We start from the raw sequence: 57,671 nt of genomic DNA, 5'->3' as shown, positions 1-57,671 counted from the left end.
TTCCTGCACTTAATCCAGAAGCTGTTGCAGCCGTTCCACCTGATGGTGACCAAGAATAAGTATATGGTGTTGTACCTCCAGTTGCAGTTACAGTTGCAGTTCCGTTAGTTCCTCCGTTGCAAGAAACATCTGTTTGAGATATTGTTGCAGAAAGAACAGCTGGTTCAATGATTGTTACTGTTTGTATTGTTTGACATCCATTAGCATCAGTAATGATTGCTGTAAAAAGTCCAGCGGCAAGACCTGTTGCAGTTGGAGCAGTTCCTCCATAAGGAGACCAAGAGTAAGTATATGCTCCAGTTCCTCCAGATACAGTTACAGTTGCAGTTCCGTTTGCTGCACCATTACAAGAAATATCTGTTTGTGTTGCTGATGTTGTCATAGCAGTTGGTTCTGTTATAACAATAGATTCAGTTGCAGCACAACCATTAGCATCTGTAACGGTTACAGTGTAAGTTCCTGGAATAAGATTGTTTATCAATGCAGTAGTTTCTCCAGAAGGACTCCAAGAATAAGTGTAAGGAGCGGTTCCTCCAGCAGGAGTTATAGTTGCAGTTCCGTTTGCCCCTCCATTACAAGAAACATCTGTATGAGATGGAGTTAAAGTAAGTAGAGTAGGTTCAGTAATTGTAACAGATTGAGTTGTAAAACAACCATTAGCATCTGTAATTGTTGCAGTGTAAGTTCCAGGACTTAATCCAGTAGCAGTAGCTGCTGTTCCTCCAGAAGGAGACCAAGAATAAGTATATGGTGCTGTACCTCCAGTTGGAATTACTGTAGCAGTTCCGTTGTTTAATCCATTACAAGTAACATCTGTTTGAGATGCTGTTGCGGCAAGAATAGCTGGTTCTGTAATAGTAACAGATGAAGTTATTTGACATAAGTTTGCATCTTGTACTGTTACTGTATACGTTCCAGCAACAAGGCCAGAAGCAGTTGCAGCATTTCCTCCAGTAGGAGACCAAGTGTATGTATAGGCACCAGTTCCACCAGTTACATTTACTGTAGCAGTTCCGTTAGTTCCTCCGTTGCAAGAAACATCTGTTTGTGATGTAGTAGCAGCAAGAATAGTTGGTTCTGTAATAGTAAAACTTTGAGTTTTGGTACATAAGTTAGCATCTTGTACAGTTACTGTATATGTTCCGGCAGAAAGACCATTTGCAGTTGCATTATTTCCTCCAGTTGGAGCCCAAGAGTATGTATAACCTCCGGTTCCTCCTGTAACAACAACAGTTGCAGATCCGTTTGCTCCTCCATTACAAGAAGTATTTATTTGCGGACTTGGAGTTACTATAAGTTCAGTTGGTTCTGTAATAGTAAAGTTTTTTACAATAGAACATCCGTTAGCAGATGTAATCGTTACAGAATAATTACCAGCTGTAAGATTAGTTGCTGTATCAGCATTTCCACCAGATGGTGACCATACGTAAGTAAAAGGCCCAGGTGCTCCGCTTGGAACTACAGCAGCAGATCCTGTATTAGCCCCAAAGCATAATACATCCGTTTGAGAAGTAGTTGCAACTAAAGTATTAGTCGTCGTAATTGTAAAGTTTCTTGTTATTGTACAACCATTAGCATCAGTAACTACAACACTATTAGCTCCGGCAGTTAATCCGGTTGCTATTGCAGTTGTATCACCAGATGGTGACCATAAATAAGAATATGGAGTTGTACCACCGCTAACGCTTACCGAAGCCTGACCACCAGTTGAACAAGTTGCACTTATTTGACTTTGTGTAGCAAATAAAGCGCTTGGTTGTGTGATTGTAAAACTTTGTGTTATTGAACAGCCATTAGAGTCTGTTACTAAAACACTATAATTTCCAATTGCTAGTCCAGTTGCTGTTGCAGCCGTTCCTCCAGAAGGTGACCATAAATAAGTATATGGTGCTGTACCTCCAGATACAACTACTGAAGCCGTTCCTGTTGCACCGCCATTACACAGAACATCCGTTTGTGATGATGTTAACGATAAAATTGCAGGTTCAGTAATAGTAAAACTTTGTGTAGTTTGACATGAATTAGCATCTGTAACAGTAACTGTGTAAGTTCCTTGTGTTAAACCAGACGCAGTAGCAGCATTTCCTCCGGTAGGGGACCATGAGTAAGTGTAAGCTCCGGTTCCACCAGTTACATTTACAGTTGCAGTACCATTTGTACCACCGTTACAAGAAACATTAGTTTGAGAACCAAAACTAGCTACAAGAGCAGCAGGTTCAGTAATCGTAAAGCTTTGAGTAGTTTGACATCCATTTGCATCGGTGATTGTAGCAGTATACGTTCCTGCCGATAGTCCATTTGCACTAGCCGTATTTCCCCCGGTTGGAGCCCAAGAATAAGAATATCCAGGAGTTCCTCCGCTTACAGAAACTGTAGCAGTTCCATTTGCACCTCCATTACATGAAACATCTGTTTGTCCGACAGCAGTAGCTGTAAGTGCAGCAGCAGGTTCAGTAATTGTAAAACTTTGAGTTGCCTGACATAAGTTACTATCAGTAACTGTAACAGTATATGTTCCAGCTGTTAATCCTGTAGCTGTAGCGGCAGTTCCTCCAGATGGAGACCAAGAATAGGTATATCCTCCAGATCCTCCTGTTGCACTTATGCTTGCAGATCCAGTGTTACCACCAAAGCAAGCTATATTAGTTTGTGCTACTGGTGATGCTACTAGAGCAGAAGGTTCTATAATAGTAAAACTTTGTGTTATCTGACAGCTATTAGCATCAGTAACTGTAACAGTATATGTTCCCGCTGTTAGACCATTTGCAGTTGCAGCCGTTCCACCAGAAGGTGACCAAGAATAAGTGTAAGCACTAGTTCCTCCTGAAACGACTACACTAGCAGATCCAGTTGCAGCACCGTTACATAAAACATCAGTTTGTGATGGTACAACCGCAAGAGCAGCTGGTTCTGTAATAGTAAAACTTTGTGTAGTTTGACATGCATTAGCGTCGGTAACAGTAACTGTATAAGTTCCTGCAGCCAGACTAGAAGCAGTAGCTGCCGTTCCTCCAGAAGGAGACCATGAATAAGTATAACCAGGAGTTCCTCCAGTTACTACTACTGTTGCTGTTCCATTTGTTCCAGAGTTACAGCTTACATTATTTATAGTTCCCTGAGAAGCCACTAATACAGGTGGTTCTGTTATAGTAAAGTTTAATATTTTTTCACATAGAATAGCATCTTTTATACTAACAGTATAATTTCCAGGTGCTAAATTACTAATAGAAGAAGATGTAGCAGCATTTGACCAAAGATAAGTGTAAGATCCTACACCTCCAGATGGTACTACTGATAATGAACCATTAGCATCTCCATTACAAGCAACATCCACTTGTGTTGAGGTAGCTGTTATATCAGATACTTGTAATGTTACCGCATTTGTAACCGCAGCTGGAGTACAATTTCCAGTTGCTATTAAACGATATTGGTAATTATTTAATGCAGCAGTTGCGCCAGTTATAGTTAGTGCTGCTGTAGTCTCTCCCGAGTAAGGAGCACCACTTGTAACATTACTAAATCCAGCTCCTGAGTTTACTTGCCATACATATCCTGTAGCATCAGAAACTCCAGCACTAAATGTTGTATTAGATCCAGAACAAATAGAACTATCAGTTGGCTGTGCAGTGATTGCCGGAGCTTGATTTACCGTTAAAGATGCACTATTTGAAGTTGCATTAGGAGTACATAAACCTGTAGCAACAACTCTATATATATATCCATTTAATCCCGCAGTTGCGCCAGTGATAGTTAATGTCGCAGAAGTTGTACCAGAATATGGTGCAGCGGCTGGAACATTAGAAAAACCAGCACCCTGATCTACCTGCCATTGATAACCTGTAGCATTTGCAGCTGTAGCAGAGAAAGTGGTATTAGCTCCTGCACAAATTATACTTGCAGATGGCTGAGCAGTGATTGCCGGAGCTTGATTTACACCTAAAGCCACACCGTTTGAAGTCGCATTAGGAGTACATGTACCTGTAGCAACAACTCTGTAAACGTATCCGTTTAATCCCGCAGTTGCGCCTGTGATAGTTAGTGTTGCAGAAGTTGTACCAGAATATGGTGCAGCAGCTGGAACATTAGAATAACCAGCACCCTGATCTACCTGCCATTGATAACCTGTAGCATTTGATGCAGTTGCAGAGAAAGTAGTATTAGCACCTGCACAAATTGTACTTGCAGATGGCTGCGCAGTAATTGCTGGCGCTTGATTTACCGTTAAAGACGCACTATTTGAAGTTGCATTAGGAGTACATGTACCTGTAGCAACAACTCTGTAGATATATCCGCTTAATCCCGCAGTTGCACCAGTAATAGTTAATGTTGCACTAGTTGTACCAGAATATGGTGCAGCAGCTGGAACATTAGCAAAACCAGCACCCTGATCTACCTGCCATTGATAACCTGTAGCACCTGAGGCAGTTGCAGAAAAAGTAGTATTAGCACCTGCACAAATTGTACTTGCAGATGGCTGTGCTGTAATAGCCGGAGCCGTATTAATAGTCAAGGCAGCGTTGTTTGAAGTAGCAGATGGACATGTTCCTGTTGCTATGACTCTGTACACATATCCATTTAATGCTGCAGTTGCGCCAGTAATAGTTAATGTTGCAGTAGTTGTACCAGAATATGGAGCAGAGGCTGAAATATTAGCAAAACCAGCACCCTGATCTACTTGCCATTGATATCCTGTAGCATTTGAAGCTGTAGCTGAGAAAGTCGTATTAGCCCCTGCACAAATTGTACTTGCAGATGGCTGAGCTGTAAAAGCTATAGTATTCATACTTCCTGTAACAGCGACATTTTTTGTTGCTATACCAGTAGAAGAAACAGTAATGTTTCCAGATGGTGTTCCTGTAGCTGATGCCGCTAAACGAGCATATATGGTTTTAGTTGTTACAACACCGCCTACGTTAGGAAAAGAAATATTGTTGGTGTAAATACCAGCTACTGATGTAGAAATTTCAAAACCAGTTGGAGCTAGTACGTCCAATGATGAGGTCAAACCACCACCACTTATCGTGAAACTCTGTGCGGTAGAAGCTCCACTGCAGCTTGTAAAAGCACTCAATGATGTTGTTGATACAATAGACCCAGCAGGTTCTGTAATAGTTACAGTCTGAGTTTTAGAGCAGCCGCCGATTCCATTAGGAGTACTATCAGTAATGGTAACTGTATAAGTCCCCGCAGTAAGACCAGAAGCAGTAGCTGCTGTTCCTCCAGATGGAGACCATGAATAGAAATAAGGAGTAGTTCCGCCCGTAACAGCAATTGTAGCCGAGCCATTATTAGCACCGTATGTACTCGCATTACTTTGTGATGAAATTGAACTGCCAAGTGCCGTTGGAACGGTTAATGTTGCAGTAGAAGAATTTACAGAAGAAGCTCCTCCAGCCACACATCGATAAATATAAGCAGTCATTCCAGATGTAGCACCTGTTATAGTTAGTGTAGAGGTACTGCTAGTACCTATAGAAGTTACGATTGAGTAAACACCACCATTCGAAACGTTAACAAAACCACTTCCATCATTAACCTGCCATTGAAGGCTAGTAGCATTAGTTGCAGCAACTGAAAATGAAGTATTAGCAGTAGGGCAAATAGTTTTGCTAGTTGGCTGCAAAGTAAATACCGGCGGTGTTGTCGATATAGATGGAGTTGGATAACTAGCCGCAGTTATAGGATAGTTAGCTGGAGTAGTACCAGTATCTTTAGTCCAGTTTGCCGTATCATTGATAAGTCCTAATAAAGTAGTAACATTCCCTGTTAACGTACCATTATATTTAGCATTTGGATATTCTGGACCTGGTGCCGGATATAAAGAAATACAAGTTGATCCATTAGTTAATCCTGACGGTAAAGCACTTGAATTACCTCCTGTTGTACCAGCTAGATTCCATTTAGTTGTTGTGTCATAATCAGCAGAATTGTAATCACCATGAACACCAGCTATAAAAGTTGGAAGGTCTGGTAACACGGGTTGAACACCTGTAGATGATTGATAAGCTAAAATTTGATCACCACCATTAAGGTTAAATCCTGTAGTAAAGCCAGGAGCATAACCAATACCCGTGGTACCCGTTACAGTAAAAGTGTCGGCAGCTGTTTCCATTACCGAAATAATAGTTCCTACTGTGGTTAAAGAAGGTACTGTCCATTGAAGATGCGATTCAGTACTTCCAACATTCCATGTTGTACCATTCCATCCACGTTCACTAAAATAAATAATTGTTCCGGCTGGTATATCTTTTAAAACAATAAAAGAAAAACCATCCAGAGGATTTGTATTATAACCAATAAAGGCTATATCTCCCGGTCCCAGTTGGGCATTTGCTTTTTGCTGCACAAAAAATGTGCACAAGAGCATAATAAATAAGAGTAATTTTTTTTTCATAACATACGTTTTAGTTAATGACATAAATAAGCATTCTGCCAACCGCCTTGTTGATCAGGCTTTGTAAATGAAGTGAAAGCCTTAATAAAATTTCCGTCATTTATCAATGTCTCAATTTTCCTAAAGCTTATATTATTAAGGGAATCTAAATTTAATTCGTAGATATAATGATTAAATATTGTTCTGTTTGTTTCCTTGTCAAAGCAAATAGCTCCTCTGGGACCTACAATATTTAATTTGTTTATCTCTTCAATTAAAGAATTCAAACTAAAGTCTTTTGCATTTAGAAGAACGTTCTTTAATATCAGTCCGTTTTCATATCCTAAAATTGAAAAAACAGACGGACTTTCTGAATAAGTTTTTAGATATTCGGAGGTGAAATCTAATGTTTCAGTATCATTTTGCATCCATGAACTTACTACATAAAGATTATGTGGATTGGTTTTGTAGTTTTCTAATATTTTATCGTTGATAAAAAAAGGAGTTACATAAAAAGGATATTTTTGTGTAATCTTATTTTTACTTACAAAACCAGCATTTTCTTCGGCATATATACCGCTGTAAAATGCAAAAACGGCATCAGGTTCTTGATTATTAATAGTCTGATCCATATATATGGCTTCATCTTCTCTTGGTACAAAAGGAGTAATGTAATGTCCTGAAAAATTACTATCTTCCTTAAATGCATATTCAATAGCACTCAGCATACCATAACCAGAGTCATAGAACGAAGTCGAAGTGGCAATTTTTTTATACTTTTTGCTTGTTGTTAGATAATTTCCTAAATGATAGCAAGATTCAGTTAATCCAAATGAGTTAATATAAACCCCTTTTGGAGTTACAGTTTCATAAGGTAATGTCGCTCCTAAATCTGCAGCTATTAATAAAATATCATTGTTTGAAGCATATTTATAAACTTCGTCTACATTATAATGACCAAAAAAACCTATAATAATAGATACATCTTCCTGAAAATTTAATTTCTGAATTTTCTCAATTATTATTTTATCGTCTGCAGCAATACCAATACTTTCGACAAAAAATTTTGTTTTGAGATTGTTAAGTTTTAAACCTCGCATAAAATCTTTATCCAGGCCGGGATACTGTTGTGACTTTGGAATTAAAATTCCTATTTTGATGTCGTTATCCATAAAATTAGATTAAAAAAAACAGAGGCAGGAATACCTCTGTTTTTATAATTTGATATTAGTTACGAGAAGGGAAAATTCCTTCCATAGCAATACAAAGATTAATACCCAAATATGGATCTCTAATGCTAAATGCCTGAGAACCTCCTATTATAGATGTAGAACCAGATATACTTGAAGTTATACCTCCAATTTTAACTGTATTTGCAGTTGGCTCACTATAAATAGCAGGTGTAGCCCCAGCAGCTCCCAAGAAGTTAGTACCGCTGTCGGTTTCATTAGAGGTAGTACCATTAGAATACGCACTAGCACTAGTAACTAAATTTACCTGACCAGCATTAACTCCAGGAACAAGTTGGTGATTGTGCTGTGGCATATTGTTTATAGTTAATGTAGTAGTTTCAGTTCCACCAACTTGCCCATAAGTAATAGGGGTTAAGCCAGGCCCGTTACCAACACCAACCATGCTGCGGCCTCTTAAATCTGGCAAAGCAAAAGTAGTTTGTCCATTTCCTCCGTAAGTAGTACCCAATAATGAAAAAAGGGCAGTGTTTTGAGCTATTGATATTAATTGGCCACTACAAGTTTGCCAGCCTCTAGGATTAAAAGTAAATCCAAAAGCCAAAATTGCTCCTAAGAAAGGTTCATTCATAATTTTTTAATTTAATAGTTAATATTAGTTTTTTGTTTTATTAATAATTTGCCAGATTTGGTTAAAAAATACTCTGACAGTTTTTTATTACAACGCTAAGTTACTTGAATGTAACTATTTTTAAAGCAGGTGTTTATACCTGATTTTTAAATGAAAATTATTTTGCTAAAAAAAATAGTTCCTACATTTTTAAATTGAATCCCTAAACTTTTATGGTTTTAATTCAGGATTAAAATTAGATTTCAAATAGGTTAACAGGGAAAAATATGTCATAGAACAGGTTTTTCTTGTCATGAAATTGCTTTTAGTATAAAGGCTTGTAAGGTAAATTTTATAAGGTTTTTTTGCGTAATAAAGAGTTAAAGCAAAATTGATTTAACCTGTACTTTTCGGCTTGTAAGTTTCTTCGCTATTAAAGAATATAATAAAGATAAATAAAAGCTTACAAACAGAAATTAAATATTTGTCAGAATTTTTCGAGGTAAATAAAAAATATTATTGTATAATATACTGATTCAGAGTAGAAATAAAACAAAACTGTCAGGAACTATATCCTCGTTACCTTATTTATTAAGGTTTCGAAAAAAGTTCCTGACAGTTTATTTAAAGAATATCCTTAGATGTGGATATTGATGCGGTTTATAGTTTTGAAGAATAACTTCAGTAGGTGATTTCCAAAATTTTAAGCTTCGCAAGACGAATGTTCGTCTATTATATTTTTGACACTTTTAATAAAAATTTCAGTGTTTTTAGCTTCCTCCTTAATATAGATATCATAATTGGTTAAATTAAACTGCTCCAGCATATCTTTTTTTAAATACTTTATCATCGATTCAATACTTCTTGTGTCCGTATTATTTTGCCTTTTCAGTTCACGTTGTTTACTTTCAAGGTATGACAAAGTCTTTTTTAATCTTTGGATGCTTAATCTATCCACGTTTCAATCTTTTAAAATTAATAGAAAATAAATGATTACAACTAAAATCTAATCTTTCGTACTTACGAATAAATCGATAATTTAGTTTTAATGATTTTCTGGAATTTTAGAATAATTTTCGTGGAAATAATTTAATGCTTTGAAAATCTTTCGATTATGAAAAAAAATAAAAAATGATTTTTTTAGAGAAAATCTAAATTGTCAATTATTTCTGAAATTTCTAATAGTATAAGAAACATTCTAAACTTTTTCTTCTCTATTTTTAATATGATTTCGATGTGAAATTCCCCATTTAATCATTTCTAAAATTATAGGGCCAAAGGATTGACAATAAGAAGTTGATTCATAAAGAATGGGAACTTTTGCATCACGATCTTCCGTTCTTTTTACCAAATTATTCAGTTCCATATCTTTTAATTCCTTCGATAACATTCGCGAAGTAATTCCCGGAATACTTTCCTTAATATCCTTAAATCTATAATTTCCATTACAGATAGAATTTATAATAGGCAGTTTCCATTTTCCTCCTAAAACATATATAGTATCCTGAAGCGCCTGAACTTCCTCTTTTTGATTTCTCTCCATATTTTTTAAACCATATAAGTTATATAAGAAATTTTAAGTTTTTTGAGTTTGTATAAATCTCACAAGATCATTTTAATACTTTAATATGTGGCATTAAAAAACTTAGCGCCTTAGTGCCTTCGTGGCATAGCACAACAAAAGTAAAAAATAAATCATAAAATTGAAGAAATGTTTTTATTTATGTATTTAACTACGTAGTTTTGTAATACAAAAAATAAAATATCATGGAGCCAAAAATTAAACTTGTAGAAAACCAGTATTCAAATGTTATTGTTGATTTAATATTAAACATTCAGCAAAAAGAATTTAATGTTCCCATTACTATCGAAGACCAGCCGGATCTGCTTACTATTAATGATTTTTATTATGCCAGCGGAGGAGGTTTTTGGGGAGCTTTTATAAATGAAGAATTAGTTGGAACGATCGCTTTGGTAAAATTTTCTGATACTGAAGCAGCAATTAGAAAGATGTTTGTAAAGAAAGAATTTCGCGGAAAAGAATTTTCAATCGCCCAAAAATTATTAGAGACATTAATAACTTATTGCAAAGAAAACGGAATCGATGATTTATATTTGGGAACAGTTTCAATTTTAGAAGCCGCATTACGTTTTTATGAAAAGAATGATTTCGTGCGAATCGACAAAGAAAAGCTTCCAAAAGCATTTCCTTTAATGGCACCAGACAATGTATTCTGTCATTTAACTTTAAAGAAATAAAGATGAACATTATAGACGAATCAGGAATATTGGCCCTTTCTACACGATTGCAGCGATTGAGCGAGCAATTACGAAAAGACGGTGCCTTATTTTATAAGTCATACGGAATTGATTTTGAACCTAAATGGTTTCCCGTAATTTATACTTTATATCATAAAGAGGTTTTAAGCGTAGTGGAGATTGCCAATGAAATCGGTTATACACATCCATCAACCATAAGTTTATTAAAAGAACTGGAAAAACAAAAACTGATTCGTTCTAAAAAAGATAAAATCGACGAACGAAAAAGACTCCTTCAACTTACAGCAAAAGGACAGGAACTAATCGCGCAGATGAAGCCTGTTTGGGATGTTATGAAAAAAGCCTTAAGTGAAATTGCCGACAATCAAAATAATCTACTTCAGGCTATTAATGAAGCTGAGAATAAAATTGTGCATCAAAGTTTTTTGCAACGTGCATTGCAGTTGAAAAGCGAAGGAGAGAAGTAATCAATCATTCCAAATACCACAGTCATTGAAAAAAATACCCATATACAATCAAAGTCCCGAAGCGGTTGGAGGTATTTTTATCGCCTACCATTCTGCTGATGATTTGGCTAATTTTGATGCTAAATTAGAAGCACATCGCGATGATTTTTATATATTTTTTGTACTAACAAAAGGGCAGGCCACACTTCAATGTGATATGATCGATATTGAAATAAAGGCAACCAATGTATTGATGATTAAACCACTTCAAATTCATCACGGACAAGATGGTACTATTGATGCAGCCGGGTATTATATTGGCGTAGCACCATTTTTAATACCTAATAACTGTATAGAAATTTTTCAGAATTTAAAAATTTCTGAACAGCTAAATACAATTGATCCAATATATAAAGAAGAACTTTTAGAAACCATTTATTTACTACATCGCAGTTTTAAAAGTTTAAACCCAAATAAAACCCAAATTATTAACGGTCTTTTTAATGCCTTGATTTACAATTTGGCCAATATCTATTCAGACTCAAAAAACCAAATTAAGGAACTTAAAAACCAATCAGGAATAATTTATAACAATTTCAAAAAGCTGATTTCAGATCGTACCTTTTTAGAAAGTCCATCCTATTTTGCAAAGAAATTAAATATTACAACTTCACATTTAAATGATTGTGTCAATGCTTCTTCGGGTAAATCAGTTACTTATTGGTTGCAAAATGCTATGATTATTGAAGCGCAGAGATTGCTTTATTATACCGAAAGCGAAGTAAAAGAAATTGCTTTTGCTCTTGGTTTTGAAGATCATACTTATTTTTCAAGATTGTTTAAAAAAATCACCAAAGAAACACCACTTTCGTTCCGTAGAAAATTCCGCGAATAGTCTAATCATCACCACTTATTATTCAATGCCTTTTTAGGGCTTTATTTTCAATTTTGAATTGAATTTTAAAACCTGAAAATTATGAGTTCAATGCCCAAAATTATTGGTGATTTTATGGAAATGGCATTTGCAAACAAAATCTGCAAAGTAAACGTTGCAACTATAGAAACACCAAGTCCCAATATAAAAATAATTAATTTTAAAGGTACTTTTCCGCATGTTAAATTCCAGATCGGTCAAGCAATTGTAATTCGTATTGATGATACCAATTACCGAAATTATACCCCAAGCAAATGGAATAGTGAAACCGGAACATTTGAAGTTATTTTCCATATTCACCACAACGGACCCGGAAGCGCATTTATAAATAATTTAAAACCAAATGATCAAATTACCGTTGGTCTGCCAAGAGGTTTTAAGATTTTTAATAAAGAATCGCAATACCATTTCTTTTTTGGAGACGAAACCTGTATCAGTGTTTTTAAAAGTATGAAAGATGAAATTAACCGCAGTGAAAACAATTATTTAGGTATTTTAGAACTAGACGAACTTTCGATTGAAATTCCTAAAAAGCTTGGACTAGTTATAGATGTTGTTCCAAAATCTGTCAATAAAGCCGAATCGGCGATAAAATCACTTCAAAATTTAGATGCCGAAATCTGGGAATTATGGAAAAAAGGTTATTTCTATTTAATGGGAAATGCCAAATCTATTCAGGCATTTAGAAAAGCATTGAGAGAAAAAGGCGTTTCAAACAAAAACATTCATACGCAGCCCTATTGGGCAGAAGGAAAAGTCGGACTTTGATTCTTCTAAAGAAACAAAATGAAAAAGCGATCTTATTAGGATCGCTTTTTTGATTAAAAATATTAAGTGGAACATCAAACGATGTTTTAAAAATGATAAACTCAATATGCTCCAAAAACAAATACCATTTGAATTTACGCCCATTCTCTAACACCATTTTATATATGTACGATAAAGTGTATATTTTTGGTTTTGAAAGTATTGTTAAAGTTTTACAAATATTTTTCACCCGTAACAGCTTTGTCAAAGTTCAAAACTTTGACAAAGTTTATTCTCGAACAAAAAAAGAAAAAAAACTTAGTACCTTAGCATCTCAGCACCTTAGAAACTTAAAAAAATGACCATTCAGCAGTTAAAATATATAGTAGCTTTAGACGACGAACGCCATTTTGCAAGAGCGGCAGAAGTATGTATGGTGACACAGCCCGGATTAACGATTCAGTTAAAGAATCTCGAAGAAGAAATAGGAATTAAGATTTTTGACCGAAATAAAGTGCCTTTAACACCAACAATCCTCGGAACAGAAATAATCAACAAAGCCAGAAAAATTCTTCGTGAAGCCGATGAAATTCGTGATTTTGTAGTTAATGAAAAGAATCTTTTAGAAGGAGAATTAAGACTCGGCATTATTTCAACTTTATCTCCTTATTTAATTCCGTTGTTTATAAATGCGATGAAAGAAGCTGCTCCAAAAGTACATTTTATCATTAAAGAAGGTTATACAGGACACTTAATGAGAGATCTGGAAATAGGTGCGATTGATGTAGCTATCATGGCAACGCCAACGGGAAATCCCAACTTGATTGAACATGTTATTTTTAAAGAACCTTTTGTAGCCTATTTGAATGAATCACATCCAATGGCAAACGAAGATTTTTACGAACTTCAGCCCGGAGATAAAACCGAACTATTACTGCTTCATCACGAATATTGTTACAACGCTCAGCTTCTGGATATCTGCGGATTAAAATCATCAGATAAAATTAAAGAACAGTTTACCTACGATATCAATTCAATAGAAACCTTAAAAAACCTTGTTCGTGCACATTTAGGATTTGCGATTATTCCGCAGCTTTCTATTTTAAACGAAGCACAATCGCAGCTTTTTAAACCTTTTAAAGAACCCATTCCGGTAAGGGAAATCAGTTTAGTAGTTTCAGATTCTTTTTCGAAGAAATTATTACTAGAAAAAATGAACGAAGCCGTTTGGAACTGCCTTCCCGATGCACTCAAAAAAGATTTTGCGTACAAAAAAATACGCTGGAACGATTCGCCGTATTTTGTAAAAGCGATTAGTAAGGTTTCTTAAACTCAAATGCTTATTGCGATTATAAGGCTTCAGTTTTTAACACATAGGAACATAGCTTTTCTTTATAGATAAAGGCGTTTCACTTGTTTTAACACACATAGCTATGTGCATTTATACAAGTGAAACGCCTTTTTTAAAGTATGATAAGCTATGTTTCTATGTGTTTAAACATCAGCTCAAAGTAAATTAATTATTACTTTTTCGAAGCTGCAATAATCACATCAGCAACTTTAGCCGGCTGAGAAATAAAAACCACATGGCTACCTTTTATCTCTGTAATTTTTGTGTTAGAACGTTTGTACATTGCGCGTTCGATATCAGGATTGATACTTTTATCTTCAGTAGCTACGATTCCGTAAGATGGTTTAGTTCTCCAAGCCGCTTTAGTAATTGGAGTTCCAAAACCTTGAGCGTGAAAAGCACCTTGTGAAGCAAACATAAAATCAGCATCTTTTTTACTTAAATCACCTGCAAAACCAGCGTGAAATTTAGCTTTATCATAATAAGCAATTCCTTTATCATCTGGAGGCAATACACCATTTTCTGGAGCAGGAGGCGCAGTTTGTAACCATTGAATAGAGTTTTCTCCGTTATCAGGTTGTAAAGCAGCAACATAAACAAGAGCGGCAACTTTTGGGTGATTTCCAGCTTCAGTAATTACAGTTCCACCCCAAGAGTGTCCAACTAAAATTGTAGGCCCGTCTTGTTTGTCAAGAGCTAAATTTGTTGCTTTAACATCATCTTCAAGAGAGCTTAACGGATTTTGAACAATTGTTACATTATATCCTTTTTTGGTTAAAATTTGGTACAAACCTTTCCATCCAGAACCATCTGCGAAAGCGCCGTGTACTAATACTACATTTTTAATTTGTGGAGCAGTTTGTGCGTTTACATTTGCTGATGTAAATACTAAACTAAAGATTATTGCTGCGAATGCTAAAAAGCTTTTAATTGTTTTCATGTTTAAAATTTTAGATTGTTGATTTTAGATTTTAGATTGTTGTGTTGTTTATTTGAAAACTCAACACAATCTTGTCATTTCGACGGAGGAGAAATCTTCACAAGAAGCTCTACAAAGATTGGCTGCTTACCAAGCGGAGTTACTTACGAAGATTCTTCGTTCCTCAGAATGACAAGATTGTGTTGAAATTTTATTATTTAGAATTTAGTTCAACGTTATCGCCAAAGTAATTTCAGTGTTCAATAATTTCGAAATCGGACAAATTTCTTTTGCTTTTTGAGCTGCTTGTTGAAAATCTTCTGCAGAAATTCCAGGAACTTTTCCAGTTAACTCTAATTGAATTAAAGTAATTGTACCGTCTTCAAAAGTTACTTTAGCAGTTGTATCTAAATCTTCTGGAACAAAACCAGCTTCAGATAATAAAAAGCTTAACTGCATGGTGAAACATCCTGAATGTGCTGCTGCGATTAATTCTTCTGGGTTTGTTCCAACACCTTGTTCGAAACGAGTTTTAAAAGATAATTGTGCATTATCTAAAGTTGTGCTTTGAGTACTAATAGTACCTTTTCCTTCCATTCCAGTACCTTTCCAGTTTGCGTTTGCTCTTCTTGTAAATTTCATAATTTCTATTTTTTAAAGTTATTTTTTAAGATGATCAAATCATTTGTTTGATTTTGATGAGACAAATTTATGGCGATCATGTTTATTAATCAAATTAATAATTTTTAGCACTTATAAAAATAATTTATAATTATAGGTTTTAAAGGGCTGGATCAAAACTTTAGGTTATAATTTTTTTTCAGATAAATTTTAAATCTAAGGAGAAAGGATGATTATTTATCTCTTTTTTGGTTTCAAGTTAGAATTTGAAACCAACTAAATGCAGGAATAATAGTTTTATATGATCTATGGATTTAATTTTATTCGAAACAATTTTACAGGAATACCCCAGAGAATAAATTTTTAATGAATAATCTAACTTTTAAATTTATGAAAAAAGCTTTTCTAATAATTGTAGTTTGCCTGAGTTCAATTTTGTTCTCTTGCAAAAAAGATAAAGATCCAAATCAATTAATTTCTGAAGATGTAAAACCTGATAGTGCAGATTCAACGTTTGCCGATAACGGCTGGCCTCGCGAAGCTGAAAATAACGGTACAAAACTCGTTTATTATCAGCCTCAGGTAGATGACTGGAAAGATTATAAAGAAATCACAGCCCGACTGGCTTTTTCTTTAACTCCCAAAGACGGAAAACAAGTTATAGGTGTAGCTTCTTTAAAAGCAGAAACTTTGGTAGATAAAGACAACCGAAGCGCTTATATTAAAAACCTTCAGGTAACTGATGTGCGTTTTCCAGCTCTCGACGAAAAGAAAGTTCCAGAAATGGAAAAACTCTTTAAAGAAACACTGCCTAAAAGCGGAGATCCAATTTCTGTAGATCGTATTTTGGCAGATTTAAGCCAAACCAAAAGTCCTGCAAAAGGAATTGTAGCAAAGAACGATCCTCCCGCAATTTTTTACAGCACCAATCCTGCTGTTTTATTGATCGTGCAGGGAGAACCCGTTTTAGTACCTGTAGAAAAAACAGATATACAATATGTGGTCAATACAAACTGGGATTTGTTTTTTGATAAAACTTCTAAAGATTATTATTTATTGGCTGATAATGTCTGGCTGACGTCTAAAAAAATAGAAGGAAAATGGACTAAAACTGCCAAACTTCCTTCGGGGTTAATTAACCTGCCTTCGGGACAAAATTTTGATGATGTTAAAAAGATGATTCCGCCCCCTTCAACCGGAACTACGCCTGAAGTTTTCTACAGCAATAAACCTGCTGAATTGATTGCCGTAAACGGAAATCCTAAATTTATTAAAATAGACGGAACCAAATTATTATACATTGACAATACCGAAAATGATGTTTTTGCCGATGAAGGCGATGGTCAATATTATGTATTATTATCCGGAAGATGGTTTAAATCGAAAGAATTAAGCGGACCGTGGACGTATGCCGGAAATAATCTTCCCGCTGATTTTGCTAAAATCCCTAAAGATTCCCCACGAGCAAATGTATTATCATCTGTACCCGGAACGCAGGAAGCCAAAGATGCCGTTATGCTGGCACAAGTTCCTACAACTGCAATTTTAAAGAAATCCGATGCCGAAGCTAAAGCAAAAGTGACCTATGACGGAGCGCCTCAGTTTAAACCAATTGAAGGTACAAAAATGCAATATGCAAGTAATACGCAGGAGAAAATTATAAAAGTAGGCGATTTGTATTATTTGTGTTTTCAGGCCGTTTGGTTTATGTCGACAAGTCCTAACGGGCCTTGGAAAACTTGTGATTCTGTTCCGAAAGAAATTTATACCATTCCGCCGAGTTCTCCGGTTTATAATGTAACCTATGTTACGCAAACCACAACCGATACAACTGTCGAAAGCAGTTCAACAGCAGGATATTTAGGTGCTTTTATTATTGGTGCTACAGTAGGTGCTATATTAACGTATGGCACAGGATGGTATTATCCGCCTTATGTGTATTATGGCGGATTATACCCTATTTACCGTCCGTGGCCTTATGCGTATGGAGCAGGAGCAGTTTACAATCCGTGGACAGGCGGTTATGCTGTCGGAAGACGTGTTTACGGGCCTTATGGCGCTGCCGGAACTTCGGCCTGGTATAATCCCGCAACAGGAAGATACGGACGTTCTGCAAGTGTTCAGGGCTGGTATGGTGGTCGAACTGCGGCAAGTACTTACAATCCGTGGACGGGAAATTACGCCAGAACCAATCAAGGACATAATGCGTATGCGCAATGGGGACATTCTGCGGCTACAAATGGCAATCAATGGGTGCAGACAGGACACGTTACAACCCGACGCGGAACGGCAATTGGTTATGAAACTTCGGGAGGAAATAAAGGTGTAATTACACATAATAGAGGCGGAGGAACCACGATTCATACCAATAATAATGTATACGCAGGTCACGATGGACATGTATATAAAAAAGACGCTAACGGAAACTGGAGTCATTATAATAACGGAAACGGTGGCTGGAGTCAAGCGGGAACTTTAGGTTCGACAAACAAATCTGGCGGAGCTGCTGAACGTAATAAACCAAATCAGGGATTGGGTGCAAATGGAGCAGGAGAGAAGATTCAGCATGATAATCTGCCGAAACCGGAACAAAACTTAGGCGGCGAAACCCGTTTAGGCGACAGAACCCAACACGATAATTTCCCAAAAGCAGACCAAATCCTCGGACAACCGAATAAACCGCTTGGCGAAGCAGGCCGTCCTGATATTACAAATGATCTAGATCGCTCAGCATTATCCAGAGACCGCGGAGAATCGCAAACCCGAAATTTCCAAAACTTCCAACATCAAGGCGGTTTTAGAGGCGGCGGAGGCTTTAGAGGCAGAAGATAAATAAAAGCAAAGGTTGATTATTTTTTAAATTCCAATTTTTAAATTCCAAATTCCAATCGCTCGTATTGAATTTAGGATTTGAGAGTTGGAATTTATTTTTGAGATTCAGATTTTTGGAATTTGGATTTTTAGTTATTGGAATTTAAAATTTAAGCATAATCTTGTCATTTCGAGGAACGAGAAATCTTCACAAGAAACTCTACAAAGATTGGCGACATTTATTAAAAAGCCCAATTTGAAAATTCCAAATTCCAACGCAATCTTGTCATTTCGAGGAACGAGAAATCGCACTAGAAACTCCGTAAAGATAAGCGCCAATCTTTGTCGACATACGAGTGCGATTTCTCCTCCGTCGAAATGACAAAGATTATGAAAACTTGAAACTTAAAACCTGAAACAAAACAAATTCCCTATATTTAACATTCAAAAAATCAGGCAAATGAACTCTAACAAACTTTTACTTTGTCTTTTATTTACAATGCAAATAGCATTAGGACAAACCAACCCAAACATTAGTTTAAAACAATTGAGTAAACAGCATCAGTATGCTAAAATGGATAGTTTGAACAATAAGGAAAAAGGCAAAGACTATTATTTCTATAAAGGTTTATATGCCAATGTCTGCAATAAACCCAAATTGTCAAACCAGTATCTAGACAGTTTGAAAAACAATGAACTGACCAATAGTTACGAATTTGCGAAACTGAAAAATGACAACTATATCAAACTCTTTAATTACAATTTGGCTTATACGGCTTCTAAAGTTTTGACGCTTAAATTTCAAAAGCATTATAAAGAAGATGAACTTCAGGACGAATTAAACACACAGCGAATCTGGCAGACTTTACGCAATACACGCGCACAAATAATTGATAAATTTTCGACAATTTCAGTTGCTGCGCTAAAAGACAAAGCAGGTTTAATTACAACAGAAGTTAAGGCAAATGAAACGCAGTCCAGTTTTGTTTTTGATACCGGAGCAGGAATTAGCTGTATTACCGAAAGTACGGCGAAGAAAATGGGAGTTAAAATTCTGCCGGATAATAATATTTCGGTGGCGAGTTTTACGGGACAAAAAAACAAAGTTCGTATAGGCGTTGCTCCCGAAATTAATTTAGGAGAATTGAAAATTCATAATGCGGTGTTTTTAGTATATCCTGATAAGGCTTTTACATTTGCAGACGGCGCTTATGTGATTAACGGTATTATTGGTTTTCCTATAGTAAAAGAGTTAGGAACGATTACGATTGAAAAAGATAAACTTACGTTTTCTAAAGAATTAGAGACCAATACAACCGAAAAAAACTTATTTGTAGACGAACTCAGAGCGATTGTAATGCTCACGTATAAAGGCAAAACCCTGCCATTTAATTTTGACAGCGGAGCAAAAGAAAGTCTTTTTAACAAAGCATTTTACGAAACCTTCAAAACCGACCTTGACCTTATAGGTACTTTAGAAACGACTAAATCCTCCAGCGCTGGTGCAGAAGTTGTTTCTAAAGAAGTTTTAGTTTTAAAAGACCAGCAAATATATCTTGGGAAAAAACTAATTCAACTCCCAAAAATGGAAATCGACCAAAAGGATTACGGCGTTTATGGGGAAGTAAATTTTGGGAATATCGGGCAAAATGTATTGGGACAATTTGAAAAGGTTGTGATTAGTTTTGATGGGAATTATTTGAGGTTGGAGGATTAGGTGTTTATGTTTATTTTGGTGACACAAGTGTCTCTAAATAGATTGATTTTTAAATTTTAGGACTGCCTTGATACAAACCGTCAATAAAAGCTTGGGAAACTGTACTGTATTTATTTTTAGCTTCTTGAAATTTTTGTTCAATCCAAAAAGCTCCTTCTTGACTTAGCTCGACATCTGGTTTCTGCTTTAAAGCTAACCTAGGGTTGATGTTTTCCTCACCAAAATCATGTCTTTTTTTGGTAGAGCGAAAACTCTCGTAGCCTAATTCATTCATCATTCTTCCCATTTTTGGGGTAGCTGAAAATGTTGAATTTAAAAACTCGGCTGAATGAATTCTTATATAAATATTGTAGTGACGTTTCCAAGAAACCAGTTTAATATCTTCTTCACTTGCAATATCATTAATTCTGTCATGCTTTTTTGCAATAGCTTTTCCAAATATTGCATATTCATTATCATTCATTAGATGTGCCATATATACAATATCTCCATCATTATATCTATTGGGTCTTCCCATTGCACTTGGGAATGTTAAAGCAAAATGACAATGTGTACTTCTTACTATATCTTTTATTTCCCAATCCCATTCCCCTCGATAATCACCTGTTCCATAAAATTTAACAAAATGTTTTTTATCCCCAATTACTTTTCTAACAATAGAAGTTCCAAAATCTTTTAATTTAGGGATGTTTGTTGGTAATCTATTTTCTGAAATAATTTTTTGCCATTCAAGAACTATATTCAGGTCTAACAAACTTTGATCAATTATCCATAACTTATTAAAATAATTTAAAGCTTCTTTTATTTGTTCTTCATCTTTATTCTTAATACCTAATTCATAATTAGTAAAGAAGCCCCCATTTGTAAAATTAGCAGATGTAATAATCAAACTTTTTGTATCAAAAATATAGGCTTTACTATGTAAATTTTTTATTCCCTTTATTTCTACGCCTTTTTCAATTAATCTTTTTAATGCTTTGAGACTAGATACACCTGAACGAAAATCATTTAAATTGAACCGTGTTATAACTTGAATTTTATTTCCATGCCAATTTTTTAATAAATGAGTAACCATATTATCCGTAATAAATGGAGATATTAATTTCAAATTTTTCGTATTTTCTAATTCATTTAAAAAATTATTTAGCCATTCGTTTTGTATTACTTCCATTTGTGTTTGATGCTTTAAATTTATATAAAAGGTATTTATTTACGGTTATTGTAACAGATCGATAAAAAAAAAGAATTTGAAATTAGAAATTTTCTCTGATGGTAAAACAACTGTGTTCGTGATATCTATTAATAGTTGTTAAGATAAAAACTATGTGTTCACTAATTAAACCTTTATATCAGCATGGAGTGTTTGTTCTGAAATCATCTTCAATTTATTATAAATATCTCTATCTAATTTAGCTAGAGGCCTTTTGTTAAAATCTATAGGCTTATAATAATTTCGAAAATAGAATCTATAAAATTCTTCTTCTGAAGTGTTTAATTTATTAATGATGTCCGATATTGAACCAATGTAATAGTAACTAGTTTTATCAAATTTCCTATAAATTTCCTCAACAGAATCACCATGGCTTTGGTATACTTCTTGCAACTTGAAGACATTTAAGTTTCCAGATTTTTTTTGTGTAGGAATACCAAATATTCTTTCTTTTTTTTGTAAGGAAATTTCATGATGAGGCTTTAAATTTAAACTAAAACTAATTTTCTTATTATTTATATTGCTTTTAGTTGATAATTCAAAATCAAAAAACACATCATTTCCAAATCCCCCAAGATAAGGATGTAAATGAGTATTTAATTTAAAATCAGCATCAAGTTTTAAATTGCAATTGCATATATAACAACTGGGTATTAGGTTATAAAAACTCAATGTTAAATATTCATATCGAGCTTTATTAAAAAAGTGGTCGTAAGTCGGACCTATAATTCTACTATTTTTATCAGGGATGTATGTTATAAAATTTCTGTTACAATAAGGACAGCACTTTAAGTCTAAGGCTTTACCAAGGTCATTATTAATAGGTGTGTAGTAATTATTATAATTAAAAAAGTAATTATAAGCTCTTTTTGTAATACCTGTTAATAGCAATTTTAACTCATCATTTAAGTCTATTAATTCATAAGGTAGGCTTCCAAAAAGGTCATTATCTTGTATGAATGTAGCAAGATTATTAATTTTATTCTTTAACTCATTATAAGTTTTTGTTTTTCTACACTTGGATCTTTTGTCTGATTTTATTTTATAATAATTTAAAGTAAATATCAAATCGTTAGTGTTTTTTCCTTCTCCTACTGGGTGTTTTGAATTTAATAATTTATTTTTTCCAATTACTATTTTTATTGCTGATGTAAAATTATTTACCTTTTTTAAAACTGTTTTTTCATCTGCAATTCCTGAAGATTCTAGTATGCTAATTACTTCTAAAATATCATTAATTTTACTTAAAAAAAGTGATTTAATATTTTTGCTATATTTATTGGAAATAGATATTAAATCTGGATGTTCAATTTTGATCATTAGCTCATTGAATTTTAAGTTTATCAAGTTTTGTTTGCCTTTCTACTATCTATTTTTTTAAGTTTTATTTTTTTTATTTTCTAATGTTTCAATCAATTTATATCTAATAAATGGTTCATCTATGATTTCTATTTTTTTTAAAAAAGCATAAAATTCATCATTGGGAATAATTTTATTTATTCCATTAATATCATCGATTAAATTTGTGATATATTCGTGAGCAAATTCCCCCATGAATCCATTTTTTAAAAAGAAATCACTAGCTAATAAGTCGTGAATATTGGCTCCGAAAGTTTTATCGCTTGAAAGAGATTTTTGCGGTTCTCCTTCAATTAATCTCATAATATTTTGATTAGGAATATCAGAAAGTATAAATGGTGAATGTGTAGAAAAAATTATATTTATTCCTTTTATATTTTCAATTTTAAGTTTTTCTATAGCTTTTAATAAGTAATTAATGAATTTTCTTTGGTATTCTGGGTGATAGTATAATTCAATTTCGTCTAAAACTAGATTTATATTTTTATATGAAATTTTCTCTCCTTCTGAATAAAATACTGAGTTAAGATTCTTCAAATGATACAAGATAGATTGTATCGAATGTGTTAATTGTTGTTCACCTGAACTTAAAGTATTAAAGTCAATATTTTTTTTAGAAATTTCATCTCTAATTATTATTGAGGGTTTTACTAAAGCATTTGGAACTAATAAAATTTTTTCCCATGTATTATCATCACCAATCGCTGTTATTGCTGTATTAATTCTTTGTTGAAAAGCAGTGTTGTCTTGCTTGCAAAAATAATTTTTTTGGGTAGAATTAACCGGGCTTCTTTTAACTTTCCAAGAATCAGTTTTAAAATAATTGTTTTTTATTGTATATAATGCCTGATATAGTTTGAGTGTAATATGACTTTTATCTTTTTTTATTTTTTCAAATAATTCCCCTAAATTTTTAATTGAAAAGACCTCATATTGACCAATTTCTGCTTTATCTTTTTTAATTACATCTACATATGACGAATAATCTTCATACTGATAACATATTTTGAATACTTTTCTTACAGAGTATTTGATAAATAAAAATAATATTTCATTATAATCTACTTTTTCATCTTCAATAAATGCATGTTTGGACATATCTTTTTTAATATCTTCGTCAAATTTAATTTTCATATTATCGATCTGATCTTGATCTAGGTGTCCGTTAACAATACTGTATATTTGATTGAAAAAATCAATTATTGTAATACTTTCTTTTTGAATAAATTCATTAAATATGTTATTGATTGAAATTGGATAGCTCTTTGTAATTAATTCTAGAGAACTAGGATCAATAACAAAATCAAATTCTTCAACAAATTTATTATCAATTAGTGCCTGCTTTTCTTCTATCAAGTCTAAAACATTTAGCATTAATCTTGATTGAGCCAAATGAGTTTCAGAATTAACATCTATATTTCCTTCTTTTCTAAAAGGATTTATAACAATGGGAGTTTGGTAACCATCATTTTTGTGAAATAACATATCTAACCATTTTCCAGAATTTTTAGAATTCAAACCATACATAGAGTAATTTATAGCTACTGTATAGAATAACTTTTCAAGCTTAAAATCTTCTATCTCAAATTTATCTTGTATCTGTTTTTTAAATTCCAAACCGTTTTTTGGATCATAAGAAATTAAGCAAATTACATCTTGAAAAGAATAATAAATTTCAAAAGCTAAATTTTTAGAAATTTCAATATCTTTATCATATAGAACTTCATTTATTTTAGCGATTAAATAATTTACTAAATAAAAGAATTCTAATAAGTTACTTTTTCCACTTCCATTTTTTCCGACAACAGCTGATATATTTATATTAACTATATTATTTCCTATAGTTGAAATTTTGTATAATTCATAAGGGACTTTTTTAAGATAATCTACTTTGAAGACTTTCTCATCTTTTTCAACCTCTTTTCCATTTTTATCTAAAAAAATATAATCATTGTAAAATTTGTAAATCTTCCCAAGCACTAAATTTTTTGAAAATCTAACATCACAGCCAATTAATGGTCTTATTGCAATTAATTTAAATTCGTTCATAAATTATTTTAAATTGTTTTTTTATTTTAATTAAAGCATATGTAGATTATTTTTAAGCATTTTTATAAATGATTTCTTTTCGATTTCTATTTATCTTAATCTTAAAATTAACAGGATTATAATTTTCTACACTTGGTTGCTTTAAATTGTTACTAAAAAACATTATCTCTTTTCCAGATTTCGATTGTCCTGCAGAATGGTTAAAAGAATATTTCTTAGTAGGTAGATCTTTATATAGTTTTTCAATATTTATATTATCGTCATATGAAACAATCCAATGAATATTATGAATTGATTTTATTTTTTCACTGACTCCTTTATGATGCTCATCCAAATAATGATTCATATATAATTGATCAGCTTTAAGATAATATGGCGGATCAAAGTAAAATATAGTGTCATCATTTTTTGAGACAAGTTGAATTTTATCTATTAAATCAATAGCATCATCATTTAATATTTCAATATTTGCACTATATTTTGCTATTAATTTTATTCTTTGTTTAATCTCTTCTTTATTAAATCGACAATTAATTTTATAATTACCATCTTGTTTAATACCTCCAATTACACCGCCCTTAATAATACCTGATCGATTTGTCCTATTTAAGAATAATGTTGAAAATCCTAATGTCAATAAATCAACAGTTTCTTTTCTTTTTTGAATTTCCTTTTGATGATACCAATTTTCTACATTAATTTCAGTTTCATCAATAAGTTTACAAAGCTCAGCAGAATTATTTTTTATTGAATACCAAAAAGCATAAATAGAAAGATCTTTATCGTTAATTGTAATTTTATTCACATATCCTTCTATTAAAAGGAATAAAGCAACTGATGCTCCACCTGCATATGGTTCAACATAATGGTTATGAATATTGTTATCGATACAAATTTTAGCAAGAAAAGCAGAAAGTCTATTTTTTCCACCAGGATATCTTAAAGGAGAGTAAAACATAATTATTTGATTTTTGATACATCTAACGAATTCACTAAATCTGGGACATCTTGTAGCATAAACTCAATTAATACTATTAAATTATTTTTAATTTGTTCAGCAATATGTGAAGTTCCTGATACGTGATAATTATGTATTATTTGATGCATTTTTTCAAAGTCGAAATTAGTAAAAGCTTTTTTAAATCCTACATTTAAAATTAGTTCAATAAATTTTTTATTTAATTCATCGAAATCAGTGTGAGGCCTTTTTTTATAGGCAGTTCCAAAATGACCAGAATTACTTAATAATATATTTGAGTGTTTGGTGTTTTCGACAACGTATTTCATCACACATTCATAGGTCACACGTGCCATAGCAATCTTAGAATTAGGCATTTTATTACTGTCAATTTCAAAATATTCATCAATCCGAGCTTTTAAACCTGAAGGCAGCTGCTTCCTTTTTATGTCGGGATATTTTTTTACTGTTCCACGTTTATTTGGTAAACTAGAAGCAGGTGCAGAATTTCCAGAATTTAAATCAGGTGTAGAGTTATCATTTGAATTTGGAATATTAGTATCAGAAGATAATGGCTCTGCATTTGGTGTCTCAGACGAATTATTTGAAGCCTGTGATGCTCCTGTATTTGTTTCAGATGGATTTTCTGAAGTCTGCGTTCCTGTATTAGGTGTTTCAGAATTATCATTGGATGATGGTTGAGGTACTGAAGGTTTAGGATCACTATCAAATCCATAATCTTTTAGTTTTTTTATAAAATTTCGGTCACTATCGATATCTGACGTTTTAATGTCAGGATTATCTTTAATATATTTTACTAAAGCTATGATGTAAGATTTAAATTTTTTTTGATCAGTAATTTCAATTTTAAAAGAAGGTGAATTCTTAAATTTATATCCACATAATTTTGCGTCTCTAAATAAACGCTCGTAGATAATAGTTTTGCCTCCGGTTTTTCCTCGTCCCCTTCTTATTTGTTTTCTGAATTCTTCATCACCATGAATAACGGCCTCTTTATAAAAAGACCCTAATTTAATAAAATCTCCTGGTTTTGAATCTAAACTGTTTATTTCTTCGCTCTTACCACTATTTGCGAGATCCAATATATGCAATGCTTTTGCTATTCTTTCCCAACTACGAAATAATGATGCAGCATGTTCTTCTGCAATTCTTGATTTTAATTCGACTTCATCTTCATAGATGTATGCTGGAAGTTCTTCTATAGGCATTTTGTTTTCTGCTAGCAAATACCTGCCAGGTAATTGTAAGGCTTTAACTGCTGCGCAACGACGATTTCCATCACGAACGGAATATTTCCCATCTATATCTTTAATTACCCAAAGTGCTTTATCTTCATAGAATTCATTTTTTTTTACTATAGCTTTTGCTATTTCTTCAGCAGCTTCCTCATTGAGTAAGTATAAAATAAGATCTTCTTCTTTCGTACTTCCTTTATATAATTCTGCAAATCTTGGATTATTTATATCAAGTTTTAAATCTTCAAGTTTAATATATTCTAATTTGGATTTTTTTTCCATAACGTGATTCGATTAATATATGATTCTATATAAATGATTTTTATTTATTTTTAGATATGATTTGATTAAAACAAAGGTTATTCTTTAAAAAATAATTATTTTACGGTAAACCGTAATTAACTAAAAATTATTCCTAACAAGTATATCAATAATTCAACCCCAAAACAACGAGTATTTATACGGTATTTTTCTAACAGATAATATATTTTAAAATTTGAAATTGTTTGATAATTATATTATTCCTAAGTTTGGAAGTCAAAGCAATTCAGTAGTTATGGGAAATTATAAAAAAGTAATTGAAGAGTTAATTCAATTTAGAAATGAAAGAGATTGGAAACAATTTCATGATTCAAAAAATTTAGCTTTAGCTATTTCAATTGAAGCTGCAGAACTAAATGAAATTTTCTTATGGAAGAAAGGAGAGGATGTAGAAAACGTAAATCAAGATAAATTAAAAGAAGAGCTCGCCGACGTGCTTTCTTTTGCTTTTTTATTAGCCGAAAAACATAACTTAGATATATTTGAGATTGTTTCTGAAAAAATTAAAAAAAATGCTTTAAAATATCCTGTAGATAAGGCTAAAGGTTCTGCAAAAAAATATGATGAATTATGAATCAAACTCAAATGTTTTCTATTAAAAAATTTGATTTCGATTCAAAGCTTGTAAATGAGTTTAATAACATTCATTATGTTAAAGATTTATGGCCTGTTGTTTATATTTTGAGTGATGATATCGTTAAAGAAGCATATGTAGGCGAAACAGCTGATATGTATTCAAGGATGAGAAGTCATTTAAAGAATAATACTAAAAATAAATTAACGGCTGTTCATTTAATTTTAAGTGAAAGATTTAATAAATCGGCAACATTAGACATAGAATCTAATCTTATAAAATATATTTCCGGAGATGGACAATATAAATTAATTAATGGAAATATCGGATTAGCCAATCACAACTACTATCAAAAGAAGGAAATATATGGGGATATTTTCAAATCTATATGGGACAATTTAAGGACAATTGGGATAACAAAACATTCTATTGATTATATAGATAATTCAGATTTATTCAAATATTCACCTTACAAAGCCTTAACCCAAGAACAAAAAGATGGTTTAAAGGTGATTATGAAAAGTCTTTTAGATAATACATACAAAAATATTATAATTGAAGGCGGTGCAGGTACAGGAAAAACAATTTTAGCAATTTTTCTATTTAAATTAATTAATACCTCTAATGAAGATTTTAATTTCGAAGAATTCGGAGATGAAGAGCTTGAATTCCTGGAGATGGTCTTTGAATTAAAGAAAAAATATCCAAATCCTAAGATGGCTCTTGTTGTTCCTATGTCATCTTTTCGAAGTACTCTAAAAAAAGTTTTTAAAAATATTAAGGGATTAAATGCTAATATGGTAATTGGTCCTGCAGAAATTGTAAAAGATACTTTTGATATACTTATAGTAGATGAATCACACAGGTTACGAAGACGTGTTAATTTAGGTGCCTATTTTAGAGCATTTGATGTTGTATGTGAAAAGTTAAATTTTGATAAGTATTCGTGTAGTGAATTAGATTGGATAGTAAAGCAGTCTGAAAGTGCAGTTTTTTTTTATGACGAAAATCAATCTATAAAACCTTCGGATGTTAAGAAAGAAGATTTTGATAAACTAAAATTACATAGTTTAAGTAAAACAGAATATTTAAAATCTCAGTTTAGAGTAAAAGGAGGTAATGATTATGTCAATTATATCGATAATCTTTTAAAATGTAAATTAACTAAGTCTGATATAATTTTTAATACCAAAAAATATGAATTTATTCTTTTTGACTCAATTGAATCGATCCAAAGTGAAATAAAGGCTAGAGATATAGAAAATGGTTTATCGAGATTAGTCGCAGGATATTCATGGCCGTGGATTACTAATAAAAAAGAAGCTAAACAAGACTATGATATTGAAATCGAAAATACCAGATTAAAATGGAATAGTACAAATATTGATTGGGTCAATTCTTCAAATTCAATAAATGAAGTTGGATGTATTCACACTATTCAAGGTTATGATTTAAATTATACCGGAGTAATTTTTGGAAATGAAATTACTTATGATAAAAAAAATAATCAAATTAAAATTTTAAAAGAATACTATCATGATGTAAATGGAAAACAATCCATCGTTGATGCAGAAGAGCTGAAAGATTTTATTTTGAATATTTATAAAACAATTATGCTTAGAGGTATTAAAGGCACTTATGTATATGTTTGCGATAAAGACCTAAGAGATTACTTTTCTGAATTTATTCCAAAATATAAAATAAAAAAGGAAATCGAATATCTTGAAGATAATGAAGTTGTTCCATATGTAAATAGCATTCCATTATATGATTTAAATGTTGCAGCAGGATATTTTAGTGAATTGCAAACTGTGAAAGATTGTAAATGGATTGTATTAAATAAAACATATAAAATATCAGATGAATTATTTGCTTGTAAAGTTATTGGTGAATCAATGAATAAAATAATTCCAAATGGTTCAATTTGTATGTTTAGAAAATATTCTGGTGGTTCTAGAGATGGTAAAATTGTATTAGTCGAACATACAAGCATACAAGACCCTGATTTTGGTTCAGGATATACTATTAAAGAATATAGGAGTAATAAAAGCATTAAAAATGATACATGGAGTCATGAGTCAATTATTTTAAAGCCTCTTTCATATAATCTTGATTATGAAGAAATAGTTATAGAAGATGATGAATTGATTAATTTAAAAGTTATAGGAATTTTTGAGACTATATTATAAGATTATTTAAGGAACAATTCTTTTCACATAAAAGATAAAATTAAAACCCTCAATTTTTATTACAAATTGAGGGTTTTACATTTAAATAAAAAATGACCTTTTACTCCACATCCAAATAAGGATTCAAAATCTCGGCTAGTTCATTGAGCCAGTAAAAACTATTTTCTAGTTTCATTATTTCTTGCTGCAGGGTTTCGTTTTCTCTTATCAAACTTAACGAAAGAACATAATTTGCTTGCCTTAAGGCTTTTGCCATTTGTTCTGGCGCTACGGTTTGATTGAAGAAATTGGTTAGCCTGATTTCGGCTTCTTTGGAAAGGGGTTTGTTACTCATAATGTGAAGAATTTAAGAATAAAACCCTCGTACCTTAGCAGTCTTACGCTTCTTCACGGCGTTAAAGTCCTTTCGAAACTTTACTACATAGTACAAGGGCAAATTTTGATGTCGTCTTAATGTGAAGATTTAAGAAGTTCAAATATAATTAAAAATATTATTATAAGAAAAATATTACTTTTAATATTTACTTCTAAATCAAATTTCCACAAAATCTTCTTATGAAAATGAGTGTCCTAGCCCAGATAGGAGCGACATCCTTTTGTGCCGGGGTTCGGCGCAAAAGATATAGCGGATAGCTGGAAATAGCTCCTTAAAAATCAAATACGAATATAAGAAATGGAAATGAAAACCTAAGCTTCGATAATACTCAAAATTGTCTTTGGAATTTCGGCGAAAGCCTCAAAAGAATAGGGTTTTATAAGATAGGCTTTTACGCCCAGATCGTCGCATTTTTCTTTGTACGACGGATTTATGCTGGTGGAATAAACAAAGCAGGGAATGTTTTTTAAGTCTGAATTGTTTAAAATTTGCTGTAAGGCTTCGATGCCGTCGACAATGGGCATGTTGATATCGGTCAGGATCACGTCGGGGTTTTCGTTTGAACTGTCTTTTAGGTAATTAAGCAGTTCTTCGCCATTGGCTACAAGGCTTACTTTCCCGAAATTTGGGTTTTGGTTGAAGGTTTCACAGATAACGTCAGCGTCATCAAAGTCATCTTCGGCGATAATGATATGTAGGTTGTTTTTTTGTGGCATTTTATACAATTGGAAAGTAAAGATTAAATGTTGTGCCTTCGTTGAGCGTACTTTCGACGGTTATGTTTCCGGAATGGTTTTCCATGATTTTTTTACAAATCGCAAGACCAATTCCGTTTCCTGAATATTCGTTTCGGGCGTGAAGGCGCTGAAAAATGGTAAAAATTTTAAGAAGATGGCTCGTTTCCATGCCAATTCCGTTGTCTTTGATTTGTATCTTAACAAATTTAACGTTTTGATTTGGCATTTCGGTGTTTAAATTTTCGGCTTGATAAATTTCTATAAACGGCGAAACGGCTTCTTTGCTATACTTTATAGCGTTGGTAATCAGGTTTCCAAAAAGCTGTCGGATTTGGACTTTAGAGGCTTTTATGGCAGGAAGTTTTCCTATTTGAATATCGGCTTTTTTATCGGTAATAATAATTTCGAGATCTTCGATGACTTCGGCAATTATGGTTTTCAAATCAATTTCGGTTCGTTCTTCCTGCGCCGTGTGCGACGAATATTGAACCAAATCATCTACAAGTGAATTCAAGCGCAATGCCGATGATTTTAAAACATTCATTGATTTGGCATCGGTTTCAGAAAGGTAACTTCCGTCAATTCTATCATTGTGCATTACAATTTTCCGAAGCGGTTCTTTTAAATCGTGCGAGATAACATGAATAAATTCTTCGAGATTGGTATTGATTCGGTTTAACTCTTTGATTTTTTGTTCTAATTCTTCCTGATGACGAATTAGAGCTTCTTCGTGTTTTTTCTTTTCGGTTAAATCGGTAATTACGATTCCAATGGCTTCTACTGCGGGTTCGAGATCAGTTAAGGCGATATAAGCAGGAAAAGTTTCTTTATCGTTATTTGATTTAAAAAGAATTTCGTGCGTAGCGATTCCGTATCGAAGCGCCTGAACAAGCTGAACAAACTGCGTGGGATTATCAAAATATTCATTTAAATACGTGCCAATAATTTGCTCTGAAGGAATGCCAACGAGTTCTGAAAAATAATCGTTGCAATACAATATGAGTCCTTTGCGCGAAATACTAAGCGCACCTTGCCGGAACTTTTCTATAAGAAGTCGGTACGTATAATCGGCCGTTTCTAGGGAATAAAGTTGCGGAACTCCGTTAGTGTTTACTACGAGGGCATCTACATCTCCTTCTTTTATGGCTTCGACTATACTGTTGGCTTCGTAAAGCTGCTCTTTTAATGACGCAATTTCGGTCAATAAATCTTCTATATTTTTATCGGTAACCTCCAAATTCTAACTTAAATTTAATATTCTCAGTACTTTATCCTTATCTGATAAATCACCTAAAATGATTCTTTTGGGCTCGGGATTTATTTTTAATAACGTAGGAATCGCTACTATCTGATGTATCACGGCCTGTTCTTTATCCCTGCTGATGTCTACGATTTCTAATTCGTAGTTTCCTTTGAGATAAGTGTCGCATATTCTGCGTAAATTTTCGATTGCATGTCCTGATTTAACAGACATACCTGAAACAAAAAGTTTGAACTTATGTTTGGTTGTACTTGTGCCATCAGATGAATCTTCCATGATTAAGTGTTTATAGGTTTAATATTAAGTCCTACAAGCACTCTTTCTTCATTTGAAAGGTCACCTATAATTTTACGGATAGGCTCAGGAAATTTTCTCACCAGGGTTGGTACAGCCAAAATTTGATCGCCTTCTGCCAATTGCGGATTTTTCAGCAAATCGATAATCTCGATGCTGTATTTTCCTTTTAAATGTTCTTCGGCGTACTTTTTTATATTTTCAAGTGCCTTGATCGATTTGGGCGTTTGGCCTGCTATATAGAGCAATAATTGCCATTCGGCTACTTCTTTTTTCATTTCGTTTATTTTTTCTTAGAAGACAGTTTTTCCTGCAATTCTTCTGTTGCTTTCAGGATACTCAGTTCTTCTTCTGCCGATTCAAATTCGGTTCTCAAGGCTTCAATATTGGCTTCAAGGACTTTACGTTTGCGTTCGATTTCACGGTCTTTTCGGCTTATTTCATTTTGTAGTTTAATATCAGAAATGGTTTTCTTAAACTGATGTGATTTTCTGGCGGCTCCGGTCAGGATTCCCTGCGGACCTAATTCTACATCGAGTAATTCGATTCCGTTACTGGTAATCACAAATTCCCTTACTTGGTTAGAATGTCCCATTCCTCTGGCTTTGATAATAAAAATGCCGCGGTTTCTTTCGCCAACGCCTTCCATATCACGAACGGTAATCCAGGTATCTACTAATGAAGATACGGATTCTTCGGCTAAATCTGGTCTGAAATTATCGGTTTGTTTGTTTAATGACGTAAACATTGCCGTAATATTATTGGCTTTGAGCATATCAATGAGCCTTACCAGCATAGAACGAACTTCGTGTTCGCTTCCCACCGAAATAAGATTACTAATAGGATCGATAATAATAGTGGTAGGCTGAAACTCCTTGATCATTTTTCGAAGCGTAAGCAAATGCAGTTCAAGACCATTTAATGACGGACGTGAAGAGTGTATTTGCAAAATGCCTTTTTTGATGTGTTTGTCCAGATCGATACCAATTGATTTCATATTACGAACCAATTGCTGCGGAGATTCTTCAAAAGCGAAATAAATAGTTCTTTCGTTATTTTCGCATTGTTGATTGGCAAAATAACATGCAACGGTTGTTTTAGCAGTTCCGGCAGTTCCTGATATTAAGATGTTACTTCCGCGATAGAAACCTCCTTCATGAAACATATCATTTAGTCCGGGAACTCCGGTAGAAATAATATCTGAAGAAACTTCGTTATCGAGTTTTAACGATGTAATAGGAAGTACCGAAATACCTTCTTCATCAATTAAAAACGGATATTCGTTTGTTCCGTGTGTTGAACCTCTGTATTTTACAATGCGGAGTCTTCTGGTAGAAACTTGTTCAATAACACGATGATCGAGAACAATTACGCAGTCAGAAACATATTCTTCTAACCCTTGACGGGTTAAAGTTGCTTCTCCGCGTTCTCCCGTAATAATCGCTGTAACGCCTTTTGTTTTAAGCCAATGAAATAATCTTCGTAATTCGGCTCTCAAAATGGCCTGATTGTCAAGACCTGCAAATAAAGATTCGATAGTATCTAATACAACGCGTGTTGCTTTTATAGAATCGATAGCGTGGCCTAATCGTATAAATAAACCGTCAAGATCGTATTCTCCGGCTTCTTCAATTTCTGATCTTTCGACGCGAACGTGATCTACTACGAGTTTTTTATCTTTTTTGAGTTGTTCGAGATCAAAGCCAAGAGATTTTACATTTAAAGTAAGATCATCCGAAGGTTCTTCAAAAGACATGAAAACTCCGGTTTCACCATATTCTGTAATACCTTTAATAAGGAACTGCATTGACAATAATGTTTTTCCGCATCCGGCGCCACCGCAGATTAAAGTAGGGCGTCCTTGCGGAAATCCGCCTTCTGTAATTTCGTCTAGTCCGTCAACTCCTGTTGGAGTTTTTGGAAATATAAAATGATGTGAGTTTGTTTTTTCTTGCACGATAATAAAATTCAGTATTATCTCAAATATACGTTTTCTTACAGTACTTACAATGGAATCTTGTTAATATTTAACAGGTGTTTAATGAAGTTTTAGAAATAAATTAAGAAAATTGAGGTTTAAATATGAATAAATCGGAGAATTTTAACCAAATAATTGCAAAATCAATTTGAAGATTTAACAGTAATTTTTCAGTTTTGACTGAAATTGATTTTTGGGAATATTTAAATGTTAAAATCTATTGATAATTCTTTTTTAATGAGGTGAGCAGTATTTCAAAGAAGTAATTCGGGATTTCCGAACAACTGAAATATAAGTAATATAAGAAGGGTTTTTACAGAAACTGGCTTTGTAAACAAAAAACTTTGAAGTATACTCTATGATACCTTTAAAAAAGGAATACCTTTTGCAATTTAACTTTGTCCCATTAATTAAAACATATAAAAATGGACAATTTAAAAGATAAAGTAGCCGTAATAACAGGCGGAAACAGCGGTATAGGATACGCTACAGCAAAACAACTAAAAGAACAAGGAGCACAAGTTATTATTACCGGAAGAAGAAAAGAAGCAATTGAAAAAGCAGCACTGGAATTAGGCGTTACAGCAATAACATCAGATCAATCGAGTATTTCAGATATTGAAAGTCTGGCTTTAAAGGTTAAACAGGATTTTGGAAAAGTGGATATTCTTTTCATCAATGCCGGAATTGCCGGTTTAGGAAATATCGAACAAGCATCAGAAGAACAATTTGACAGCATTATGGATGTAAACTTCAAAGGTGCGTATTTCACATTAAGCCGATTTATTCCCATTTTGAATGATGGTGCATCGGTAGTTTTTCTTTCTTCGAATACTGCCAGTATGCCGGGGCCGGGATCTTCAGTTTATTCGGCTAGTAAAACCGCTTTGAATTCGGTTATGAAATCAGCAGCTTTAGAATTAGCGCCTAGAAAAATCAGGGTGAATTCGGTTAGTCCGGGTCCAACCCAAACTGAAGTCATGAAAAAAGTTGGTTTAGATGAAGCCACTGTAAATGGTATTATGGATATGGTTATCGAAAAAGTGCCTTTAAAGCAAATGGGAAAATCCGAAGATGTAGCCAAAATGGTTTCGTATGTAAGCAGTGAAGCCGCAAAATTCATCACCGGAGCAGATTTTATTATGGATGGGGGAATGGTTCTTTCTTAAAGTTATGAATTATTAGTTATAAGTTATGAGTTGATTTTTTTAACCGCAAAGGACGCTATGGTTTACGCAAGGTTCGCAAAGTTTTATTTACAAAGCTTTGCGAACTTTGCGTTTATACTAAGTCTTACGAGCCAAAATCATTGCGCACTTTGCGGTTAAGTTATTCACATTTTAAACTCCTAATTCATAATTCAAAACTCCTAACTTCAAGACTGTCCGTTTCACCTCTAAGTTCGTCCGTTTGGACTGTTTTCTCATTTCGTAAGAAGGGTTATCGAAATACTTTTGACGAAGAAATTAACTGATATTCAAATAATTTAAAAATCAAAAAAATGAAAACATTTCAACTAAACAAGCGTAGTTTTTTAAACGCTATTGCAACGGGAACTTTTATGCTGGCTACTGCCGTATCTTTTGCACAGAACGAAACTAAAACCGATTGTAATTTAATTCGTCCGTATCACATTAGCGTTTCACAGGAAGCGATTACAGAACTTCGCAATCGTGTAAATGCTACAAGATGGCCAGATAAAGAAACCGTAGCAGATCAATCGCAGGGAGTAAAACTAGAACAGATTCAGAATCTGGTTAAATATTGGGGAACCGATTACGACTGGCATAAAACAGAAGAAAAACTAAATGCTCTGCCTCAATTTGTAACCAACATCGACGGACTGGATATTCAATTCATTCACATTAAATCAAAACATAAAAATGCTTTACCGTTAATTATCACTCACGGATGGCCGGGTTCATTTTTTGAACTTTTAAAAGTTATTGGTCCATTAACAGATCCAACAGCGTATGGCGGAAAAGCAGAAGATGCTTTTGATTTGGTTATTCCTTCAATGCCGGGTTACGGTTTTTCTGAAAAGCCAAAAGGAACGGGTTGGGGACCAGAAAAAATAGGAAACGCTTGGGATGTTTTAATGAAACGTTTGGGTTATAAACATTATGTTTCGCAAGGTGGTGACTGGGGGTCTGTAATTGCCGATGCGATGGCGCGCCAAGCTCCTGAAGGTTTATTGGGAATTCACGTAAATATGCCTGCAACAGTTCCTGCGGATGTTGCCAAAGCGCTTAAAGACGGAGATCCTGCACCAAAAGGATTATCGGTTAAAGAAAATGCAGCTTTTAATTCTCTGAATAAATTATACACAAAAGGCGGTGGTTATGCCGGAATGATGGTGACTCGTCCGCAGACTTTAGGTTACGGACTTACAGATTCTCCTGTTGGTTTGGCTTCGTTTTTCTTAGATAAATTCAACGATTGGACTTACAGCGGTGGAAATGCCGAAAAATCATTGACTAAAGATGAAATGCTGGATGATATTTCACTTTACTGGTTTACGAATACTGCTAATTCATCTGCTAATTTATATTGGGAAAATAACAATAACAACTTCAATGCGGTAGAACAAAGAACTGCTGAAATCAAGATTCCGGTTGCGATAACTGTTTTTCCGGGAGAAATTTACCAAGCACCAAAAACATGGGCTGAAAAAGCATACAAAAACCTGATTTATTTTAAAGAAGTAAACAAAGGCGGACATTTTGCTTCTTGGGAAGAACCGCAATTGTTTTCAGTTGAACTTCGCGCCGCTTTTAAATCATTGAGAAAATAATCTAAATAATTTATTTAAACACATAGAGACATAGATTGAAAACGTGGTAAAAGGGTCTTGAAAAAATCTAGATTTTCACACATAGTCATATTTGCTGACAAAAAGTTTCACGCAGATTCGGCAGATTTGAGCAGATAAAATTGAATAAAAAATCTGTATTTATCTGCTTAAATCTTTTTAAAATCTGCGTGAAAAACCCAGCAAACTATGTTTGTTCAAAACAAGTGAAACGCCTTTCTAGACAAAGTAAATCTATGTTCCTATGTGTTTAAAAAATCAACTGTTAAAAAACTAACTATTAAAAAATAAAGTCATGGAAACTAAAAAACAAAAAACATGGGTTATAATCGCCATTATCATTTTAGGCATAATCGCCTTTTTAATTCCAAATCAAATCGCAGCACAAACCGGAATAAAACGTACTGATTTACAAAAACACGATCTAAGCATTCCGGGAAGAGAAACCGTTCAAGCCAGAATTGATTTTGACGGACATACCGCTTTCGGAAAACATTCTCATCCGGGTGAAGAAATCATTTATGTATTAGAAGGTTCACTTGAATATGAAGTTGAAGGACAAGCACCTGTAACCTTAAAAGCCGGAGAAGTTCTTTTTATCCCCGCAGGAGTTGTTCACTCCGCTAAAAATAATACCAACGTAAAAGCATCAGAACTGGCAACTTATATCGTTGAAAAAGGAAAACCGGTTCTAGTAATGAAAAAGTAGTTTCAAGTTTAAAGTTTAAAGTTGAAATGCGAATAGTTTAACCGCAAAGGCGCAAAGGTCTACGCAAAGTTCGCAAAGTTTTTTAGCATATAGCTTTGCGATCTTTGCGCTTTTACAAAGCCTTACGAATAAAAAAAACTTTGCGTGCTTTGCGGTTAAACTACTCATAACTCATAATTCAAAACTCATAACTAAACGATTGTCCATTTCACCTTTTACTTTGTCCACTTCGGCTTTTTTCTCCTTTTAAAACGTGGATTGTCGAGATACCTTTGACGAAGAAATTAACTGATAATCAACTAATCAAAAAAAATAATAATTATGAAAACGATAGTAAAAATCAAAAACAGAATTACAAACGCAGTTCTTTTAATTGCCTTTCTTTTAGTAAACACAGTATCAATTGCACAAACAGAAAAACAAGATGGTTCACTAGGAACTTTAAAACAAATCAACGCCGGATTATTAAACGTAGGATATACAGAAGCAGGTCCTTCAAACGGAACTCCGGTAATCTTACTTCACGGATGGCCTTATGACATTCACAGTTACAATGAAGTAGTGCCAATTTTAGTTTCAAAAGGATATCATGTATTTACACCTTATTTAAGAGGTTCAGGAACTACAACTTTCCTTTCAAAAGACACTTTCAGAAACGGACAACAAGCAGCGTTAGCAAGTGATATTATTGCTTTTATGGATGCTTTAAAAATTGATAAAGCCGTAGTTGGCGGATTTGATTGGGGCGCAAGAACAGCAGTAGTTATGGCAGCACTATGGCCGGAACGCGTAAAAGGTTTGGTTTCTGTAAGTGGTTATTTAGTAGTGAATTTAGAAGCTAATTTAAAACCATTACCTCCAAAAGCCGAATTAGGATGGTGGTACCAATATTATTTTGCAACTGAAAGAGGAAAATTAGGCTACAGTCAAAATACTTACGAATTCAACAAACAAATCTGGCAGATCGCTTCTCCGCTATGGAATTTCGACAAAGCAACTTACGATCAAACAGCTCAGTCTTTTGATAACCCAGATCACGTAGCAATCGTAATTCATAATTACAGATGGAGACAATCTCTTGAAGCAGGAGAATCTAGATACGACGCTTTAGAAAAACGTCTTGCAGCAAGACCGGAAATTAAAGTACCAACAATCACAATAGGAAGTGATTTTGACGGCGCTTTTGCAGATGGAAAAGCATATGCAAACAAATTCACAGGTAAATACGCCCACAGAATTCTAAAAGGAATAGGACACAACGTTCCGCAAGAAGACCCGAAATCATTTGCACAAGCAATTATTGATGTGGATGGCTTAAAATAAATTCCAATTTTTTGAATTTCAAATTCCAATTCAATGTCAATGACAATATCAAAAATAAATTTCAAATAATCTAAAATCTAAACTCTAATATCTAAAATTAGAAATAATCTAAAATCAACAATCTAATATCTAAAATTAAAAATTATGAACACACAAGTATTATACACAGGAAAAACACACACAACAGGTGGTAGAGAAGGCGCTTCTCAAAGTTCAGATGAACAATTGAATATCAAATTAAGTTCTCCGGGAACATCACGTCCGGGAACAAATCCAGAGCAGTTATTTGCAGCAGGATGGTCGGCTTGTTTTATTGGAGCATTAGGAATCGCAGCTTCAAAACAAGGAGTTAGACTTCCAGCTGAAACTGCTGTAGATGCAGAAGTAGATTTATGCGTAACAGAAGGTGAATATTCTTTGCAGGCACGTTTAAACATCAGCCTTCCGGGCATTGATCGTGAAACGGCAGAAGCTTTAGCAGCTCAGGCACATCAAACTTGTCCTTATTCTAAAGCAACAAGAGGAAATATAAACGTTGAGATTAATATTCTTTAATTTCTAAGTTGTTTAACCTGCAAGGTTTTCAAAACCTTGTAGGTTTAACTTATAGACTTTCTAAATAAAAAAATATTCCTACAAGGTTTTAAAAACCTTGCAGGAAATAAAATAGGAATCATGAAAAAGATAAAAATAATAAGTGCTTTTGCAATGCTGTTTTTCTTAACAGGAAACACTATTTTCAGCCAAAGCAATCAAGATAAAAAGGGTTTTGCCCTTTTAGAATTATATACTTCCGAAGGATGTTCAAGCTGTCCGCCAGCAGATGAACTACTAGGAAAAATTCAAAACGAATTAAAAGATAAAAATGTTTACGTACTTTCTTATCACGTAGATTATTGGGACAAACAAGGCTGGAAAGATATTTTTAGCAACGCAGATTTTACCAAAAGACAATACGATTATGCCAAATATATGGGCAAAGATCCAATCTATACTCCGCAGGTAATCATTAACGGAAAAATAGATTATATCGGATCTCAAGAAACAAGTTTAAGAAACGGAATTAAATCGGCACTTTCAAAACCTGCTTCGACGAGTTTAAGCTTAGAAGCCAGTCAAAATGCGAATTCTGTTGCTGTAAGTTACAATGTAGAAGGCACTTCAAAAAACAGTCGTTTATTGATTGCTGTAGTTCAAAAAGAAGCCAAAAGCAATGTAAAAAGAGGAGAGAACGCTCACAGAGTTTTATCGCATTATCAAATTGTTCGCAATCTGCAGTCAGTAGATTTAAACAAAGTTAAAAAAGGAACAGCATCGGTTCATCTTCCTAAAAATTATAATGCACAGGATTTTGAAATCATTGGTTTTGTTCAGGATATGAATTCAGGAGCTATTTTAGAAGTAAAACGAGCTTAATTTTCTTAAACACATAGAGACATAGCTTTTCTTTGTCTATAAAAGGCATTTCATTTGTTTAAATACACATAGCTATGTGTGAAAATCTAGATTTTCTTTTAGTTCTTTATTATTAAGAAATTAATCTATGTTTCTATGTGTTTAAATATATTTCACGCAGATTTTGCAGATTTTTTTGATTCTATTTCCATACAATTTGCGAATAAAAACTTTGCGCCTCTGCGCCTTTGCGAGATTAAAAAAAATGCTTCGTCATATTTGTCATTTCGAGGAACGAGAAATCTTCGCAAGTAACTCCATACAGTATGTCGCCAATCTTTGTAGAGCTACTAGTGAAGATTCCTCGTTCCTCGAAATGACAATACTTTGGGCTGACTTTTTAAATCTGCATAAAATCTTTTTTCAAAATAAAACTATCTTTGACAAACAGGATAAAAAACTGATACAATTATGGAAAAATCAAAACGTTTTCAGGTTTCGCTCAAAATTATTTGGGGAAGCTCAATTGCACTTGCAATTCTGGCTTCAATCCCAAAATTATTTGATGCCGATTCTACGCCTGGAGATATCATCATAAACTCTTCTATTACACTACTGTTTTCCCTTTTTATATGGTATTACAACATTTATAGTTTACCCAAATTTTCATCTCAACGTACCAATAAAAGTTTATTTAACTGGAAACTTTTACTGAGTGTTGTTTTAGGAATTTTGTTGATGGTGATTCTCGTAATTGCACATCAGGAACTTTTTCAGGTTTCAAAAATGGACGCGCCAATCATGTTTGAACTTCGTGGTATTTTGATCAATTTGATTGTGTATATGTTTTTGCATTTACTTTTTCAGAATTACCAAACTCAGCAAATGGGAGTAGAACTGGAGCGCACAAAAGCAGTACATTTAGGAGCACAGTACGAATTATTGAAACAACAGGTAAATCCGCATTTTTTATTCAACAGCCTGAATACTTTAAAATCGATGGTAGACATGCAAGATCCACAGAGTTCTGATTTTATCCTGAAATTATCTGATTTTTACCGATTTACTCTCGAAAGCAGAAAAATGGATTTGATTCCGTTAAAAGAAGAATTACAAATTTTAGATTCGTATGTATATCTGCTGAAAGCCCGTTTTGAAGACGGATTTGAAGTCATAAAAGAAATAGATGAAAAGCAATTCGATTGTGCGATTCCGCCTTTTTCATTGCAATTATTGATCGAGAATTGTATCAAACACAATGTGGTTTCGCTTGATAAACCTTTGAAAATTAAATTATATACCGAAAATGATTTTCTGGTAATCGAAAATCCAATTCAGCTAAAACGAGGTACTTTGTCAACCGGCGTTGGACTGAACAATATCAACCAGCGTTTTCTACATTTGGTTAACAAAGAAATTGAAATTGATAAAACCGAAACCCTTTTTAAAGTAAAAATACCACTGATTTATGACTATCGTAATAATTGAAGATGAAATAAAAACGGCCAAAGCGCTTGGTCAGCTAATTTTGAGTATCAGACCCGATGCTCAAATTTTGTCGTATATTCAAAGTATCGACGGAGCTGTGAGTTATCTTTTAGAAAACGATCAGCCCGATTTGATTTTTATGGATATTCAGCTTGCAGATGGTTTGAGCTTTGAAATTTTCAAAAATGTGGAAGTTTTGTCGCCTGTAATTTTCTGTACTGCTTTTGATGATTACGCCATCGACGCTTTCAAATCAAACGGAATCGATTATGTTCTAAAACCTTTTTCAAGAGAAAGTATTTCACAGGCCATTAAAAAAGCAGGCGAACTGAAAAACTTCTTCCAAAGAAATAAAAAAATGATGCCCGATTTCGATTATCTCTTAACAAGAACGGGCGAAAATAAAGGAAAAAGCAGTTTTTTGGTTTTTAAAAACAATAAATACCAAACGATTCAAACAGAAAATATTGCCTTTTTCTACATCAAAAACGAAACTCCAACAATCGTAACTTTTGATAAAACAGAATATCAAATTACGCAATCTCTGGATGAAGTTCATAAACTGTTATCAGCCATTCAGTTTTTCAGAATCAACAGACAATATTTGGTAAACTTTTCAGCAATAAGAGAGGCAGAGCATTATTTCTCAAGAAAATTAATTCTAAAACTCACTATTCCAACAGAAGAAAAATTATTAGTTGGGAAAGAGAAAGCTACGGCATTTTTGAGCTGGCTGGAGAATAGGTAGTTTACAGTCGCAGTATTCAGTCACAGTTTTATAGACACAGTTTGTCATTTCGAGGAACGAGAAATCGCACTAGAAATTCCGCACAGTAATTCTCCAATCTTTGGCGAGTTTCGCGTGCGATTTCTCGTTCCTCGAAATGACAAACCAAGTCAACTTGAAACCTGAAACTAAAAACTAAACCTTAGAAGGAGGCAATCCAAACTGTTTCTTAAACGCAAATGAAAAATGTGATAAATCCTCAAAACCCACTTCTAAATAAACTTCCGAAGGCGTTTTTCCTTTTTCTTTAATTTGATAATACGCTTCTTGTAATCTTTTCTGAATGAGCCATCGGCTTGGGGAAAGATCAAAAATACGCTGAAAATCTCTTTTAAAAGTAGCCAGACTTCTTCCCGTTAAATAAGCAAAACGATCTAACTGCACATTAAAATGAAAATTCTTTTTCATAAACGCTTCCAAATCAATTTTTCCGGGTTCGTTGAAATCGAATAAAATATCTTTTAATTCAGGATGACATTGTAGTAAAATTGTGATAGCTTCATTTACTTTTAAAGCTTGAAGTTCTTCATTGATCAATTGATCCTCATTGATATATGGAATCAACGAATTCATAAAGCTTTTCAATAACGGAACTTCTTTTAACTGCAGAACCATTTCCGTTTCCGGACTTTTAATTAAACTTGTTTTTTGATTGTATTGTATAGAATAATCACGAAGTGCTTCCTGATTCAAATAAATAGAAATAGACTGAAAAGCCGTATTTGGATCGGGTTGTTTGATGAATTTGATGAGCTGATTTCTTCGGATAAATCTAAAATCACCAGGATTAAAAACGTATTCTTTATTCCCATTATTTAAAGTAAGAACTCCCGAAATCTGAAAACTCAAAACATGCTGTGCAGCAAATTGCTCGCCTTCACGATTTTGTGTGTAATAGCAGGAATACGCAATGGGCGAGGTTTTCTGATTTATTTTTGAATCGTTCATATCACAAATTTATAAAAATTAAAGTTGGAGAATATTTTAAACACATAGAAACATAGATTATATTCTAAATAAAAGATGTTTGAAAAAATCTAGATTTTCAAACATAGCTTTGTGTTTAAAATATTTCACGCAGATTTTAATGATTCAAGCAGATTTAGCAGATTTTTTTTTAAAATTAATCTGCATAAATCTGCCAAATCTGCGTGAAAAAACAACAAGCTATGTTTGTTCAAAACAAGTGAAACGCCTTTATAGACAAAGAAAAACTATGTTCCTATGTGTTTAAAAAATAATGCGTTTATCATTGATAATGCATTTTGTCATTGTTATTTCTTAAGCCATTTAGCCTGAGCTGAATCAAAAAAACTTCCAGAATCCTCATGATCTGTAGACAAACTAACATTCATCCATTTCTCCATTTCTTCCGTTCTGCTTTTATCAGCGTTTTGCAAAATTCCAATTGCCTCGCTTCCCAAAACAAGATGCACAGGCGGATTTGGATGCGAAGCCAGATCAACCATCACTTTAGCCGCTTTTTCAGGATCTCCAACCGGAACAAAATTTCCTCCTTTAAAGAAATCGGTACGTTGTTTTACCATTTCGTAGCCTTCAATATCTTCGGCATACGTCATCGATGCACCTGCCCAATCCGTACGGAATCCTCCTGGTTCTACGCTGGTAACTAAAATTCCAAGTGGCGCAACTTCTTTGGCTAAAGCTTCGGTAAATCCGCCTAAACCAAATTTCGCAGCCTGATACATTGTTAAACCCGGATTTCCAACGCGTCCGCCAACAGAACTGATTTGTAAAATTCGGCCAGAACCTTGTTTACGCATAAAAGGTAAAACTGCACGTGTAATTTCAATTGGCGCATATAAATTAGTTTCTAACTGACTTCTAACTTGTTCGCTTGTATACGCTTCAGCAGCACCAATAATTCCGAATCCGGCGTTGTTAACCAATACGTCGATTCTTCCGAAATGTTCAACAGCTTTATTTACGGCCTGATGAACTTCATCATAATTAGTAACATCTAATTTCAAAGGCAGAATCTGATCCTGAAATTTTTCTTTTAAATCATTTAACTGATTAATGTCTCGTGCTGTTGCTGCTACTTTGTCTCCGCTTTCTAAAACTGCTTCAGTAAGATTACGTCCTAATCCTCTAGAGCTTCCTGTAATAAACCATATTTTGTTCATTGTAATTGTGTTTTTAAGTTCATTACAAATTTACGGCGGGAATAGAGGTTGTTGTTTTGTTGAAAAGCTCAAATTTATTTGTTTTAAGGCTCAAAGATGTTTTGCCACTAAGGCACAAAGGCGCTAAGTTTTTTTGCCACAGATTAAAAGGATTAATAGGATTTTTTATTTCACGCAGATTTAAAAAGATTTAAGCAGATGTGGGCAGATATTTTTTTAATAATCTGCCCAATCTGCTTAATCTGCGTGAAATAAAAACTTTGCGTCTTCGCGACTTTGCGGCGAAAAAAAATTAGTTAGCTGTATAAGTTACACTATATAATCTTCTAAACATTATATAAGTAACACTTACCATAACAAAAGCAATAATAGCATCAATAGTTGCAGGAAAACCTAATACAACCAATTTTGAAAAGAAAGCGAAGATGATATCGAAAAATACTCCCGCAAATACCCATTCTTTTAATCGTAATAACTTATTCGGAATTAATAAGGTGATAACTCCTGAAACTTTCATTACACCAAGGATGTAAATAAAATGAGCCGGATAACCTAGAAGTTGTGTAATTTCCCAAACCAATTTGTTGGTTGTAAGTTCAAAAAATCCACTGGCACCAAACCATAAAGAAGTTAAAATAATTCCTGTCCAATAAATAATTTTTGTTGTTTTTGCATTCATGATTTTAAATTTTAAGTTGTTAAACAGGACAAATTTGCGGCAACGGCAATCGATTTCATATTGGTATTTTGGTGAAACGGACAAATTCAAATCCGAAATAGACAATCAATAAGTTCATTTGATTTTATAACTTTACAAAAGATTTTCAAACCAAATAGTCACCATTTAAATGGAAGCTAAAACACTTTTACAAGAACATATCGCCAAAACAGTTTCGCTGACAGAGGAAGAGTTTGATTATTTCTTTTCGCATTTCAAACCATTATCTTTTAAAAAAGGGCAAACGATTATCAGCGCAGGCGATAAAGTGGATTGTGAGTATTTTGTGATTTCGGGTTGTTTAAAGGCTTTTTATATTAATGACGAAATCAAAATGTACATTCTGCAGTTTGCGATGCCAACCTGGTGGACATCTGATTATAATGCACTTTACAACCAAACTCCCGCCGCTATAAATGTTGATTGCATTACAGATGCCGAAGTGCTTTGCCTTTCTAACAGTGACCGCGAAAAACTCTGCGCCGAATTTCATCAGGTGGAACATTTCTTTAGATGGAGAACGAACAAAGGCTACATTGCTTCTCAAAAACGTCTTTTATCTTTTATGAATAATAATGTCAAAGTTCGTTACGAAGAACTTTTGGCTTTATATCCTCAATTATACAATTTAGTTCCAAAGCATTTAATTGCGGCTTATTTAGGCGTTTCCAGAGAAACCCTTAGCCGACTTTATAATTCTTAGTTTTTTTTAGCCCACGGATTTTACGGATTATTTTTTTTGTTTTGCGCAGATTTGATTTTCCACAGATTTTTTATCGCTATAAAAATATTGGCTGTGGTTTCAACCACAGGGATTTAGATTGAGTCACTGCATTGCGTCCCTGTGGTTGAAACCGCTGGCTATATTTTAAATTCGATATCAATATAAAGACCTTTGTCTCTTTGTCCCTTTGCACCTTTGTACCTCAAAAAATAAGAATGTGATCTACATCACGTAACCGATTTCCATAGTCGCCGTTCCTTTGTACTGTACTTTTAAATACAACAAAAAATGGAAACAATAAATTTTGAAATCGTAAGCTCAAACAGCAGCGTAGAATGGACTGGTAGAAAAGTTACTGGTGCACATAATGGTACAATTGGTATCAAAAAAGGTAATTTCATCTTTAATGATGGAAAAATAAAAGGAGGAAATGTTGTTATCGACACCACTTCTATTAAAATTCTGGATGTAACAGATCCGGCAACGAACACTCAATTTGCAGGACACCTTGCATCTGATGATTTTTTCTCTATCGAAAAATTTCCAACAGCAACATTAGATATTTTAAGCGTAAAAGAAATATCAAGCACAACGTACCATCTTGAAGGAAACCTGACTATAAAAGATATCACACATCTTGTTGGGTTTGAAGCACAAGTAAACAATGACAACAACTCACTTTCACTTGGAGGTAAATTAATTATCGATCGTACCAAATATGATATCAAATTCCGTTCAGGAAATTTCTTCAAAGATTTGGGAGATACCTTAATCTACAATGACTTTGAGCTTGATTTTAATATCACTGCCGAAGCTGTTTTTACAGGACAATCTAAAAACTAATTATCATGCCTTACGTAAAAATCGAATTGACCCGCGAAGGAGTAACACGCGGGCAAAAACAACAATTAATCATCGGCATTACCAACCTGATTACAGAAGTATTAAATAAAGATCCGCATTTGACTCACGTTGTGATTCAGGAAATTGAATTAGACGATTGGGGTTATGCAGGAGAACAAGTATCAGTATTAAGAGAAAAAGGCATAACAGCTGACAAAAAATAAACATCATGAAAAAACAAACAATAATCGTTACCGGAGCAGCTTCTGGTATCGGAAAAGGAATCGCTAAATATTTCTTAGACAGAGGCGATAATGTGGTTATAAACTCAGTTACAGCAGCTTCATTAGAAAAAACTTTCAACGAATTTGGCGCAGGCGAAAACCTTGCAATGTTTGCAGGAGACGTAAGTGATAAAAGAACCGGAGAACAATTGGTTAAAATTGCTTTAGAAAAATTTGGTTCTGTAGACGTATTGGTTAATAACGCAGGGATTTTCGCCAGCAAACCATTTTTAGAAGTGGATGAAGCATATTTAGATACATTTCTGAAAACCAACCTAAAAGGAACTTATTTCACTACACAATCAGTGCTTCCGCAAATGCTGAAACAACAAGGCGGTGTTGTAATCAATATTGGAACTCCACTTGTAAATCATGGTTTAGGCGGATGGCCGGCTTCGGCTCCAATTGCGAGTAAAGGTGCAATTCACGCATTGACAATTCAGTTAGCAGCAGAATTTGGGAAACAAAATATTCGTTTCAATACCGTTGCTCCGGGAGTAATTCGTACGCCAATGCACGGAGACAACGCAGATCAAAGTGCAGGTTTACATTTGTTAAACAGAGTAGGAGAGATCGACGATGTTTCTGAAATGGTCTACACAGTTGCTAAAAGCAATTTTATTACCGGATCAATCATCAACGTTGATGGTGGAAAAGGTGCAGGACACAATTTAAATTAAGGTGAAAACTATATTATTAACTGCTTTTATGCTCTGGAGTTTTCAGGGCATAAAAGCTCAAAATACTAGTAAAATGGAAAATCAAATAGAAATTCAGGCCATTACTGATGCAATAGAAAACTTTTATTTTAAAGGTATTTATGAAGGTGATGAAATCTTGCTTGGCAGTATTTTTCAACCCGGAACATTTCTTTTCGGAGATATAAACGGACAACCCTATTTTAAAACCGTTGATTTGTATTTAGACGGCGTTAAAAACAGACAAAGCCCAAAAGATTCAGGAAAACCTTTTAAAGGTGAAATTTTGCATATAAGCGTTGTAAATTCTATCGCTGTAGCGGAATTAAATGTTAAAATGTACGACTTTAATTATAGGGATTTTTTATCTTTCCATAAGATTAATGGTAAATGGCTTATCGTCAATAAAATGTTGACCGATACCAGCAAATAATTTAAAATTTGAAGCAATGTGGTACAATACAAAAGCTAAGCAACTGTTAGGAATTGATTACCCAATTTTGCAAGGCCCTTTTGGGGGCAATTTATCAACGGTAGAATTAACAGCAACGGTTTCTAATCTTGGCGGATTGGGCGGTTACGGCGCTTACACTTTAAGTCCGCAGGAAATTTACGAAGTTGATAAACAAATAAAAGCAGCTACAGATAAGCCGTATAACATTAATCTTTGGGTTTCAGATCATGATATTCCCGATGGCGGTTTAACCGATGAACAATTTGAAAAAACAAAAGCAGTTTTTAAACCCTATTATGACGAATTAGGAATTCCGTTACCGGAAAAACCAGCGCCATTTCAATCGAGATTCGAAAATCAGTTGCAAGTTATTTTAGATGTTAAACCAAAGGTTTTCAGTTTTATGTTTGGCGTTCCTTCGGATGATGTTTTAGAGCAGTTAAGAAGATTAGGAATTGTTACTGTTGGCGCAGCTACGACGCTTGATGAAGCTATTTTTCTGGAAAGTAAAGGAGTTGATATGATTATCGCTTCGGGTTTTGAAGCTGGCGGACACCGACCTTCTTTTTTAACCAACGCCGAAGCATCTGTTACCGGAACTTTTGTTTTATTGCAGTTAATGCGTGAAAAAATAAAAACACCAATTATCGCAGCTGGCGGAATTGCCGACGGAAAAGGTGTCGCTGCGGCCTTAACTTTAGGTGCAAGTGCAGCCCAAATAGGAACGGCTTTTTTAGCTGTCGATGAATCGAATGCATTGCCTATCCACAGAGAAATGTTATTTTCTGACGCCGCAAAATATACAACGCTTTCACGCGCCTATACTGGAAGACTTGGACGCGGAATTACAAGCCGAATTGCTAAAGATATAATTGGAAAAGAATCGAATATTCTGCCTTTTCCATTGCAGACTACTTTTATTTCTCCATTACGAAAAGCGGCACTCGATCAGCAAAAATGGGATATGATATTATTTTGGGGAGGACAAATTTCGCCCATTTTAAAATATACAAAAGCGAAAGAATTGATGCATTCATTGATTGAAGAAACTACAGCGTATTTTGATGGATTAAAATCTTAACTTTAGGTTGTTTTAATTAACAAGCTTTGGAGAAAATCACTGTAATTTCAAATCAATAATTTTTAAATGAAGTTAAAGAAGAATATTAAAATTGAATCGGCAAAAATAGGAAAGGATAAAAACCATTCTTTGATAAAATGTGACTTCAAGGTTTTAGAATTAGAAAAGTTCTTGAAAAGAAAAGAATATTTTTTCAAAAAAGACGGTATTAATTCAGATTATATTCTATTGGTTTTATCTTCTGAAAATAAAGGTTATAAAATATATTTAGGAGATTCGGCTTATGAAAAATCAATTGATAAAAATATTAAATTACTTAAAGAACATATTTTTATTCAAAACAAAAAAGTTACTTATAAAGAATATTTTGTTGTTCTGAATAAAGATCATTTTATAGAAAATGAAGCTGTATTTTATGAATTATTCGCCTTGTTTAGTTTTTTATTGATTGCCGAATTAAAAGAAAAGCTCTCCAAAGATGATTTATTAAAAAAAATAAATAGATTTAGTCTTTATGGAATTTTCAATTTTAAACGATGGTCTGGTATTTCGAACGACCAGCTTTTTTTTGATGTTGATCATAACTGCGGAACACTAAAAAATTATATTGTTCAGCTTTAATACAAACTCATTTCAAAAACGGAATGAGTTTTTTTATGCTTTTTCTACAGTAAAAAAATAGAATTCCCGAATTTTATTCCGTAAAACGTATGAATTTCCATTATAAAATGATAAATTATTAAAATTTTTATTCTATTTTAATTCGTTAAATATCAGTAATTTGTATTATGTGTAAAATGTTTTTTAAATAAAATTCAAAAAAAATAAATTTAAATACTACTAATCCTGTAGAATTAATATATATATTTGTGTCACAGAAAAACTCTGAATGATACTTATCCAGAAAGACTGAGGGAGTAGGCCCTGTGAAGTCTTAGCAACCTGTTACCGAATAAGGTGCTAAATCCTTCCTGCCTTGCGGGACAGATAAGAAGATTTGTTTAAATCTGAATAAGATCATCATTGTTGAAATTATTTATTTTTTAAAATGAAAACCAAACTACATTTTTTACACGACAGTGACGAACTTTTGAATTCAATCTTCGAAGAATATAGTCTTGCTGGTTTCCGAATGCGAAAGCATTAAACTCACTCTTATTTCTTTTTAAATACTATTTGCTAAAGCCCTTTATAAATTGGCTTAAAGGAATTCTTTTGCCCCAATATTAAACGATAATAAAAATCATATCATCACCTTAAAATCAAAATAAAATGAAAAAAATACTATTAGGTTTCGCCTTATTTTTTGGAGTTGTACAAACTCAGGCACAAGAAAATAATTTACAATTGAAGGGAACTGTTGTCGATACTGTTGCGCAATATGTGTATTTGCAAAAGTTTCACAATAAAATGTTTACCACTATAGATTCGGTAAAAGTAAAAGACGGAAGTTTTAGTTTTAAAACTAAAGTAAAAACTCCAGAATTATACGGTTTAAGCGTAAACACAGAAGATTCTCCATTATATATTTTCCTTGAAAAAACACCAATTACAGTAAAATTAAGTCCAAAGAAATATTATACAAGCTCTGTAGTTGAAGGTTCTGAATCTCAGAATTTATTCGATGCCTATAAAAAATCAAAAGATGTAGAAATCAGTAAATTCATTACAGAAAATCCTAAATCTATAGTTTCGGCTTATGTATTATACAGAAACTGGTCGTATAGATTAACGCCGGAACAAATTACTCAAAACATTGCTTTGCTTGATAAAAGTCTGCAAAGTACTACTTACGTGAAAGAACTAAAAGAACTGGTTACTGTTTTAGACGGATTAGCGGTTGGTAAAAAAGCCCCAGATTTTACTGCTAATGATCCGCAAGGTAAACCAGTTCGTCTTTCAGAAAATTTAAACGGTTACACTTTAGTTGATTTTTGGGCTTCATGGTGCGGACCTTGCCGTAGAGAAAACCCAAATATCGTGGCGGCTTACAAAGAATATCACGACAAAGGATTTAATATCGTAGGTGTTTCTTTAGATAAAAAGAAAGAAAACTGGATTAAAGGAATTCAGGATGACAATTTAACATGGACTCATGTATCTGATTTACTTTTCTGGAACAGTGCCATTGCTAAATTATATGGAGTAAGAGCCATTCCTGGGAACTATTTAGTGGATTCAAAAGGAATAATCGTAGCAAAAAATCTTCACGGAGAAGAATTGCAGACTACACTTAAATCACTTTTAGGGCAGGCAAATTAATTTATTTAAACACATAGAAACATAGATTATATTCTAAATAAAAGAGATTTGAAAAAATCTATATTTTCACACATAGTCCCGATAGCTATCGGGATTAGTTAAAACAAGTGAAACGCCTTTTACCACAAAGAAAAACTATGTTCCTATGTGTTTAAAAAAGCAATCAATAATAAATTTAGTTAATTAAAATGATAAAGGAAATGAATGCTATTGAGACAACAACAGAACCAATTGAATTGGAGTGTTACTTCTCTAAATTTAGAGAAAATACAATAGGAGTAGATCACCGCTTTAAATCCGTTTACGGAAAGCAAAACCTGCTTTATGCAGATTGGGTTGCCAGCGGAAGATTATACGCTCCAATTGAGGATATTATGCTCAATAAAATTGGTCCAATGATTGCCAATACACATTCACTTTCTAGTCAGACAGGAAAGACTTCAACGCATGCTTATCAATATGCGAGAGATATCATTAAGAAATCAGTAAATGCAAATGAATCTGATGTTTTGGTGACAACCGGAACGGGAATGACGGCCGCTTTATCAAAATTACATCGTATTATGCGTTTGCGAAAAGAGTATGAAAATGACAAACCAGTTGTTTTTATTACGCATATGGAGCATCATTCGAATCAGGTTTCGTGGTATGAAACTAATGCCGATGTTGTGATTTTACCTCCAGACGAAAATAATTTAGTCGATCCCAAAATTCTTTCTGAAGAAATTAAAAAATACGCTCACAGAAGCTTAAAAATAGGCTCGTTTACGGCTTGTTCCAATGTCACAGGAATTATTACGCCTTATCATGAATTGGCCAAAATCATGCATCAAAACGGCGGACTTTGTTTTGTTGATTTTGCAGCTTCGGCACCGTATGTCAAAATCGACATGCACCCAAAAGATCCGGAACAGCAATTAGATGCTATTTTCTTTTCCCCGCATAAATTCTTAGGCGGACCGGGAACTTGCGGTGTTTTGGTTTTTAATGAAAAATTATACCAATCTGAGTTTCCCGATAATCCGGGCGGCGGAAATGTAAAATGGACCAATCCGTTAGGCAGATATTGTTATAGCGAGGACATAGAAGTTAGAGAAGATGGCGGGACACCAGGCTTTCTACAAGTTATAAGAGCTGCTTTAGCTTTAGAATTAAAAGATAAAATGGGAGTGACAAACATCAAAAACAGAGAAAAAGAACTGCTTGCTCTTTGTTTTTCGAGACTCCAAAAAATAAAAGGTTTGTCTATTTTAGGAGATTTAAAAACAGAAAGAATCGGCTGTGTTTCTTTTATAATCGAAGATATTCACTATAATTTAATCGTAAGACTTTTAAATGACCGTTTCGGAATTCAGGTTCGTGGAGGCTGGTCATGTGCAAGTACTTATGCGCATTATTTGTTCAATATAAACGAAAAGAAATCGGCACAAATTACGAATGAACTTCTAGAAAGAAACCAAAGTAATAAACCGGGCTGGGTGCGTTTGTCATTGCATCCAATTACGACAAATGATGAACTTAATTTTATTTGCGATGCAATTGAACAAGTTGCTTTACATTATAAAAAATGGCAGAAAGATTATGAATATAATTCAGTAACAAATGAATTTGAAAATCCTGAAATTAAAGAAACTATAGCTGAAGAAGTAAATGAATGGTTTAAGTTAGATTAAATATTTAAACACATAGAAACATAGATTTTTTAGTTTCGATAAAAGTTGATAAAAAGAAACTAGTTTCTCACACATAGGTATGGTTGTTTAAACAAAGGAAATTTAAAAAGTTTGTTTGTCATTCCGAGGAACGAGGAATCGCACAAGAAACTCCGTACAGAATGTTGCCAATCTTTGACGAATTACGAGTGCGATTCCTCGTTCCTCGGAATGACAAATACTGACTAGCTATGTTTGTTTAAACAAGTGAAACGCCTTTACCACAAAGAAAAACTATGTTTCTATGTGTTTAAAAAATTAAACAGCTATACTTTTGTATAATAAAGCAATAAAAATGAAAGCAATTGTATTACAGGAAAACCGGGAATTTCAATTAGAAGATGTTGAAATTCCACAGCCCTTAGATCATCAGATTCAGGTAAAAATTAAAGCTTCAGGTTTTAATCCGATTGATTATCAAATGACAGAAGACGGGTCTGAAAGAAAGCTTTTGCACTCTCCAATTCTGGGTCGGGAGTTTTCAGGGATTGTATCGGCAATTGGTAAAAATGTAACTGATTTTAAAATTGGTGATGCTGTTTTCTGTGGATCAGGAAGTATGGGGTCTAACGGAACTTACGCCGAATATATTTGTGCTCCCGAAGCAATTGCGGTGCATAAACCTTCTAATATTTCTTTTGAAGAAGCGGCAGCAATTCCTTCAGCAGGATTAACAGCTTTGCAAGCTTTTAAACGTATCAATGCCAGTTTTTCTGATTCCATACTAATTACAGGCGCTGCAGGTGGAGTAGGCAATTTATTTGTCAAAATATTGATAGCAAATGGTTTTCAAAATTTTGTGGTTACAGCCGGAAATGAAAACAGTATTTCAGCTTTACTTGATCTCGGTGTAAAACCCAAACAAATCATCAACTATAAAAAAGAAGAAATTTATGCAACCGCACTTTCTTTAAACGGAAATAAAAGCTTTGATATTGCAGTTGATTTAGTTGGAAACAATGTTGCAGAAATTGCAGCAAAACTTTTAAAAACCAATGGAATTTATGTTGATGTAACGAATTTTTCTACTCCGGAATCGCGAGGAATTCTTTTTTCAAAAGGTGCAGCAATTTTAAACATTTCCAATTACGCCTACGGACTTGAAAAACGTTACGATTATTATAAAAACGGATTGAATGAGTTAAGATTACTTTTGGAGCAGCAAAAGATTACAGCACCGGCTATTTTAATAGTTGGAGATTTAGAAGTAAATACGGTTAAAAATGCCCATACAATACTCCGTGAAAATAAAACGGAAGGAAAAAAGTTAATCATGAAAATTTAGATGTTTTTTCGCCACGAATTCTCAATAAAAAATTCGTGAATTCGTGGCGAAAAAAAATCATTTTAATCCTTTAATCTGTGGCAATTATTTAAGATAAATCAAAGAAACCGTTATAGTAATCTACTATTTTGATAGGTTAATAAAAGTTTTAATGGTTTTTATACTAAAATTAAAATTATCTGTTTAAATTTGCAGCAACAATGAGAAATAATAGCCAGAAAATGAATAATTATTATAGCTGCAGCATGATGTGCTGGGATGCTTTATGATAGATTTGGCTTATATATAAAATGATATTATTTATTTCAAAAAGCCTTTCAAATAATTATGAAAGGCTTTTTTGTTTTTAAACTTGAATTGAACAAATGATTGAATTAAAAAACGTTACCAAAACTTTTCATCAAAAGGACAGAATCGTTTCTGCTTTAGATGATGTTTCGCTTAGGGTTCCGCAGGGGAAAATTTTTGGTGTAATCGGAACTTCGGGAGCTGGAAAAAGCACATTGATTCGATGTGTAAATCTTTTAGAAAGACCAACTTCGGGAGAAATTTTTGTTAGTGGAAAACCATTGATGCAAATGTCGAATGCTCAATTGGCGATTGAAAGAAGACAAATCGGGATGATTTTTCAGCATTTTAACCTGCTTTCTTCGAGAACAGTTTTTGATAACGTGGCTTTTCCACTTGAATTGATTGGAACTCCAAAAACTGCAATTAAAACTCGTGTTTTAGAATTATTGCAATTAGTTGGCTTGGCCGAAAAAGCAAACGATTATCCGGCAAGTCTTTCCGGCGGACAAAAACAAAGAGTTGCGATTGCGAGAACTTTGGCAAATAATCCAAAAGTTTTGCTGTGTGATGAAGCGACAAGCGCATTAGATCCGGCAACAACACGTTCAATTTTAAATTTATTGAAAGACATTAACCGTCGTTTAAATATTACTGTTTTATTGATTACGCACCAAATGGAAGTCGTTAAATCGATTTGTGATGAAGTTGCGGTTATCAGCCACGGAAAATTAATCGAGCAGGGAAGTGTAGGCGAAATTTTTGCCGATCCAAAACATGAATTAACAAAAGAGTTTATTGCTTCGTCTCTTCATTTAGAAATTCCAGACGTTTATCAGGAGAAATTACAAAAGGTAGATAACGGAAGCTTAAATCCATTATTAAAGCTTGAAATGACCGGAAAATCGGTAAATGAGCCTGTTATTTCAGAGGTTTCAAGATTGTTTGATACCAACTTCAAAATTGTGAGCGCGCAAATGGATCAGGCTGGAGATCTAAACTTTGGCGTTATGCTGATCGAATTATCTGGAAAACGCGAAAATTACGACGCTGCCATTCAATATTTTATTTCAAAACATATTAAAACAGAAATCATAGGTTATGTCTGATTCTATTATCGCTTTATTATTAAATGGAACCTGGGAAACGATTGTTATGACATTTGTGTCTGGCTTTTTCGGTTTTCTAATCGGACTTCCAACGGGAGTTTTACTTTTTCTTACCCGAAAAAATCAAATACTGGATCAACCGGTTTTAAACAGAACTTTATCGGTTATTGTAAACGTTTTTCGTTCTATTCCATTCATTATTTTAATCGTTTGGATGATTCCGTTTACACGTGCTATTGTTGGAACTTCGATTGGTGTAAGCGCTGCTTTGGTTCCGTTAAGTATTGGTGCGGCACCGTTTATTGCTCGTTTAGTTGAAAACAGTTTATTGGGACTGCCATCAGGATTAATTGAAGCCGCAAGAGCTTTAGGAGCAACTCCTTTACAAATCGTATATAAAGTATTACTTCCAGAAGCTTTACCATCATTAATAAACGCAGCATCGATTACTTTAATCACTCTTGTGGGTTATTCTGCAATGGGTGGCGCAGTTGGCGCGGGCGGTTTAGGGCAGGTTGGTTATCAATATGGATATATTGGTTATGATGCCGTAACAATGAATTCGGTTTTGGCATTATTGGTTATTCTGGTTTTCCTGATTCAGTTTATTGGAGACAGGTTATCGAAACATTTTGACCACAGATAATTATCAATTAAAAAATAGGAATTAAAAATTAAAAATAGAATTGTCATGAAAATAAATTTCTTGAAAACAGCCGGAATTTTAGCTTTATCATTAGTTTTAGTTAATTGTGGAAAAAGTAAAAACAACGATCCGCATTTTATAAAAGTCGGTGTGGCTTCCGGGCCGGAATTAAAAGTTGCAGAAGCTGCTAAAAAAGTAGCCAAAGAAAAATTCGGACTAGAAGTTGAATTGGTTTCTTTCAACGATTATGTAATTCCAAATGAAGCTTTAAGCCAAGGAGATATTGATGCGAATGCTTTTCAGCATAAACCTTATTTAGATGAACAATCTAAGCAACGTGGTTAT

At 33.6% G+C, this 57,671-nt stretch carries 51 protein-coding genes and 1 riboswitch (2 of these 52 running past the window's edge); of the genes, 30 read left to right on the top strand and 21 right to left on the bottom strand.

The features are described 5' to 3' along the window. The 5 genes from B3C18_RS15090 to B3C18_RS15070 form a co-directional block, all read right to left on the bottom strand. Nucleotides 1–6,394, bottom strand: the 5' portion of a protein-coding gene (locus B3C18_RS15090; protein ID WP_291148230.1) for a T9SS type A sorting domain-containing protein. 3,398 nt of this gene lie to the left of the window's left edge; only the first 6,394 of its 9,792 coding nucleotides appear in the window; it begins with the start codon at nucleotides 6,392–6,394; its stop codon lies beyond the left edge, outside the window. A 14-nt stretch (nucleotides 6,395–6,408) separates the two neighbouring features. After that, a complete protein-coding gene (locus B3C18_RS15085) occupies nucleotides 6,409–7,545 on the bottom strand; it encodes an ABC transporter substrate-binding protein (protein WP_291148228.1) in 1,137 nt (378 codons plus the stop codon). Between the two features lie 55 nt (nucleotides 7,546–7,600). Continuing rightward, complete coding sequence (locus B3C18_RS15080) at nucleotides 7,601–8,194, bottom strand: phage tail protein (protein ID WP_349680583.1); 594 nt, start codon at nucleotides 8,192–8,194, stop codon at nucleotides 7,601–7,603. Nucleotides 8,195–8,876: 682 nt separating this feature from the next. Continuing rightward, on the bottom strand, nucleotides 8,877–9,023 hold the full coding sequence (locus B3C18_RS15075) for a hypothetical protein (RefSeq protein WP_291148225.1): 147 nt from the start codon (nucleotides 9,021–9,023) through the stop codon (nucleotides 8,877–8,879). Nucleotides 9,024–9,371: 348 nt separating this feature from the next. Continuing rightward, nucleotides 9,372–9,716, bottom strand: a complete 345-nt coding sequence (locus B3C18_RS15070) for a winged helix-turn-helix transcriptional regulator (RefSeq protein ID WP_291148223.1) — start codon at nucleotides 9,714–9,716, stop codon at nucleotides 9,372–9,374. Nucleotides 9,717–9,940: 224 nt separating this feature from the next. On the opposite strand from B3C18_RS15070, the gene B3C18_RS15065 reads away from it, so the two are divergent. The 5 genes from B3C18_RS15065 to B3C18_RS15045 all read left to right on the top strand — a co-directional run bounded on the left by B3C18_RS15065 (nucleotide 9,941) and on the right by B3C18_RS15045 (nucleotide 13,910). Beyond that, a complete protein-coding gene (locus tag B3C18_RS15065; protein WP_291148220.1) occupies nucleotides 9,941–10,432 on the top strand; it encodes a GNAT family N-acetyltransferase in 492 nt (163 codons plus the stop codon). A 2-nt stretch (nucleotides 10,433–10,434) separates the two neighbouring features. After that, on the top strand, nucleotides 10,435–10,920 hold the full coding sequence (locus B3C18_RS15060; protein WP_291148218.1) for a MarR family winged helix-turn-helix transcriptional regulator: 486 nt from the start codon (nucleotides 10,435–10,437) through the stop codon (nucleotides 10,918–10,920). Nucleotides 10,921–10,945: 25 nt separating this feature from the next. After that, nucleotides 10,946–11,794, top strand: coding sequence for a helix-turn-helix domain-containing protein (locus B3C18_RS15055; protein WP_291148215.1), 849 nt, complete (start codon nucleotides 10,946–10,948; stop codon nucleotides 11,792–11,794). 81 nt (nucleotides 11,795–11,875) lie between these two features. After that, on the top strand, nucleotides 11,876–12,601 hold the full coding sequence (locus tag B3C18_RS15050) for a siderophore-interacting protein (protein ID WP_291148212.1): 726 nt from the start codon (nucleotides 11,876–11,878) through the stop codon (nucleotides 12,599–12,601). 337 nt (nucleotides 12,602–12,938) lie between these two features. Further along, nucleotides 12,939–13,910: a hydrogen peroxide-inducible genes activator gene (locus B3C18_RS15045; protein WP_291148210.1), complete on the top strand. Its 972-nt coding sequence runs from the start codon at nucleotides 12,939–12,941 to the stop codon at nucleotides 13,908–13,910. Nucleotides 13,911–14,103: 193 nt separating this feature from the next. Here the strand turns inward: B3C18_RS15045 and B3C18_RS15040 are convergent, their stop codons facing one another. Both B3C18_RS15040 and B3C18_RS15035 read right to left on the bottom strand, forming a co-directional pair. Next, nucleotides 14,104–14,871, bottom strand: coding sequence for an alpha/beta hydrolase (locus B3C18_RS15040; RefSeq protein ID WP_291148208.1), 768 nt, complete (start codon nucleotides 14,869–14,871; stop codon nucleotides 14,104–14,106). A 204-nt stretch (nucleotides 14,872–15,075) separates the two neighbouring features. Continuing rightward, on the bottom strand, nucleotides 15,076–15,492 hold the full coding sequence (locus tag B3C18_RS15035) for an OsmC family protein (protein WP_291148205.1): 417 nt from the start codon (nucleotides 15,490–15,492) through the stop codon (nucleotides 15,076–15,078). Nucleotides 15,493–15,861: 369 nt separating this feature from the next. Between B3C18_RS15035 and B3C18_RS15030 the strand changes: the two genes are divergently transcribed. Further along, nucleotides 15,862–18,303, top strand: a complete 2,442-nt coding sequence (locus B3C18_RS15030) for a hypothetical protein (protein WP_291148202.1) — start codon at nucleotides 15,862–15,864, stop codon at nucleotides 18,301–18,303. A gap of 439 nt (nucleotides 18,304–18,742) precedes the next feature. Further along, a complete protein-coding gene (locus B3C18_RS15025) occupies nucleotides 18,743–19,999 on the top strand; it encodes a retropepsin-like aspartic protease (protein ID WP_291148200.1) in 1,257 nt (418 codons plus the stop codon). Between the two features lie 49 nt (nucleotides 20,000–20,048). On the opposite strand, the gene B3C18_RS15020 is transcribed toward B3C18_RS15025, so the two are convergent. The 5 genes from B3C18_RS15020 to B3C18_RS15000 form a co-directional block, all read right to left on the bottom strand. Next, complete coding sequence (locus B3C18_RS15020) at nucleotides 20,049–21,170, bottom strand: phospholipase D family protein (RefSeq protein ID WP_291148197.1); 1,122 nt, start codon at nucleotides 21,168–21,170, stop codon at nucleotides 20,049–20,051. 165 nt (nucleotides 21,171–21,335) lie between these two features. Next, on the bottom strand, nucleotides 21,336–22,529 hold the full coding sequence (locus B3C18_RS15015) for a hypothetical protein (protein WP_291148196.1): 1,194 nt from the start codon (nucleotides 22,527–22,529) through the stop codon (nucleotides 21,336–21,338). A 57-nt stretch (nucleotides 22,530–22,586) separates the two neighbouring features. Further along, nucleotides 22,587–24,617 (bottom strand): AAA family ATPase, encoded by a 2,031-nt coding sequence (locus B3C18_RS15010; RefSeq protein ID WP_291148194.1) that lies wholly within the window; start codon nucleotides 24,615–24,617, stop codon nucleotides 22,587–22,589. A gap of 52 nt (nucleotides 24,618–24,669) precedes the next feature. Next, complete coding sequence (locus B3C18_RS15005) at nucleotides 24,670–25,575, bottom strand: DNA adenine methylase (RefSeq protein WP_291148191.1); 906 nt, start codon at nucleotides 25,573–25,575, stop codon at nucleotides 24,670–24,672. A gap of 2 nt (nucleotides 25,576–25,577) precedes the next feature. Further along, complete coding sequence (locus tag B3C18_RS15000; RefSeq protein ID WP_291148188.1) at nucleotides 25,578–27,113, bottom strand: hypothetical protein; 1,536 nt, start codon at nucleotides 27,111–27,113, stop codon at nucleotides 25,578–25,580. Nucleotides 27,114–27,387: 274 nt separating this feature from the next. Between B3C18_RS15000 and B3C18_RS14995 the strand changes: the two genes are divergently transcribed. Next, complete coding sequence (locus tag B3C18_RS14995) at nucleotides 27,388–27,726, top strand: nucleotide pyrophosphohydrolase (RefSeq protein WP_349680584.1); 339 nt, start codon at nucleotides 27,388–27,390, stop codon at nucleotides 27,724–27,726. Continuing rightward, nucleotides 27,723–29,915: a DNA/RNA helicase domain-containing protein gene (locus B3C18_RS14990; protein WP_291148183.1), complete on the top strand. Its 2,193-nt coding sequence runs from the start codon at nucleotides 27,723–27,725 to the stop codon at nucleotides 29,913–29,915. The genes B3C18_RS14995 and B3C18_RS14990 overlap by 4 nt, the downstream gene beginning before the upstream one ends. 100 nt (nucleotides 29,916–30,015) lie before the next feature. On the opposite strand, the gene B3C18_RS14985 is transcribed toward B3C18_RS14990, so the two are convergent. The 6 genes from B3C18_RS14985 to kaiC form a co-directional block, all read right to left on the bottom strand. Beyond that, nucleotides 30,016–30,249 (bottom strand): hypothetical protein, encoded by a 234-nt coding sequence (locus tag B3C18_RS14985; RefSeq protein WP_291148180.1) that lies wholly within the window; start codon nucleotides 30,247–30,249, stop codon nucleotides 30,016–30,018. A gap of 353 nt (nucleotides 30,250–30,602) precedes the next feature. Continuing rightward, complete coding sequence (locus tag B3C18_RS14980) at nucleotides 30,603–31,007, bottom strand: response regulator (RefSeq protein WP_291148178.1); 405 nt, start codon at nucleotides 31,005–31,007, stop codon at nucleotides 30,603–30,605. Nucleotide 31,008: 1 nt separating this feature from the next. Next, nucleotides 31,009–32,265, bottom strand: a complete 1,257-nt coding sequence (locus tag B3C18_RS14975) for a sensor histidine kinase (RefSeq protein ID WP_291148175.1) — start codon at nucleotides 32,263–32,265, stop codon at nucleotides 31,009–31,011. 3 nt (nucleotides 32,266–32,268) lie between these two features. Further along, nucleotides 32,269–32,565, bottom strand: a complete 297-nt coding sequence (locus B3C18_RS14970; RefSeq protein ID WP_291148172.1) for a circadian clock KaiB family protein — start codon at nucleotides 32,563–32,565, stop codon at nucleotides 32,269–32,271. 2 nt (nucleotides 32,566–32,567) lie between these two features. Beyond that, a complete protein-coding gene (locus B3C18_RS14965) occupies nucleotides 32,568–32,861 on the bottom strand; it encodes a circadian clock KaiB family protein (protein WP_012025985.1) in 294 nt (97 codons plus the stop codon). A 5-nt stretch (nucleotides 32,862–32,866) separates the two neighbouring features. Further along, nucleotides 32,867–34,540, bottom strand: coding sequence for a circadian clock protein KaiC (kaiC, locus tag B3C18_RS14960; RefSeq protein WP_291148164.1), 1,674 nt, complete (start codon nucleotides 34,538–34,540; stop codon nucleotides 32,867–32,869). A gap of 446 nt (nucleotides 34,541–34,986) precedes the next feature. On the opposite strand from kaiC, the gene B3C18_RS14955 reads away from it, so the two are divergent. The 8 genes from B3C18_RS14955 to B3C18_RS14920 all read left to right on the top strand — a co-directional run bounded on the left by B3C18_RS14955 (nucleotide 34,987) and on the right by B3C18_RS14920 (nucleotide 43,036). Beyond that, a complete protein-coding gene (locus B3C18_RS14955) occupies nucleotides 34,987–35,730 on the top strand; it encodes an SDR family oxidoreductase (protein ID WP_291148161.1) in 744 nt (247 codons plus the stop codon). Nucleotides 35,731–36,062: 332 nt separating this feature from the next. Continuing rightward, a complete protein-coding gene (locus B3C18_RS14950) occupies nucleotides 36,063–37,355 on the top strand; it encodes an epoxide hydrolase family protein (protein ID WP_291148159.1) in 1,293 nt (430 codons plus the stop codon). A 313-nt stretch (nucleotides 37,356–37,668) separates the two neighbouring features. After that, nucleotides 37,669–38,082, top strand: a complete 414-nt coding sequence (locus B3C18_RS14945) for a cupin domain-containing protein (protein WP_291148157.1) — start codon at nucleotides 37,669–37,671, stop codon at nucleotides 38,080–38,082. Between the two features lie 321 nt (nucleotides 38,083–38,403). Beyond that, nucleotides 38,404–39,405 carry an alpha/beta fold hydrolase gene (locus B3C18_RS14940; protein ID WP_291148154.1) on the top strand — a complete coding sequence of 334 codons (1,002 nt, stop codon included), beginning with the start codon at nucleotides 38,404–38,406 and terminating at the stop codon, nucleotides 39,403–39,405. Nucleotides 39,406–39,549: 144 nt separating this feature from the next. Then, nucleotides 39,550–39,960 (top strand): organic hydroperoxide resistance protein, encoded by a 411-nt coding sequence (locus B3C18_RS14935; RefSeq protein WP_291148150.1) that lies wholly within the window; start codon nucleotides 39,550–39,552, stop codon nucleotides 39,958–39,960. A gap of 120 nt (nucleotides 39,961–40,080) precedes the next feature. Continuing rightward, the gene (locus B3C18_RS14930; RefSeq protein WP_291148147.1) at nucleotides 40,081–40,821 is read left to right on the top strand and encodes a DUF1223 domain-containing protein; all 741 of its coding nucleotides are present in this window, start codon (nucleotides 40,081–40,083) and stop codon (nucleotides 40,819–40,821) included. A 450-nt stretch (nucleotides 40,822–41,271) separates the two neighbouring features. Further along, nucleotides 41,272–42,288 (top strand): sensor histidine kinase, encoded by a 1,017-nt coding sequence (locus B3C18_RS14925; protein ID WP_291148144.1) that lies wholly within the window; start codon nucleotides 41,272–41,274, stop codon nucleotides 42,286–42,288. Next, nucleotides 42,269–43,036, top strand: coding sequence for a LytR/AlgR family response regulator transcription factor (locus tag B3C18_RS14920; RefSeq protein WP_256635112.1), 768 nt, complete (start codon nucleotides 42,269–42,271; stop codon nucleotides 43,034–43,036). Before B3C18_RS14925 ends, B3C18_RS14920 begins: the two co-directional genes overlap by 20 nt. A gap of 174 nt (nucleotides 43,037–43,210) precedes the next feature. On the opposite strand, the gene B3C18_RS14915 is transcribed toward B3C18_RS14920, so the two are convergent. From B3C18_RS14915 to B3C18_RS14905, 3 genes are all read right to left on the bottom strand, one after another. Then, the gene (locus B3C18_RS14915; RefSeq protein WP_291148140.1) at nucleotides 43,211–44,023 is read right to left on the bottom strand and encodes a helix-turn-helix domain-containing protein; all 813 of its coding nucleotides are present in this window, start codon (nucleotides 44,021–44,023) and stop codon (nucleotides 43,211–43,213) included. Nucleotides 44,024–44,349: 326 nt separating this feature from the next. Next, nucleotides 44,350–45,222: an oxidoreductase gene (locus B3C18_RS14910; RefSeq protein WP_291148138.1), complete on the bottom strand. Its 873-nt coding sequence runs from the start codon at nucleotides 45,220–45,222 to the stop codon at nucleotides 44,350–44,352. A 292-nt stretch (nucleotides 45,223–45,514) separates the two neighbouring features. Beyond that, complete coding sequence (locus B3C18_RS14905) at nucleotides 45,515–45,901, bottom strand: DoxX family protein (RefSeq protein ID WP_291148136.1); 387 nt, start codon at nucleotides 45,899–45,901, stop codon at nucleotides 45,515–45,517. Between the two features lie 169 nt (nucleotides 45,902–46,070). Here B3C18_RS14905 and B3C18_RS14900 point away from each other — a divergent pair, with 169 nt between their 5' ends. The 13 genes from B3C18_RS14900 to metQ all read left to right on the top strand — a co-directional run. Next, nucleotides 46,071–46,643, top strand: a complete 573-nt coding sequence (locus B3C18_RS14900; RefSeq protein ID WP_291148134.1) for a Crp/Fnr family transcriptional regulator — start codon at nucleotides 46,071–46,073, stop codon at nucleotides 46,641–46,643. Nucleotides 46,644–46,952: 309 nt separating this feature from the next. Continuing rightward, nucleotides 46,953–47,507, top strand: a complete 555-nt coding sequence (locus tag B3C18_RS14895) for a YceI family protein (RefSeq protein ID WP_291148132.1) — start codon at nucleotides 46,953–46,955, stop codon at nucleotides 47,505–47,507. A gap of 5 nt (nucleotides 47,508–47,512) precedes the next feature. Continuing rightward, nucleotides 47,513–47,731 (top strand): tautomerase family protein, encoded by a 219-nt coding sequence (locus B3C18_RS14890; RefSeq protein WP_291148130.1) that lies wholly within the window; start codon nucleotides 47,513–47,515, stop codon nucleotides 47,729–47,731. Nucleotides 47,732–47,736: 5 nt separating this feature from the next. Further along, nucleotides 47,737–48,471, top strand: a complete 735-nt coding sequence (locus B3C18_RS14885) for an SDR family NAD(P)-dependent oxidoreductase (protein WP_291148128.1) — start codon at nucleotides 47,737–47,739, stop codon at nucleotides 48,469–48,471. A 73-nt stretch (nucleotides 48,472–48,544) separates the two neighbouring features. Further along, nucleotides 48,545–48,922, top strand: coding sequence for a nuclear transport factor 2 family protein (locus B3C18_RS14880; RefSeq protein WP_291148126.1), 378 nt, complete (start codon nucleotides 48,545–48,547; stop codon nucleotides 48,920–48,922). Between the two features lie 16 nt (nucleotides 48,923–48,938). Further along, a complete protein-coding gene (locus tag B3C18_RS14875; protein WP_291148124.1) occupies nucleotides 48,939–50,024 on the top strand; it encodes an NAD(P)H-dependent flavin oxidoreductase in 1,086 nt (361 codons plus the stop codon). A 66-nt stretch (nucleotides 50,025–50,090) separates the two neighbouring features. After that, nucleotides 50,091–50,645, top strand: coding sequence for a hypothetical protein (locus B3C18_RS14870; RefSeq protein ID WP_291148122.1), 555 nt, complete (start codon nucleotides 50,091–50,093; stop codon nucleotides 50,643–50,645). A gap of 272 nt (nucleotides 50,646–50,917) precedes the next feature. Further along, nucleotides 50,918–51,018, top strand: a riboswitch (SAM riboswitch). A gap of 278 nt (nucleotides 51,019–51,296) precedes the next feature. Continuing rightward, nucleotides 51,297–52,286, top strand: a complete 990-nt coding sequence (locus B3C18_RS14865) for a TlpA disulfide reductase family protein (RefSeq protein ID WP_291148120.1) — start codon at nucleotides 51,297–51,299, stop codon at nucleotides 52,284–52,286. Nucleotides 52,287–52,486: 200 nt separating this feature from the next. After that, nucleotides 52,487–53,959 carry an aminotransferase class V-fold PLP-dependent enzyme gene (locus B3C18_RS14860; RefSeq protein WP_291148118.1) on the top strand — a complete coding sequence of 491 codons (1,473 nt, stop codon included), beginning with the start codon at nucleotides 52,487–52,489 and terminating at the stop codon, nucleotides 53,957–53,959. A 334-nt stretch (nucleotides 53,960–54,293) separates the two neighbouring features. Further along, nucleotides 54,294–55,283, top strand: a complete 990-nt coding sequence (locus tag B3C18_RS14855) for an NADP-dependent oxidoreductase (protein WP_291148116.1) — start codon at nucleotides 54,294–54,296, stop codon at nucleotides 55,281–55,283. Nucleotides 55,284–55,648: 365 nt separating this feature from the next. Next, a complete protein-coding gene (gene metN, locus B3C18_RS14850) occupies nucleotides 55,649–56,680 on the top strand; it encodes a methionine ABC transporter ATP-binding protein MetN (protein ID WP_291148114.1) in 1,032 nt (343 codons plus the stop codon). Continuing rightward, on the top strand, nucleotides 56,673–57,326 hold the full coding sequence (locus tag B3C18_RS14845; protein ID WP_053472747.1) for a methionine ABC transporter permease MetI: 654 nt from the start codon (nucleotides 56,673–56,675) through the stop codon (nucleotides 57,324–57,326). Before metN ends, B3C18_RS14845 begins: the two co-directional genes overlap by 8 nt. A gap of 45 nt (nucleotides 57,327–57,371) precedes the next feature. After that, nucleotides 57,372–57,671, top strand: partial view of a methionine ABC transporter substrate-binding lipoprotein MetQ gene (gene metQ / locus B3C18_RS14840; protein ID WP_291148112.1) — the 5' portion only. The gene runs 513 nt beyond the window's last position; only the first 300 of its 813 coding nucleotides appear in the window; it begins with the start codon at nucleotides 57,372–57,374; its stop codon lies off the right edge, out of view.

Source organism: Flavobacterium sp. UBA7680 (assembly GCF_002482975.1).
Lineage (GTDB): Bacteria > Bacteroidota > Bacteroidia > Flavobacteriales > Flavobacteriaceae > Flavobacterium.
This window is presented reverse-complemented; position numbering and strand designations above follow the sequence as displayed.

Coding starts and splice junctions, on each gene's coding strand:
- B3C18_RS15085 (WP_291148228.1), bottom strand. CDS start 7,545: ATGGATAACGACATCAAAATAGGAATTTTAATTCCAAAGTCACAACAG.
- B3C18_RS15080 (WP_349680583.1), bottom strand. CDS start 8,194: ATGAATGAACCTTTCTTAGGAGCAATTTTGGCTTTTGGATTTACTTTT.
- B3C18_RS15075 (WP_291148225.1), bottom strand. CDS start 9,023: ATGATAAAGTATTTAAAAAAAGATATGCTGGAGCAGTTTAATTTAACC.
- B3C18_RS15070 (WP_291148223.1), bottom strand. CDS start 9,716: ATGGAGAGAAATCAAAAAGAGGAAGTTCAGGCGCTTCAGGATACTATA.
- B3C18_RS15065 (WP_291148220.1), top strand. CDS start 9,941: ATGGAGCCAAAAATTAAACTTGTAGAAAACCAGTATTCAAATGTTATT.
- B3C18_RS15060 (WP_291148218.1), top strand. CDS start 10,435: ATGAACATTATAGACGAATCAGGAATATTGGCCCTTTCTACACGATTG.
- B3C18_RS15050 (WP_291148212.1), top strand. CDS start 11,876: ATGAGTTCAATGCCCAAAATTATTGGTGATTTTATGGAAATGGCATTT.
- B3C18_RS15045 (WP_291148210.1), top strand. CDS start 12,939: ATGACCATTCAGCAGTTAAAATATATAGTAGCTTTAGACGACGAACGC.
- B3C18_RS15040 (WP_291148208.1), bottom strand. CDS start 14,871: ATGAAAACAATTAAAAGCTTTTTAGCATTCGCAGCAATAATCTTTAGT.
- B3C18_RS15035 (WP_291148205.1), bottom strand. CDS start 15,492: ATGAAATTTACAAGAAGAGCAAACGCAAACTGGAAAGGTACTGGAATG.
- B3C18_RS15030 (WP_291148202.1), top strand. CDS start 15,862: ATGAAAAAAGCTTTTCTAATAATTGTAGTTTGCCTGAGTTCAATTTTG.
- B3C18_RS15025 (WP_291148200.1), top strand. CDS start 18,743: ATGAACTCTAACAAACTTTTACTTTGTCTTTTATTTACAATGCAAATA.
- B3C18_RS15020 (WP_291148197.1), bottom strand. CDS start 21,170: ATGGAAGTAATACAAAACGAATGGCTAAATAATTTTTTAAATGAATTA.
- B3C18_RS15015 (WP_291148196.1), bottom strand. CDS start 22,529: ATGATCAAAATTGAACATCCAGATTTAATATCTATTTCCAATAAATAT.
- B3C18_RS15010 (WP_291148194.1), bottom strand. CDS start 24,617: ATGAACGAATTTAAATTAATTGCAATAAGACCATTAATTGGCTGTGAT.
- B3C18_RS15005 (WP_291148191.1), bottom strand. CDS start 25,575: ATGTTTTACTCTCCTTTAAGATATCCTGGTGGAAAAAATAGACTTTCT.
- B3C18_RS15000 (WP_291148188.1), bottom strand. CDS start 27,113: ATGGAAAAAAAATCCAAATTAGAATATATTAAACTTGAAGATTTAAAA.
- B3C18_RS14995 (WP_349680584.1), top strand. CDS start 27,388: ATGGGAAATTATAAAAAAGTAATTGAAGAGTTAATTCAATTTAGAAAT.
- B3C18_RS14990 (WP_291148183.1), top strand. CDS start 27,723: ATGAATCAAACTCAAATGTTTTCTATTAAAAAATTTGATTTCGATTCA.
- B3C18_RS14985 (WP_291148180.1), bottom strand. CDS start 30,249: ATGAGTAACAAACCCCTTTCCAAAGAAGCCGAAATCAGGCTAACCAAT.
- B3C18_RS14980 (WP_291148178.1), bottom strand. CDS start 31,007: ATGCCACAAAAAAACAACCTACATATCATTATCGCCGAAGATGACTTT.
- B3C18_RS14970 (WP_291148172.1), bottom strand. CDS start 32,565: ATGGAAGATTCATCTGATGGCACAAGTACAACCAAACATAAGTTCAAA.
- B3C18_RS14965 (WP_012025985.1), bottom strand. CDS start 32,861: ATGAAAAAAGAAGTAGCCGAATGGCAATTATTGCTCTATATAGCAGGC.
- B3C18_RS14955 (WP_291148161.1), top strand. CDS start 34,987: ATGGACAATTTAAAAGATAAAGTAGCCGTAATAACAGGCGGAAACAGC.
- B3C18_RS14950 (WP_291148159.1), top strand. CDS start 36,063: ATGAAAACATTTCAACTAAACAAGCGTAGTTTTTTAAACGCTATTGCA.
- B3C18_RS14945 (WP_291148157.1), top strand. CDS start 37,669: ATGGAAACTAAAAAACAAAAAACATGGGTTATAATCGCCATTATCATT.
- B3C18_RS14940 (WP_291148154.1), top strand. CDS start 38,404: ATGAAAACGATAGTAAAAATCAAAAACAGAATTACAAACGCAGTTCTT.
- B3C18_RS14935 (WP_291148150.1), top strand. CDS start 39,550: ATGAACACACAAGTATTATACACAGGAAAAACACACACAACAGGTGGT.
- B3C18_RS14930 (WP_291148147.1), top strand. CDS start 40,081: ATGAAAAAGATAAAAATAATAAGTGCTTTTGCAATGCTGTTTTTCTTA.
- B3C18_RS14925 (WP_291148144.1), top strand. CDS start 41,272: ATGGAAAAATCAAAACGTTTTCAGGTTTCGCTCAAAATTATTTGGGGA.
- B3C18_RS14920 (WP_256635112.1), top strand. CDS start 42,269: ATGACTATCGTAATAATTGAAGATGAAATAAAAACGGCCAAAGCGCTT.
- B3C18_RS14915 (WP_291148140.1), bottom strand. CDS start 44,023: ATGAACGATTCAAAAATAAATCAGAAAACCTCGCCCATTGCGTATTCC.
- B3C18_RS14910 (WP_291148138.1), bottom strand. CDS start 45,222: ATGAACAAAATATGGTTTATTACAGGAAGCTCTAGAGGATTAGGACGT.
- B3C18_RS14905 (WP_291148136.1), bottom strand. CDS start 45,901: ATGAATGCAAAAACAACAAAAATTATTTATTGGACAGGAATTATTTTA.
- B3C18_RS14900 (WP_291148134.1), top strand. CDS start 46,071: ATGGAAGCTAAAACACTTTTACAAGAACATATCGCCAAAACAGTTTCG.
- B3C18_RS14895 (WP_291148132.1), top strand. CDS start 46,953: ATGGAAACAATAAATTTTGAAATCGTAAGCTCAAACAGCAGCGTAGAA.
- B3C18_RS14890 (WP_291148130.1), top strand. CDS start 47,513: ATGCCTTACGTAAAAATCGAATTGACCCGCGAAGGAGTAACACGCGGG.
- B3C18_RS14885 (WP_291148128.1), top strand. CDS start 47,737: ATGAAAAAACAAACAATAATCGTTACCGGAGCAGCTTCTGGTATCGGA.
- B3C18_RS14880 (WP_291148126.1), top strand. CDS start 48,545: ATGGAAAATCAAATAGAAATTCAGGCCATTACTGATGCAATAGAAAAC.
- B3C18_RS14875 (WP_291148124.1), top strand. CDS start 48,939: ATGTGGTACAATACAAAAGCTAAGCAACTGTTAGGAATTGATTACCCA.
- B3C18_RS14870 (WP_291148122.1), top strand. CDS start 50,091: ATGAAGTTAAAGAAGAATATTAAAATTGAATCGGCAAAAATAGGAAAG.
- B3C18_RS14865 (WP_291148120.1), top strand. CDS start 51,297: ATGAAAAAAATACTATTAGGTTTCGCCTTATTTTTTGGAGTTGTACAA.
- B3C18_RS14860 (WP_291148118.1), top strand. CDS start 52,487: ATGAATGCTATTGAGACAACAACAGAACCAATTGAATTGGAGTGTTAC.
- B3C18_RS14855 (WP_291148116.1), top strand. CDS start 54,294: ATGAAAGCAATTGTATTACAGGAAAACCGGGAATTTCAATTAGAAGAT.
- metN (WP_291148114.1), top strand. CDS start 55,649: ATGATTGAATTAAAAAACGTTACCAAAACTTTTCATCAAAAGGACAGA.
- B3C18_RS14845 (WP_053472747.1), top strand. CDS start 56,673: ATGTCTGATTCTATTATCGCTTTATTATTAAATGGAACCTGGGAAACG.